The following is a 43,168-nucleotide window of genomic DNA, read 5'->3' on the forward strand; positions in this document are numbered from 1 at the left end:
GGCACGCGCACGTAGGGCGGTCACCGATGCGCCGCTGGGATTCTGGGCCCGGTCCGTCACGATCAGGGCCCGGGCGCCCGCAGTCAGCGCCTGCCGTACGTCCTCGGCGAGGGGGCCCTCGTCGTCGACGCCCACCGGGGCGACGCGCAGGCCCAGGGCCGGGACCAGGTCGAGGAGGCTGCCCCAGCCGGGGTCCTCGACGGCGACGGTGTCGCCCGGCTTGAGGTGGGCGGCCAGGACCCGCTCGATGACGTCGAGGGAGCCGGAGGCGACGGCGAGCGGACCGGCCGGGACACCGTCCGCGGCGAGGGCCCCGCGGGCGAGCCGCGCCAGCTCCGGGTCCACCGTCGCGTCGCCGTAGAGGACCGGCTCCCGGTCGCCCTGTTCGGCGGCGGCCGCGAAGGCGGGGCCGAGCGGCGGCAGCAGCGCGGGGTCCGGGTTGCCGTTCGCCACGTCCCGCACGCCTTCCGGGACCTCCACGCGGATGTACTCGCGCCCCGTGGTCGCCGGTTTCGACCGCACCCGGCTGCCCCGGCGCCCGGCGGTCTCGATGACCCCGCGCTCCCGCAGGCTCCGGTAGGCGGCCGCGACCGTATTGGGATTCACGCCCAGCTGCCCGGCCAACTCCCGCATCGGCGGCAGCGGTTGACCGGGCTCCAGCTCTCCCGCACCCACCGCGCGCTCGACGCTCGCCGCAATCTCCGCTGCGCGCCGGCCTTCGATCCGATATCCTCCTAGCACAAAGCAGATTATGCACTAGTGCAATGGAGACCGCAATGCAGGGGACCACCGCGACCACGCCGGAGCCGACCGCCTACGCGCCGACCGACCGCACCGTCCCGACGCGCTCCGCCGACCGGGCCTCGTACGACAAGGACCTGGTGCACTCGATACTCGACGAGGGCTACGTCTGCCACCTCGGCTTCGTCCGGGACGGCGCGCCGGTGGTGCTGCCCACGCTCTACGGCCGGGTCGGCGAGCGGCTCTACGTCCACGGCTCCACCGGCTCGCGCCCGCTGCGGATGACCGGCCAGGCCGACCCCGGGCTGCCGGTGTGCCTGACGGTCACGCTCGTCGACGCGCTGATCCTGGCCCGCTCGGCCTTCCACCACTCCATCAACTACCGGTCGGTGGTGGTGCACGGCCTCGCCCACGACGTCACGGACCCCGAGGAGAAGCGCCTCGCCCTCGACGCCCTGGTCGACCACGTGGTCCCGGGCCGCGCCCAGGACTCCCGCCCCGCCAACAAGAAGGAACTGGCCGCGACCGCCGTGATCCGCCTCGACCTCGACGAGGTCTCCGCCAAGCTCCGCACCGGCGGGGTCAACGACGAGCCCGAGGACCTCGCCCTCCCCCACTGGGCCGGCGTCCTCCCGCTGCGCAAGGGCTACGGCTCCCCCGTCGCCGACGGCGACCTGGCCCCCGGCACCGAGGTCCCCGGCTACCTGACGGCCCTGTGATGCTGATCCACCCCTGGGACGCACCCGGGTCCGACGCGGAGTGGCAACAGTGGCTCCCCGTCCACGACTTCGGCCAGCTGGCCGTCAACGGGCCCGCGGGCGAACCGCCGTTCGTCCAGCCCCTGCACTTCTTCTACGACCCCGGGCGCGGCGAGGCTCTGACCCACCTGGCGCGGCCCAACCCGCTGTGGAGCGCGCTGGAGGCGAACCCCGAGGTCGTGCTGAGCGTGGTCGACGACTACGCCTACATCCCCGGCCCCTGGCAGGCGGACCCGGACGGCCCCGCCGCCCACGGCACCCCGACGAGTTTCTACGCGGCCGTCCAACTCCGTTGCCGGGCCCATGTGGTGGACGACCCGGCCGAGAAGGCCGCGCTGCTGAACCTCCAGGTCGGCCACTTCCAGCCGGAGGGCGGCTCCGCCGAGGTGGCGGTGGGCGAGGTGCCGTACGGACGGATGCTGTCGGGCATTCGGGGCCTGCGGCTCGAAGTGACCCAGGTGCGGGCGAAGTTCAAGTACGCCGGCAAGCGGACCGAGCAGGTGCGGGACCGGATCGCGGAGGGCCTGGCGGACCGGGGCGGTCCGGGGGACGCGGCGGCACGGGAGCATCTGCTGCGCCGGCAAGGCGCTTGAGCGAAGGGGCCCTTCGGCCACTGCGGGGCCCCTTCGCCGCGTCACGCGGCCACGCGCGCCTCCGTCACCGCCAGCCCCGCGACCGCGCCCAGCATCAGCAGGGTGCCCACCAGAGTCGTCACCGTGAGGTGCTCACCGAACAGCAGCACGGCCAGCACCGCCGCGCTCACCGGTTCGAGCAGCATGACCACGGAGACGGTGGTGGGCCGCACGACCGCGGCGGCCGCGAAGTAGAGACCGTAGGCGAGGGCGGTCGGCACCGTCGCCAGATACGCCAACAGGCCCAGCAGCAGGGCGGGTTGACCGGTGTGCGGGACCAGTCCCTCGGCCACCGCGAACGGCAGCAGGCACAGGCTGGTGACCGCGAACACCCCGATGGACGTACCGGTGGACTCCCCGTCGCCTGCGCGCGTGATCAGGGTCATCACACAGCACCCCGCCGCCGAGAGCAGCCCGAGAAACACACCCAGCGGGCGTACGGCCGCCCCCGCGCCGCCGAGCGTCAGCACGCCGAGTCCGGCGAGCGCGCCCACGACGGCGACGGCTCCGCTCCGGCCGAGCCGCTCCGCCAGGACCAGCCGTGCGCCGAGCGCGCTGAGGACGGGGCCCGCGCCCAGCGTGACGACGGTGGCCACGGCCAGTCCGGTGGACCGTACGGCGGCGAAGTAGGCGGTCTGGAACACCGCGAGTGCGACGCCCGAGCCGCCGACGCGCAGTGCCCGCCGGGCCAGGGGCTCCGAGACGGTCGTCCGCGCGCGTGGCCGGGCGATGCGGACGGCGAGCAGGACCGCCAGGCCGGTCGCGCAGCGCCAGAAGGACAGGGCAGCCGGGCCCAGGTCACTGGTGCGGTAGACGAGGGAGGCGACCGCTCCCGCGGTGCCCCAGGTGGTACCGGCGATGATCAGGTAGAGAAGGCCTCGCCCGGTGGGCAGGCCTGAGGAAGCATGCGACACGTGTTTCTCTCCGCAGACGCGCGACAGCGCGGAAGTTCGGAAAGGACGCCCGCACATCGGCGGGGTCCGCGGACTTCGTCTGCGGGCAGCACCGTCACGCCCGGCGGGTCGCCGGGCGTGGACTCCGGAGGGCCCGCCTCAGGCGGCCGGAGGCGGGGTGACGAGAAGGGGCGTGTGCATGGTCCCGAAGCCTAGGCGGCATTCTCCCGGGCGGACAACCGGGTTTCGGCGCCGCCGGTGGCGACCGGCTCCAGGGCGCCCTTGGCCGGGGTCGAGGACTGCGCGATGAAGGCGCCGAGGAGCACGACCGCGCCGCCCACGATCTGCGGTGCCGAGAGGTGCTCGCCGAGCAGCACCCAGGCGAGCACGGTCGCGACGACCGCCTCGAGGCAGGCCACCACTCCCGCTATCGCCGGGGAGAGCCTGCGCACCGAGACCACGCCGGTGACGTAGGCGAGGACGGTGGCCACCAGCACGATCCAGCCGAGCAGCAGCCCGGCGGCGACCGGGGTGCCGTTCATGTCGGCGCGGTGGGTGAGGACGGTGAAGTCCATGGTCCACGGACGGGCGACGACGGTCAGGACGGCGGTGCCGACGAGGAGGCCGTACGCGATCACGCCCAGCGGGTCGGGGGCCTGCCGGCCGCTGTCGCTGCCCTGGTCGGACAGGACGAAGTAGCCGACCTGGCAGCAGGCGGCGCCGAGCGCGAGGAGCAGCCCGAGGGCGTCGAAGCTCAGTCCCGACCAGACCTCGACGACACAGGCGAGTCCGCCGACCGCGAGGACCACGCCGAGTGCGGCGGCCCGGGTGACCTGCCGCCGCTGCACGAACCGCACCCAGCCGAGCACCATGGCGGGCGCGAGGTACTCCACGAGCAGGGCGACCCCGACGGGGATCCGGGAGATCGAGGCGAAGTAGAACGCCTGGACGCCGGCCACGCCCAGCAGGCCGAACCCGGCGAGCAGGGCGGGACGGCTGCGCAGCAGCGCGCGATGGCGTACGGCCAGCGGCAGCATGACGAGGGCGGCGCCCGCCACCCGCAGCCACACCACGTGGAGCGGGTCGAGGCCCGCCTCGATCAACGGCTTGGCCGCGACCCCGGATCCACCGAAGGCGAGCGCGGACACCAGCGCGAGACCGAGTCCTGCGCCTTTGCCGTCACCGGCCCTGCTGCTCTCAGAGGTATGCACCGACCCATGATGACAGGGGAGGACATGAGCGTCACCCCCGTTGACTCCTGTCTCATCGGATGGACCGTGCCGGATGCGCCGTGGGACGCGCGGATGGGCCGCGGGACGCTCCCGTGCCGGGCGGGCTATGGGACGCGCGGATGGGCCGCGGGGCGCTCCCGTGCCGGACGGGCCGCGTGGGACGCCCCTAGCGATCCCTGCGCCCAGGCCGGCCCCCCAGGCCTCCCGGCAGCAGGCCGTCGAGCCGTGCGCGCACCTCCCCGGCGTCGATCCCGGCGCGGGCCAGCACCTCCACGGCCCGGGACCCGGGGTCCACCAGGATCGCCGCCAGCAGGTCGACGCCCCGGGCCGGGCCGCCGTCGCGGTGCCCGGCCCGGACCCGGGCGTACTCCATGGCCTCGGCGCCGAGCGGCGAGAAGCCCTCGGCCGCAGCCGTGACGGGGTCGGCGCCGAGGGTTCCAGGCGCGGTCACGACGGGAACGGCGCCGGAGTCCTCGACCGTGCCCTGCCAGCGCAGTCCGTAGCCGATGCTGCGCTGCACGAGGTACCCGAGCAGCCGCGGCAGATGGGGCTCGTCCTCGAAGACGGCACAGGCCTCCGGGTCGGCGTCCAGCAGGGAGTGCAGCAGATGGGCCGTGTCGACCTGCCGGTCCCCGTCCCGGAGGGCGCGCCTGCGGGCGCCGGAGACGACCGCTGCCAGTTCCGCGCTGAGCCTTGCGTCGCCGTCGGGGGCGACCTGCGGCGGGCGGTCCTGGTCGCGGGCCGACTGCCGGGGGATACGGGGGTGCACATCCCCCACCTCATCAGCCCCACCCCGGCGCGTCATCGCCGAGGCGAAGCATTTCCGCGTCCCACGCAGAGCGGACCCGAGGGGCCGAAATCTCCTCCTCAGGGAGGAGATCAGGCGCTGGTGCCCCGGTGGGCGCGCGCCGCCTCGCCCTGCGCCCCCGGCGCAACCGCGATGCGAGGCCACTCGTCCCCCACAGGCGTGGAGAGCGGGAGCTGGCTGGTGGCCCTGCCGGCCGTGGACGGCAAGCAGTACGTGTACCGGGTGTACGCCCCGGAGGACGCACGGCCCGCCGACCTGTTCTGGCAGGCCTGGCACTGCCACGACGAGAGCACGTACCCGCGCGCGTGGGACCTCTTCGACGCCGCGACGATACGGCCGGTCCGCTGAACCGGCGTTCCCGAGCCGGGTCCGGCCTTTCTGACGGTCATTTCCCTACGGCCATTTCCTGACGGTCATTTCCTGACGGTTCATCAGTATTGAATGTTGCGACGCCTGCGGCTACTTTCCGCGACACCACAGCCCGACACGAAGAGGTGGCCGCATGGCGGAAATCAGCGCGGAGGCACTCGTCCAGGCACCCGCGGACAAGGTCTGGGCCCAGCTCACGGACTGGTCCTCGTACGGGGAGTGGAACGCCACCCACACCAGCTTCCCCAAGGGCGGCCCCGCGGTGCTCGAAGTGGGCGCGACCTTCCAGGAAAACATGAAGCTGATGGGCTTCCCCGCCGAGGTCGAGTGGACCGTCGACCAGGTGGAGCCGGCCCGGCTGCTGGCCATCCGGGGCAAGGGTCCGATGGCGGTGAGCGTGGCCACGCGCTACACACTGACCCCCGACGGCGACGCCACCGACGTCCGCATCGACGGGGAGTTCACCGGCGCCGCCGTGTCCCTGATGGCGGGCAAGCTCAAGGACTCGGGGACCGCGGCACTGAACGAGTCCCTGCGGAAGCTTGCCGGACTGGTGGAGTGAGCCCGGAGTGAGCATGAAGTGAGCGGCCCGCACGCGAAGGGCGCCCCGCGGATCTCTCCACTGGGCGCCCTTGGACCGCCGTACGACCGTCAGTCCTCGTCGGCGAGGATGAGGTACAGCTTCTTGCGGGCCTCGTTGATGACGGCCACCGCCTTGTCGCGCTGCTCCTTGTTGCCGGTCTTCCAGACCTGGCCGAAGGCCTCCATCAGGCCGAAGCCGGCCTGGCGGATCTCACCGAGCGCCTCGAAGTCGATGCCGCGGGAGGCTTCCTCCCAGGGCGCGTCGGGGCCCTCGTCGGCAGCGGTACGGCCGGCCTCGGTGAGCGAGAACAGCTTCTTGCCGCCCTCGCTCTCGCTGGCGATCAGCCCCTCGTCCTCCAACAGCTGGAGGGTGGGGTACACCGAGCCGGGGCTGGGCTTCCACGCCCCGCCGCTGCGCTCGGCGATCTCCTGGATCATCTCGTAACCGTGCATGGGCCGGTCCTTCAGCAGGGCCAGGATCGAGGCCCGTACGTCACCGCGCCGCGCCCTTCCCCTGGGTCCGCCCCTCCCCCTCGGGCCCCAGGGCCCTGGGCCGAACCCCGGCCCGCCGAAGGGTCCACCGGGACCACCGGGCCCTCCGGGACCGAACGGCCCGAAGGCACCACGCCGTCCCTCGAAGCCACCTCGGCCCTGACGACCGGCTCCACCATGTCCACGCTCGAATCCGTGGGAACGCATCGCAATCACTCCATTCCATCGTTGATCTGTCGCGATGCTTCAACGATATATCGGAAGAGTTCGCATGGCAAGGCCCGGCGACGGAGTTCTCGTGCGTTGTCGTGCGTTGGCCGACGGGAGCGCGTGCACGGGCACCGGGTCGGCAGCGTTCGCCCAGGTCGGGAAACCCGCCGACCCGAGCGCCTCAACTGCCCAGTGCAGCCCGCAGACTGCTCGCCATCAGGTCGATCGCCGCTCTCCCGCTCGGCGCCGGGCCCACGTGGGTGAAGTAGTGGTCCACACCCTCGAAGACGCGGTGGGTGACCGGGACGCCCGCGGCCTCCAGGGCCTTCGCGTAGGCGTCGCCCTCGTCGCGCAGGCGGTCGTTCTCCGCCGTGATGACCAGCGCGGGCGGAAGGCCGGCCAGGTCGTCGGCGAGACCGGGCGAGACCAGGGGGTGGGCGCGGTCGGCGGGGTCCGGGACGTAGGCCGCCGTGAAGATCCGCATGAGCTGCGGGGACAGCAGCGGCTTGGCGACGAGTGACCGCTTGGTCGCCGGGTCGGTCAACTGGTCCAGCGGGGCCGAGTCGATGATCTGGAGCCGAGGCGTGAAGGTGCCCCGCTCCCTGGCCAGGCGGCACACCGCAGCGGTCAGATTGCCCCCGGCGCTGTGTCCGCCGACGGCGAGGCGCGAGCCGTCCCAGCCGCCCCCGGCGCCGTTTCCGGCGATCCACGCGGTGACGTCGTAGGCCTGGGTCACGGCGGCCGGGTACGGCCGCTGCGGCGCGACGGCGTAGTCCACGTTGACCACGACACAGCCGGCGGTCGCCGCGATGTAGCGGCAGAGGTGGTCGTCCTGCTCGGGGCGGGCCACCACGAACCCGCCCCCGTGGAAGTTGACGTACACGGGGGCGGGCGCGTCGGCGGCGGTGCCCGTGGGGCGGTAGACGGTGCACTTCACCGGGCCGGCGCCGGTCTGCACCCGGAGGGTCTCGGTGTACGCCGGGATGTCGGTGAAGCGGAGGTCCTTGTGGACCCGGGCCATGACCCGGCCCAGCAGGAGCTGGATCCCTCTGGCCTGGATTCGGGGGCTGAGCGGCATGACAGGACACCCATCGCTACAAATTTAAAGTAACAGGATTCCTGATAATGGGGGCCTGACCGCTCATCGCGCAACAGTCGGTGCCGCTCCGCCTTCGACATGGGCCCCGGGGCTCACGGTCAGCCGACCCCCGGCTCCCCGGGCTCCAAGGTCAACCGGGTCTCCGCCCCCACCCGCGTCAGCTTCTCCGGGTTCCGTACGTAGTACATCCCGCTGATCCGCCCGTCCTCCACCTGCACCGCGAGGACGCCGTCCATCTCGCCGTTGACGTGGAGCACGAGCGCCGGGCTGCCGTTGACCACGGTCGGCTCGCAGGTGAAGGAGACGGTGAACTTGGCGATGCCGCCGAAGATGAAGCGGGCGACCTTGTCGGCGGTGACGACCGGCCGCATCGCCGCCTGCTTGATGCCGCCGCCGTCGCTGACCAGGACCACGTCGGGCGCGAGCACGTCGAGCAGTCCTTGCAGGTCCCCGGTCTCCAGCGCGAGCCGGAACGACTCCACCGCGGCCCGGGTCTCACTCGCGGAGGCCGTTCTGCGCGGGCGGCGCGCGTCGACGTGCCGACGGGCGCGGTGCGCGATCTGGCGCACCGCGTCGGGGCTCTTCTCCACGGCGGCCGCGATCTCGTCGTAGTCCACGTCGAAGACCTCGCGCAGCACGAACACCGCGCGCTCCGTCGGGGACAAGGTCTCCAGGACGCACATCAACGCCATCGACAGACTCTCGGACAGCTCCACGTCCTCGGCCACGTCCGGCGCCGTGATCAGCGGCTCGGGCAGCCACTGGCCGACGTAGGCCTCCTTGCGACGCGTCATGCTCCGCAGCCGGTTGAGGGCCTGCCGGGTGGTGATGCGGACCAGGTAGGCGCGCGGGTCCTGCACCCGCTCCAGGTCCACCTTGACCCATCGCATCCAGGTCTCCTGAAGGACGTCCTCCGCGTCGGCCGCCGATCCGAGCATCTCGTAGGCGACGGTGAAGAGCAGGTTGCGGTGGGCCACGAACGTGTCGGTGGCGTGATCAGTCATGTTCCGGTCCTTCCCCCGATCGCAAGCGGATCAGACCATCTGTTCGACGGTGGTCGCGGTCCCCGCAGTGGTCGCGGTCTCCCCGGTGGTCGCGCTCTCCGAAGCGGTCGCGCTCTCCGAAGCGGTCGTGCTCTCCGAAGCGGTCGTGCTCTCGGAAGCGGTCGTGCTCTTTGAGGCCGCCGCGGTCTCCGCGCGCCGGGCGTCGAGCTGCGCCTGTCGCGCGGGGCCGCCCGAGACCTTGTGCAGCCGGTACGAACCGGGCTTGCCCGCCTCACCCGCGAGGTGCTTGATGATGCCCTGGCACACGAACTCCTTCACCCGCGCGCCGGGACGACCGCCGATGTGGACCCCCACCGCGACGTCGGAGCGGCGAGCGAACTGGAAGATCCCGGCACCTCGGCCGAGGCTGATGCACTGACCGGCGAACGCCTCGTTGAGGGGCGCCGGCACCCCCTGCTCGATCCGGCTGAGGACGGTGTCGGCGGCGCGCGCGCCCAGCGGGATCGCGGCCTGGCAGCTCATGCGCAGCGGCAGGTCCGAGGGCGCCGCCGAGTCCCCGGCCGCCACGATGCGCTCGTCGTCCACGCTGGTCAGGGTCTCGTCGGTGAGCAGCCGCCCCAGCGCGTCGGTGGTCAGCCCGCTGCGCGCGGCCAGGTCGGGCACGCCGAAGCCGACGGTCCAGACGGTCAGCGCACTGGGGAGCGTACGGCCGTCGGAGAGCCATACGGAATCGCCGCTCACGGCGGTCACCCGCACGCCCTCCACCACCGTCACGCCGAGCCCGGCGAGTCGGCGGGCGACCGAGCGCCGGCCCTTCCGGTGCAGGTAGGGGCCGAGCACTCCGCCGCAGACCAGGGTCACGGCGTGGCCCTGCTCCGCCAGTTCGGCGGCGGTCTCGATGCCGGTCGGACCGGCGCCGACGATCGTCACCGGGGCCGCGGCGGAGACCGTCTCGACGAGGGGACGCAGCCGCTCGGCGTCCTCCAGGGTGGCGATCGGGTGGGCGAACTCGGCCGCTCCCGGCACGCTCGGGTCGGCGCTGCCGCTGCCCACCGCGTAGACCAGGTAGTCGTAGCCGAGCGTGCCGCCGCTCGCGAGCGCCACCTCGCGCCCGTCGGCGTCGATCCGCGACACCGTGTCGACGACCAGCCGGACCCCCTCGGCGAGGACCTTCCGGTACTCGACGACCGCGGGGTGCGTGCCGCCCACCAGCTGGTGCAGCCGGATCCGCTCGACGAAGTCCGGGCGCGGGTTGATCAGGGTCACCGTCACGTCGTCGCGCAGGGTCAGCCGGTTGGCCGCCATGACGCCCGCGTAGCCGCCACCGATCACGAGGACCTCGGTGTTCATGGTGTCTCCTTGGTGTCGGATGCGTCCGCCTCGAGGTCGTCCCTCAAGGGGTTCGGCATCAAGACACCGGGCGGCGGACCACCGTGACAGGATGTGACCCAGATCACTTCTGGGGTCGAGAAAGTCGGTCCAGTCGCACCGGATTGGCCTTTTTCTCCAGGCCAATCCGCCCCTACTGTCGGCCCATGCGCATCCGAATCGTCGACGCCTTCACCGACCGTCCCTTCGCCGGCAACCCGGCCGGGGTCCTGCTCCTGGACGATGCCTTCCCGGACGACGACCGGCTCCAGAACATCGCCCTGGAGGTCAACCACGCCGAGACGGCCTTCGCCCACCGGCTCCCCGGGGGCGGCGAGGCCGACTGGGCGCTGCGGTGGTTCACGCCCGCCACCGAGGTGGCCATGTGCGGCCACGCCACCCTCGCCACGGCCCACGTCCTGCACACCACCGGCGTCCACGCGGGCCCGGTGCGGTTCGCCACCCGCAGCGGGGTCCTCGTCGCCACACCGGCCGAGGACGGCTCGATCACCCTGGACTTCCCGACGGCCCCGCTCACCCCGGTGGCGACCCCCGCGGGGGTCGCCGAAGCGCTGGGCGCCGAACCGCTCACGGCGTTCGACACCGGCCCGAACATCGGCGACCTGCTGCTCGAACTGGGCGACGAGAAGACGGTCCACGCCCTGCACCCTGATCTCAAGGCGCTCGCCGCCTACTCGGAGAGGGGCATCATCGCCACCGCACGCGCCGAGAACCCGGAGCTGGGTTACGACTTCGTCTCCCGCTGCTTCTTCCCGAACGTCGGCATCGACGAGGACCCGGTCACCGGCAGCGCCCACACCGCCCTGGCCCCCTACTGGTCGCGGCGCCTCGGCCGTACGACACTCACGGGACTCCAGGCCTCACCCCGCTCGGGCCGTGTGTGCACCGACCTGCGCGGCGAGCGCACCCTGTTGACGGGTCGCGCGGTCACGGTCATCGAGGGCGAGCTGCTCACCTGAGTGCCAGGAACAGGCCGCTCCCCCGAGTCACGCCGTAGGCAGCCAGCCCACCTTCCCCGCGAGCAGCGCGTACCCCACGAACGCCCCGATGTCGAGCAGGGAATGCGCCACCACCAGGGGCCCCACCCGCCCCCAGCGCCGGTACAGGTAGACGAACACCACGCCCATCACCATGTTGCCGATGAACCCGCCGACGCCCTGGTACAGGTGGTAGCTGCCGCGCAGCACGGAACTGGCCACCAGTGCCGTCCCCGGGGTCCAGCCCAGCTGACCGAGCCGCCGCAGCAGGTAGCCGACCACGATCACCTCTTCGAGGATCGCGTTCTGCATCGCCGAGAGGATCAGCACCGGGTACTTCCACCAGACGTCGGGAAGCGCCTCGGGCACCACCGTGAGATTGAAGCCGAGCCCCCGCGCGGCCAGGTAGAAGGCGATTCCGGTACTGCCGATCACGGCCGCGATCCCGGCCCCGCGCACGAGGTCGAACCCAGGCCGGGTGCGGTCGAAGCCCAGGGTCCTGAGGCTCTCGCCCTCGCGCAGCAGAAGGTGCGCGACCAGGAGGACGGGGACCAGGGCCGACGCGATCCCGAAGAGCTGCCAGGCGAGATCCAGCCAGGGACGGCCGGGCGCGGCCGAGGCGTTGAGGGTCGCCGCCTGGTCCTTGAGTCCCCCCGGTTTGGTGACCGATCCGACAAAACTGATCAGCGCGGACACACCGCTCGCACCGAGCGAAAGCCCCAGAACGAGCAGCGTCTCGTCACGGAAGAACTTCCGTGAGAGCGCCCGCTGCGGAAAAGAATCGGCCACTGCCCCTTCCTCCGCCTGCACACCTGCCTCCAGTTGAGTAATCCAGCCTCATCCCCACCACCGCCCCGCTAGGGTCCTTCGAAAGAAGTTACGAAGATCGTGCGCCAGGCCGTCGGGGGGACGGACGCCGTACGGGGTTCACCGCCCCTGTCCTGCCCTGCACGGCCGTGCCGGTACGGAGCGAGCGACAGGGGAGGGCACCACCGTCATGGGACGTCACAGCTTGCCCGATCAGTATGGGGCGGGCGGCAGCGACCCCCGTCCACGCTCACGCCGCCGGACCGTGGGCATCGCGACGGCGCTCGCCCTGGCCGCCGCCGGCGGTACGGCCGCCGCCGTCCAGGGCGGTCTGCTCTCCTTCGGCTCCTCCTGCCGGGACGAGGCGGTACGGCTGGAGGTCGCCGCCTCCCCCGACGTGGCCCCGGCCCTGCGAGCCGCCGCGGAGCGGGCCCACGACGAGAACCTCACCTCGGACGGCCGCTGCGTCGACATCTCGGTGACCGCACGAGAGTCGTACAGGGTCCGGGACACCCTCGCGGCCGGCAAGGACCCGGGCGCCCAGGTGTGGGTGCCGGACTCGGACGTGTGGGTGGAGCAGATCGACACGGACGGCGGTGCGACGGAGGTGGCACGGGTCGGGAACGTGGCCTCCAGCCCGGTCGGGGTGGCGATGGTGCCGTCCGCCGCGCGCTCGCTGGGCTGGCCGAAGAAGACGTACGGCTGGCTGGAGCTGGCCGGCGCCACCCTGAAGGACGACTCCCTCAGGCTGGGCGCCGCCGATCCCGCGCGCAGTGCGACCGGACTGCTCGCCCTCACCCGGCTCAGTGACGCGGCCGGGCAGGGCAAGGGCGGGGAGACCCGGGCGGCGGCGATGATGAAGTCGCTCTCGCAGCGCATCTCGGACAGCGACGGCCAGGTGGTGGAGACGCTCCCCCGGGGCGCCTCCGGCACCGAGCAGGGCAACCCGCGGCGCAACCAGGCCCTGGTCCTGTCCGAACAGGCGGCGTTCGCGCACAACTCCTCGACGGACTCCGGGGACGGACTCGACTTCTTCTACCCGAAGGACGGTTCACCCCGGCTGGACTACCCGTACGCGCTCGTCGACCAGACCCGGCTGAGCACGGACGAGAGCCGCGCGGCGATCCGGTTCATGACGTATCTGCGCAGGCCCGAGCAGGAACAGCTGCTGACGGAACGGGGGTTCAGGACGTCCGACGACCAGGTGTCGTCCTCCCTGGTCGCGAAGGCCGGCGGGAAGGTGCCGCAGCCGTATACGGCGGCCGCAGTCGAGCCCGCCTCAGCGGCGGCCCTCCAGCAGGCGCTCGGCACCTGGACGATCACCGTGCAGAGCGCGCGGATCACGACGGTGGTCGACGCGTCCGCGTCCATGTCCGAGACGGTTCCGGGCACCGGCCGTTCCCGGATGGACGTCACCAAGGAGTCCCTCCTCCAAGCCCTTTCGACCTTCACCCAGGAGGACGAGATCGGTCTGTGGGAGTTCTCCACCAAGCTCGACGGCGACAAGGACTACAAGGTCCTGGTGCCGACGCGGCGGCTGGGCGGCAGCGGGGGCGGAAGCGGCGCCGGCACCCAACGCGAGCGCCTGTCGGCGGCGTTCGGGGGGCTGAAGCCGGTGCCGGGCGGGGCGACGGGGCTGTACGACACCACGCTCGCCGCATACCGGTCGGCGACCTCCTCCTACGCCCGGGGCAAGTTCAACGCGCTGGTGATCCTGACCGACGGTGTCAACGAGGACCCGGGAAGCATCTCGCGGGCGAAGTTGATCTCCGAACTCGAGAGGCTCTCCGACCGCGAGCGCCCCGTCCCCCTCATCGTCATCGCGGTCGGCCCCGACGCCGACCGGGCCGAGGCCCAGCAGCTGGCCGGGGCCACCCGCGGCTCGGGCCAACAGGTCAACGACCCGTCCCAGATCCACACGGTCATCCTGAAGGCGATCGTGGCGGCGGGAGCCCAGAGCAGCGGCAACGGCAGCGGCAGCGGCAGCGGCAGCGGCAGCGGCAGCGGCAGCGGCAGCGGCAGCGGCAGCGGCTGATCGTCGGCCTCGACCGCCGTCCGAAACGCCACCGATCCGTCCGACACGCCGCCGCCCATCCGACACGCCACCGCCCTGCACGCCGCCGCCCATCCGACACGCCACCGCCCTGCACGCCGCCGCCCATCCGACACGCCACCGCCCTGCACGCCGCCGCCCATCCGACACGCCACCGCCCATTCGACACGCCACCGCCCTGTACGCCGCCGCCCAGCCGCCCATCCGACACCCCGTCGCCCTCTTGGCTGCCGATCCATCCGATACGCCCCCGATACACCCCGCCGGTGAGACTCCTGAAGGCTGAAGACGACCGGACGGAATCAGAGGTGACGGGGTGCGGCTCGAAAGTTGGCACGGCTGGGTCGGTACGTTCACCGGAGTAGTGCTCCTCACGGTCGCCGCGCTGCCGGTGACGGCGCTGGTGGCGTGGGCTCTGGCCCGTCGGCGCAGGCTCGCCGGCGCCAGGAGGGCCGACGCGTGGCGCAGGTCGGTCGCCGAGGTCGGCATCGTCCACGGGACCGTGCCGCCGGTCTGGCTGATCCTGCTGCCGGGCGACGAAGGGCGGGCGGTCGTGAACCTGGTGCCGCTGCGGGACCTGCTCTCGATGGACGCAGGCCAGATCGTCGGCAACCTGCTGGTGTTCGCGGCGCTGGGTTCCCTCGGCCCGCTGCGGTTCACGGCACTGGCATCGCTGCGGCGGGTTCTCGCGCTCGGGGCTGGTTGCTCGATCCTGGTCGAGACGGCTCAGTACGTCCTGCACCTGGACCGGGTGTCGTCCGTCGACGACGTCCTGCTCAACACCGCCGGCGCCGGACTGGCCGCACTGGCGTCCCGCCGCTGGTGGCACGCCGGCAGCGGCGGGACGCCCGCGAGAGAGAAGGAACGCACCCCGGCTGTCAACTGACGGCCCCTCGGATGCAACCTTCGAGTCTCCTGGCGTGTCCATGTAGCGTGCTGACGACATCCAGATCTTGGCGGACAGCGGCTGCCGCCGCTTTCGCGACGGCCGTCCTCGCGGTCGTGACCCCGGCCGCGCACGCCGCCGGAACGACGCTCGTCCTGGACACCCAGGAGAACTACTACCTGCCCACCGCGGGCGAGGGCCCCAACCTGAACCTCGCCGTCACCGCCTCGGGCGGGGACGCCCACGACGTCTCGGTCGCGGTCGACGCCTCCTCCCTCGCCGGGAAGGCGACGATGGTGGTCACGGGGGACTGCGAGAGCACCGGGGCCCTCAAGGTGACGTGCTCGGTGGGCGCGCTGTCGGGCAAGGAGTCGATCGACCCGTTCCTCCTCAAGCCCACGGCGGCCGCCAAGGCGGGTGACACCGGCGCGATCACCTACACGGCCACCGCCTCCGACGCGCCCACCGTGACCGGGAGGACGGACGTCCTGGTCGGCGGCCCGAAGCTCGTCGCCCGGCCCTACCCGGCGCTGAAGGACATCGCGCCCGACGCCGTCTTCGAGCGCACCCCGGCCTTCGCCAACACCGGCACCGCCCCCGCCGACAAGGGCGTCATGCTGCTGGTCCAGGACTCCGAGGGCGTCAAGCTCGCCCGCGACCACTCCAACTGCCACTACTCGGACCGGCCCGACGCCGGCGCCTGGTGCCGGTTCGACACCTCGATCGCGCCCGGCTCGGCCTACGAGACGAACGCTCCGCTGCGCTACACCGCCGCCACGGAGACGATGTACGGCTACAACACCTACGTCGTGTGGCCGGTCGGCGGCACCGCGCCCGACTCCTTCGACCCGACCGACTTCCCCGCGGTCGGCACCGGTGCCCCGCTCGGCCTGAAGTCCGTCACCCCCGGCTCCGGCTTCACCGGCTCCGGGTACGGCACCTTCGCCACCTCCCAGCACGCCGACTACCAGGCCATCGGTGACACCGTCGAGGGCAAGGTCGGCGACACCGTGAGCATCACCGTCGGTGTGCGCAACGCCGGACCGGGCCTGATGGACTTCCGCTGGATGGACGCCGACGACTCCGGCACCTTCGTGGTGACCCCGCCCGCCGGCACCACCATCACCGGCGCCCCCGGCCCCGACGAGCAGGGCGACCCCGGGCCGCTGTGGAACTGCACCCCGCGCAAGGCCGGAGCGAAGAGCTACACCTGCGCCATCGCCAGCACGGAGTTCGGCCCGGGTGACGCGGTGACCCAGGAGTTCACGGTGCGGATCGACCGGGTCGTCCCCGGCGCGCAGGGCAGCGTCAAGGCGGTGGAGAACCCCGACTACCCCAACCGTGACGACGACACGGCGAACGACACCGCGGTGATCGCGGTGCAGGCCGACGGCTCGCCGAGCCCGTCGCCCAGCACCTCCGCATCGCCGTCCGGCACCCCGTCCCCGTCGGCCACGGCGAGCCCCTCCGGCTCCGGCGCGGGCACCGGGAGCGGCGGCACGACGACGGGCGGCGGACTCGCCGCCACGGGCACGGACGGCGTCCTGCTGCGCACGGGCGTCGCCGCGCTGCTGGTGGCGGGCGGCGCGCTGGTGTTCCTCACGGCACGGAGGACGCGGCAGCACAGCCACCGCTGACCGGCGGCACATTGGCCAGGGCGGTGTTCTCGCGCGAGAACACCGCCCTGGCTGCGTCCGACCCCGTCACCCCAAGGGCACCGGCTCCGGCAACCCCACCGGCCACGTGTGCACCGGCTCGCCCTGGTGCATCAGCTCCCGGTAACGCCGGGTCGTCGCGGCGAGCGCCGCGTCCCGTGACATTCCCGCCTCCAGCGCCCGGTGGAAGGTCGCCGCCTGCCAGGACGCCCCGTTGGTCCGCCGCCGGCACCGCTCCTCGATCACCCCGAGATACAGGTCCCGGTCGGCGGGCTCGATGCCCCACCCGGCCAGCCCCTGCTCGGCCAGCGGCAGCAGTTCGTCGCGTACGAGGCTCACCGCGTCGACCTCGACCGTGCCGCCGTGCCGCCCGCGCCGGGGCCAGATCATCCGCGCGTCGATCCCGTACCGGCAGGCCGCGTCGAAGTTGGCCGCGGCCGCCTCGAACGGCAGCCGGGTCCACACCGGCCGCGACTCCTCGGCGAGGGCGCGGACGAGGCCGTAGTAGAAGACCGCGTTGGCGATGACGTCCGTGACGGTGGGCCCGGCCGGCAGCACCCGGTTCTCCACGCGCAGGTGCGGGACTCCGTCGGCGATGCCGTAGACCGGTCGGTTCCAGCGGTACACCGTGCCGTTGTGCAGGACGAGTTCGGCGAGCGAGGGCACCCCGCCCTCGTCGAGGACCTCCAGCGGGTCCTCCTCGTCGCAGATCGGCAGCAGCGCCGGGAAGTAGCGCAGGTTCTCCTCGAAGAGGTCGTACGCCGAGGAGATCCACCGCTCCCCGAACCAGGTCCGCGGCCGGACCCCCTGGGCCTGGAGTTCGGGCGGGCGCGTGTCCGTGGACTGCTGGAAGAGCGGCGGGCGGGACTCGCGCCACAGCTCGCGCCCGAACAGGAAGGGCGAGTTGGCGCCCACGGCTATCTGCACCCCGGCCACCGCCTGCGCGGCGTTCCACACGTCGGCGAACCGGCCGGGGGTGACCTGGAGGTGCAGTTGCACCGAGGTGCAGGCGGCCTCCGGGACGATGGACTTCGAGGTGCAGGTGAGGCGTTCCACGCCGTCGATGTCGAGGACGAAGTCCTCACCGCGCGCGGCCACGATCTGGTCGTTGAGCAGGGTGTAGCGGTCGACGTCGGAAAGGTTCGAGGAGACCAGGTCGTCCCGGTCGAGGGTCGGCAGAATGCCGATCATCACGATTCCCGCATCGAGCTCGCCGGCTTTGCGGTCGGCGTACGCCAGCGAGGTACGGATTTCCTCCGCGAGCCGGTCGAATACGCGCCCACCCAACCCATGTGGGGCTATGTTGACTTCCAGATTGAACATGGCGAGTTCTGTTTGGAAATCTCGGCTCGCGATGCGTTCGAGGACCTCCCCGTTCAGCATTCTCGGCATGCCGTCGGCACCGACCAGATTCAATTCGATCTCCAGGCCCATCAGGTTCCTGGGTCGATCGAACCGCTGCTCCGCCAGGAGCCGCTCCAGCCCCGTCAGACACCTGCGGAGCTTGTCGCGGTAGTTCTGGCGATCGGACAGGTCGAACCGGCCTGCCACGACCTTCTCCCCCATCGGGAGTCCCTCCTCGATACGTCATCAGTCAGGTGGGATGATGCCCAGCCGGAACGATCGGTAACGTCCCCGCGGCGGCCCCGATGCCGCTACTCTGTTGGATGTGACCGGTGGCACATTCACTCGGCATGAAGCGTTCAGCAGTTTCGGGTTCCCTGAAGAACTCGTGAGAAACGCCGACGAGAATTGGCCGACCAGTTCGGGAGCATTTCCCGAGGTCACCGCCGTGAAGCAGGCACGGTTTCGGGATGATTCCCGCGTATCGCCGACCGATTGAGCCCTTGTCCCGCGCGAGGGAAACGGCTAGACGAAACACCGTGTGAACATTTGTCGTATAAACTCCGCGAACAAGGCAGAGGGTTGGCACCCGCGGTCCTGGATCCTGCCGTCAGGTGACGTACGGCAATCCTCATTCGCCCCCGCGTCACCGGACCCCGGCCCCCGCCTCTCTGACCCCGTGAGCTGACAGCGCCGTCCGCCCCCGCCCTCGCGCCATCGTGCCTGTCGAATGAGAGGCGACCCACCATGCCGCTGCATGTACCCCCGGCTCCCGCGCCCGCACTCCGTTCCGTCCTCACCGCCCTCGCCTCGCCCACCGCCGTACGAGAGGCCCGGACTCCGTCCCTGCTGCGCGCCCAGGGACCCGTCACACCCGAGTTGCCCCTACCCGTGCACGTACTGGACGGCACCGCCACCCGACTGACCGGGTGGCGTTTCCTGATCCGCTGCGGCGAGCGCTCGGTGGCGGCGGCGGAGACCAGGCTGACCGCGGACGGCTGGACGTTCTCGCACTTCTTCGAGGGCCCGTACCTGGCGTCCACCGAACACGCGCTGCGGCAGGCGGAGGTGATGCAGCAGCCGTATCAGCCGCGACTGCTGTCGATCCCGGCCCTGTACATGCTCGCGCTGTGGCTGCACGGCGACTGCGCGGCGGACGCCGCCACGGGCGCCCCCGCCGCCACCGACCTGCTCGTCCCGCTCGCCCCGGCCCCGCCGGGCATCGCCGCCCACCGTCCGCACCGGGCCGCCGAACTCCTGCCACTGCTGACCCATCGGCTGACGCCGGCACCCTTGCTGAGCTCACCGGCCTGAAGAAGCACCCGAGCCGTCTCGTACCCCGCCCCCGAATTCCGGGTCGCGGGGTACGTCGGCGTTTCCGGCGCCATCGGGCCGACGGAAATCGCCACGCTCGTACGAGCGCAGAATTGCTCGAAGGAGCCAAATGCGATGTGCGGCCAAGGGGACTAGCCCTATCCGGCCCCCTCGAACCACCCGAAGGGACAGTGCAGTTCAGATGAACCGCCCTGCCGGGTGATGCGTCTCCAATCTGTGAAGAAGTGGTGATGCGAAATACCTGCGGATTGACGCCCGTAGGGCAACACTGGGTTCCGACTGAGTAATCGCGACGGGGGACGTCATGACCACAACACAGCGAAAGATCCCACCCATGTGCCAGCACCAGCCACCGTGTCCCACCGCCGACTCCGCCGACCGGGAATCCGCCCGCCTCGTGGCGCACCACCCGGAACAGGGCTGGAGCCTGCTGTGCAACGGCGTCCTGCTCTTCGAGGACACCGGTGAGCTCCTGCCCGACGGCCGGGTCATCGCCCCGCACCGCCCGCTCGCGGGGGCCACGGCGGCCTGAGCACTGCCGGGCGGCCACGGCCTGGCCGCCGTACCGCCCGGAGACCTTGAGGGGCCGGCTCGCAGCGACCGTCTGCGCACCGGCCCCGACGCATGTCGGAGGCCGATCACTTACTGTGACGCCTTGTATATGGACCCACTTTTCCGGAAGACTCCTGGAAGTTTCGGAGCGCTGAAGCTTTCGGAGCTCGGAAGCTTTCGGCACGCGGAGTGCCTTCAGCACGCGGACCCTTTCGGAACTCGAACGCGTCCGGGCTACGACGCGGAGGTGGGCAGATGAGAACAGGCGAGGCCGGTGCCGAGCCCGGGGGCAGAGTCACCATCACGGAGATCGCCCGGCAGGCCGGAGTCTCGGTGCCGACGGTCTCCCGCGTGGTCAACGGCCGCTCTGACGTCTCCCCCCGGACCCGCGCCCGGGTCGAGGAACTCCTCCAGCGGTACGGCTACCGCAGGCGCCCGGCGGCCCCCGGCACCCGTGCCGCCCTGCTCGACCTGGTCTTCCACGACCTCGACAGCCCCTGGGCCGTGGAGATCATCCGGGGTGTCGAGGAGGTCGCCCAGGCGGAGGGCGTCGGCACCGTGGTCTCCGCGATCCACGGCCGCTCCGGCGCGGCCCGCGACTGGATGCGCAACCTCCGCGCCCGCGCCTCCGACGGGGTCATCCTGGTCACCTCGGCGCTGGACACCGTCCTCCACGACGAACTGCGCGCCCTGGGCGTCCCTCTGGTGGTCGTCGACCCGACGGGCTCACCCGCGCTGGAGGCCCCGACCATCGGCGCCGCGAACTGGTCGGGGGGCCTGGCGGCCACGGAGCACCTGCTGTCGCTGGGCCACCGCAGGATCGGCCTGATCGCGGGCCCGCCCCGACTGCTGTGCTCGCGGGCCCGGTTCGACGGCTACCGGGCCGCGCTGGAGGGCGCCGGGCTCCCCCTCGACGAGTCGCTCGTGGTGCCGGGCGACTTCCACCCGGAGTCCGGCTTCGCCGGCTGCGAGAAGCTCCTCGACCTCCCCGAGCCGCCGACCGCGATCTTCGCGGCCAGCGACCAGATGGCCCTGGGCGCGATCGAGGCCCTGCGACGACGCGGCCTCAGGGTCCCGGAGGACATGAGCCTGGTCGGCTTCGACGACCTCCCGGAAGTCCGCTGGTCCGCACCCCCGCTCACGACCATCCGCCAACCCCTCTCGGAGATGGGCAAGCTGGCCGTCCGCACCATCCTCAAACTGACCCGCAACGAACCCCCGGACAGCCCCCGCGTAGAGCTGGGCACCGAACTGGTGGTCCGATCCAGCACGGCCCCTCCTACGGCCCCCTGACGAGGGGCGCCGTACGCGGGAACGCCCCGGGCGAGGGGCTGCACGCGGACACGGCCACTCCGACAACCGCCTGCCGGGTGGCGCCACACGCAAAGCACCCCGTACCACGCCCCCCTGCCAGGCGACCCGGCGCTCAACCACAACGCCCAGAGAGCCCCACGCGCGGCCCCGGCACGTCCGCCCCGCCCCGCCCCGCCCCGAGGACGCCACGCCCACTACTGCACCTCGGAGATCTATGGCAGGTGGCGCTGCCGACGACCACGACACCGCCCGAACCCCGCCCAGTCGCTCCTGCTCCGCCCAGACGAACACGCCGCAGCCACCCCATCGCCAGGCAGCGGGATCCGCGAACTACGCGGCGCATGCCCCCGCCGGTGGAGTGGAGCCGCGCCGGTGGAGTGGAGTCGCGCCGGTCAGGACCGCCCCGCGCCCGCAGGACGACCCCGACAGGCGATGCCGCCGGTCCGCGGGGCGGGCCGTGAAGCCGGCCGCCCCTGCCGAGCCACCGGCGCATGCCCTCCCAGGGGGCGCGGCCAACCCATGGCCCGGCTTGGGCCGTTGGCGCGGTGAGCCGCGGGAGTCCGCCGCCCTGGAACCCCCAGGTCCGCCCACGGACCAGCCCTCCCGCCCCGAGGACTCCCGCTCCCCCTGGACATCACCATCCCGAGCACGGCCGGAGGACGGGTCCGGTCAGCCCCCGTAGGCTCCCCGACCGGACCCGCCCCAGCCCCGTACGCGTCTCCCCTACTTCAGCGCCCCTCTGATCGCGAAGTACGCCGGCTTCGGCTGGAACTGCTCGTCCCACGGCAGTGCTGCGCCCTCGCCCTCGAAGAAGGCCGGTATCCAGCTGTACTTGTCGGTCCAGTCCCACACCGTGATGCCGACGCACCGCCGCACGGCGAGGCACGCGTCGGTGACGTCGGCGTACCACTGGGCCTGTTGGGCCAGCTTCTCCTCCGTGGCCGGCAGGATCATCCGGATGTCGACCTCGGTGAGCGCGGTGTCGAGGCCCAGCTTGGAGAAGCGGCGGAGGTTGTCCTCCAGGGTGGTCGGATAGCCGTACTGGAGCGCCAGGTGCGCCTGGAGCCCGATCCCGTCGAGCGGAACGCCCTGCGCCTTCAGCTCCTTGGCCAGGTTGTAGTAGGCGTCGCTCTTCGCCCCGACCGCCTCGATGTTGTAGTCGTTGAGGTACAGCTTGACCTTCGGGTCGGCCTGCCGGGCCCACCGCAGCGCGTCCGCGATGTAACCGGGCCCGAGCGTGTTGTAGAAGACGGTCTCCCGGTACGTACCGTCCTCGTTGAAGGCCTCGTTGACGACGTCCCAGGCGAACACCTTGCCCCGGTAGTGCCGTACCTCGGTCTGGATGTGCTTCTTCAGTACGGCCCTCAGCTCACCCGCCTTCCACGCGCGCGAGGTGACCCAGTCGGGCAACTGGCTGTGCCAGACGAGGGTGTGCCCGCGCACCTTCTGGTGATGGGCCCGGGCCAGGTTCACGATCTCGTCGCCCGCGGAGAAGTCGAACACGCCCTGCTCGGGCTCGGTGGCGTACCACTTCATGCCGTTGCCCGGCGTGATCTGGTTGAACTCACTGCCGAGGATCTGCTTGTACGGCTCGTCGACGAGCTCGGGATTGTCGGTGGCGCTGCCGAGGTACCGGCCGTGCCGCTGGGCGAGGTCGGCGAGCGTGGCCGGCTTGCCGTGGGCCTGGGCGGCGGGCACGCCGAGCCCGGTGACGACCAGGGCCGCGGCCAGCACTCCGGCGAGTCTGAGACGGTTCTTGCGCATGGTGCGACTCCTCACGTGCGGGGGTGGGTGAGCCGTACTTTCTTGTGCGGACGCCGCCGTCAGCCCTTCGTGGCTCCGGCGGTCAGGCCGCCGACGAGCTGGCGCTCGGCGACCGAGTAGAAGGCGAGGGCGGGCACCATCGCCAGCACGAGATAGGCGAAGACGCGCGCGTACTCGGCCGAGTACTGCCCCTGGAACTGCTGCACACCGACCGGCAGGGTCCACCACGTGTTGTCGGTGAACACCAGCAGCGGCAGCATGAAGTTGTTCCAGCTGGTGACGACGGCGAGCACCGACACCGTGCCGAGCGCCGGCCGCGCCATCGGCAGCAGGACGCGCCAGAAGAACCCGAAGGAGCTGCACCCGTCGAGCGTGGCCGCCTCCTCAAGTTCCCCCGGGATCTCCCGGAAGAAGGCCCGCAGGATGATGATCGTCATCGGCAGCCCGAAGGCGGCCTGCGGCAGGATCACGCCGAGCGGGTTGTCCAGCAGGTCGAGCGAGCGCAGCAGCAGGAACAGCGGGAGCACCGCCACCGCGAAGGGGAACATCAGCCCCATCGTGAAGAGCGTGAACAGCGCCTCCCGCCCCCGGAAGGCGAACCGCGCGAACGAGAACGCGGCCAGCGCGGACAGGGCGACCACCAGCACCGTCGTACCGACCGCGATCAGCGTGCTGCTGCCGAGCAGCCGCCAGAAGTCGCTCCCACCGAGGATGTCGGTGTAGTTGCTCGTGAGCCACTTCCTCGGCAACCCGAACGGGTTGCTGGAGAGTTCGTCGGTCGACTTGAAGCCGGACAGGACCGCGTACACGAGGGGTACGACCATCACCGCGCCGACGACGACGAGGATCACGTGCATCGGCAGAGTACGAACACCGCTTGTACGGCTGGTCACTTGCCGTCCCCCCTCATCGTCGTGGTGGCCCCTTCGAGGTCGCGGCGGAGCACGAACCGCTGGTAGGCGAGGGCGAAGACGAGGCAGATCCCGAACATGACCACGCTGATCGCGCTGGCGTAGCCGACCTGGTAGCGCTTGAAGCCGTACTGGAACATGGTCACGGCCATCGTCTCGGAGTGGTGGTCGGGCCCGCCCTGGGTGATCACCCAGACCAGGTCGAAGAGCTGGATCGCCCCGATGACGGACAGGAAGACGCTGATGCGCAGGGTGGGCGCGAGCAGCGGCAGGGTGACGTTGCGGAACCGCTGCCAGGCACTGGCTCCGTCGATGAGCGCGGCCTCGGTCAACTCCCGCGGGATGGACTGGAGTCCGGCGAGGTAGAGCATCATGTGGAAGCCGAAGTACTTCCAGGTCATGACGAGGAAGAGCGTCGCCATGACGTAGGACGGATCGGCGAACCACAGCCCGCCCACCCCGTCGAGCCCCACCGCGCCCAGCACATGGTCGGCGAGTCCGTCGTCCGGCGCGAAGACCATGCTGAACAGCACACCGGTGATCGCCTCGGAGAGCACGTAGGGCGCGAAGAACAGCATCCGGTAGACGGCCCGGCCGCGCAGGCGCTGGTTGAGCAGGACGGCCATGGCGAGCGCGAACGGCAGTTGGAAGGCGAGGGAGAGCAGCACCAGGAGGAGACAGCGCCACAGGTCGCCCAGGAAGACCGGGTTGTCGAAGAGGTCCGTGAAGTTGTCGGTGCCGACGTAGTCCGACGGCATGCCGAAGCCGCCCCACCGGAAGAACGCGGCGTACAGCGCGAACAGCATCGGCAGCAGGACCATGCCGATGAACAGCACCAGCGCGGGGAGCTGGAAGCCGACCGCGGTGAGCCAGTGCAGCACCCGCCGACGGCCCCGCCCCCGGGCCCTGACTGATTCCGGGGGCGGGAGTTCGGTGCCCGGACCGCTCCGCTTGTCTGCGAGGAACGTGGAGGTCATCGCGGGCTACTGCTCTTCCTTCGCGGTCTGCGTGATCGACTGGGCGACCTGTTCCGGGGACTTGGAGCCGGCGATGAGCGCGGCCACGCTGTCGTTGACCTCCTGGCCGACGGCGGGCGCGTACGCCTGGTCGAGGTAGAGCTGGAAGCCGGTGGCCGCCTTCAACTGGGCCTGTACCAGCTTGAGGTTGGGGTCGGTCATCGCCTTCTCCGCGTTCGGCAGCACGGGAAGGATGCTGGTCTTCTTGACCAGTTCCAGTTCGGTGGCCTCGGAGGCGAAGAACTTCAGGAAGTCGACGGCCGCCTGCGGGGCGCCCCGGCGCAGCGCGTGGCCGCCGCCACCGCCGAACACCTCGGTGATGGCCCCCTTGCCGCCCTCGACCGCGGGGAACGGGAAGAACCCGAGATCGGAGCCGAGTCCCTTGCCGGAGTCGGCCTGCACGGAGGGTGCCCACTGGCCCATGAGCTCCATGGCCGCCTTGCTGTTGCCCACGGCGGCCGCCTGGCCGGTCGGGGTGGAGTAGGCCGCGTTGAGGAAGCCCTTCTGGAAGGGCTGGAGGTCCACGAGTTCCTTGAGGTGGCGGCCGGCCTCGACGAAGCCGGCGCCGGTGAAGTCCTTGTCCTCGCTGGCCTTCTGGAGGGCGGCGATGCCGGCGGTGCGCATCGCGAGGTAGGCCCAGTAGTACATCCCCGGCCACTTCTCCTTGCCGGCGAGGGCGATGGGCGTGATGTTCTTCGCCTTCAGCTTGTTCACGGCATCGAGGAAGCCGCTCCAGGTGGTGGGGGGTTCACTGATCCCGGCCTGCTTGAAGAGCTTCTTGTTGTACCAGAACCCGATCATGCCCATGTCGAACGGAACGCCGTAGAGCTTGCCGTCGAGGATGTACGGCTCCTTGGTGACCTTCAGCAGACCGTCGGCCCAGGGCTTGGTCCGGTCGCTCAGATCCTCGACGAGACCGGCGTCGACCTGCTGCTTGAGGACACCGCCGCCCCAGGTGTGAAAGATGTCGGGGAGCTTGCCGGAGGCGGTCAGCGCCGTCATCTTCGACTTGTAGGCGTCGTTCTCCAGCTGGACGATCTTGATCTTCACCTTGGGGTTCTGCGCCTCGAACTTCTTGGCGAGACCGGCCCAGACCGTCTTCGCCGGCTCGGTGGTGGAGATGTTCCACCACTCCACCGTGGTCGTGCCGTCGGACGACCCTCCGTCCGAGTCGCCGCCGCAGCCGGTCAGTGCCGTCATGCTCAGACCGGCCGCGGCGGACGCCGCTATGAATCCACGGCGGGACAGTGCCGGGTCGCCCATTTTGCGCTCCTTGGGTACGGGACGGAGACGTCCTGGTCCGCCCTGCGTCTCGAAAGTTTCGAAAGAGATCCAGAAAGCTTCGCTGCTGCCGCACCCTAGAGACAGCTACGGAGAGGTGGCAACCCCCTGTGCAGAGGGAATGTTCGAAGAACAACCACTCAACTCGTCGCGAGAGGGGGTGAGGTGATCGCCTCGAACGAAGTCCGCGGCACCGTGGATGCCGTAGGCGACGATGTTCCGGCCGACAAAGGGAGAGACCCCCCACAGGGAGCCAAGCGCGAGGAAAGGACCGCGGCGAGCCCCGGCCCGACCAGCCCCGAGCCACCGTGACGGGCGGTCACCGACTCCCTCACACCCGAAACATTCGACTTATCCAGCGATCCTTACGGAGCACTCCGCCGAGCTGCCCGCGAGCATCATCCAGGCGCCCAGGACGAAGCCCCCCCCGACAGCCGAACCCGACAATCCGCGGTGAAGTCCTCCTTGACGCCCCCGCTCCCGCCGCCCCTCACCATGACGCTGCGTATCCACCCCGCACCCTTCCTCCCGCAGAGCCCGAACCAGGACGAATCACCTTTTCGCCCACTCCGCCCCACCGCAGACCGAGTCTTAACGGAAGCTTGACGCCCAGACGGCCCCGATCCGAAGGCCCAAACGTCACTCTCCGCTTACGCTTGTTCCGCCGTCTGCCGGGCGGCCCCACCCCGCAGCCGCACCGCAGGAGCACCCCCCGATGGCCACCACCGAACAGCCGCCCGCCAGTCGCCTGCGCGCCTGGATGCTGGAAGGCCTGTCCGACATGGGCAAGCCGGGCGGCCACACGGGCCCCCACGCCGAGCCGGAACCCGCGCACCGGGGCCAGCGCTGGTGGCGTGTGATGTGCCTGACCGGTGTCGACTACTTCTCCACCCTCGGCTACCAGCCCGGCATCGCCGCCCTCGCCGCCGGCCTGCTCTCCCCCATCGCGACGATCGTCCTCGTGATCGTCACGCTCGCGGGCGCCCTGCCCGTCTACCGCCGGGTCGCCGAGGAGAGCCCCCGGGGCGAGGGCTCCATCGCCATGCTGGAGCGGCTGCTGTCCTTCTGGCAGGGCAAGCTCTTCGTCCTCACCCTGCTCGGCTTCGCCGCCACCGACTTCCTGATCACCATCACCCTGTCCGCCGCGGACGCCTCCACCCACCTCGTCGAGAACCCGCACCTGAACAGCGCCCTGCACGACCAGCAGATGCTGATCACGCTCGTCCTGGTCGCCCTGCTCGGCGCGGTGTTCCTCAAGGGCTTCCTGGAGGCGGTCGGCGTCGCGGTCGTCCTGGTGGGCATCTACCTCGCCCTGAACGTCGTGGTCGTGATCGTCGGCTTCTGGCACATCATCACCGCGGGCCATGTCGTCACCGACTGGTCCAGTGCCCTGACGGCCGAGCACGGCAACATCTTCGTGATGATCGGCGTGGCCCTGGTCGTCTTCCCCAAGCTCGCCCTCGGCCTCTCCGGCTTCGAGACCGGCGTCGCCGTCATGCCGCACGTCCAGGGCGACCCGGAGGACACCGAGGAGCGCCCCGCCGGCCGCATCCGCGACACCAAGAAGCTGCTCACCACCGCCGCCCTGATCATGAGCGGCTTCCTGATCGCGACCAGCTTCATCACCACCCTCCTCATCCCGGAGAAGGACTTCGAGTCGGGCGGTCCGGCCAACGGCCGTGCGCTGGCCTACCTCGCCCACAACTACCTCGGTGGAGTCTTCGGCACGGTCTACGACGTCTCGACCATCGCGATCCTGTGGTTCGCCGGCGCCTCCGCCATGGCAGGGCTGCTCAACCTGATGCCCCGCTACCTGCCCCGCTACGGCATGGCACCGCACTGGGCCCGCGCCGTCCGCCCCATGGTGATCGTCTTCATCCTGATCGCCTTCCTGGTGACGTGGATCTTCGACGCCGACGTCGACGCCCAGGGCGGGGCGTACGCCACCGGCGTGCTGGTGCTGATCAGCTCGGCGGCGATCGCCGTGACCATCGCCGCCCACAAGGCGGGTCAGCGGGGCTGGACGATCGGCTTCGCGGTCATCGCCGCGGTGTTCCTCTACACGACCGTCGTCAACGTCATCGAACGCCCGGACGGCGTGAAGATCGGCGCCTGCTTCATCGCGGCCATCATCCTGGTGTCCCTGCTGTCCCGGCTGGCCCGTGCCTTCGAGCTCCGCGTCACCAGCGTCACGCTCGACCCGATGGCGGAACGTTTCATCCGAGACATGGCCAGCCGCAAGATCCGCCTCATCGCCAACGAACCCGACTCACGCGACAAAGCTGAGTACCGCGACAAGATCGAGCAGATCCGCGAGGACAACGACATCCCCGGCGAGGACTTCGTCTTCGTGGAGGTCACCGTCCTGGACCCCTCGGAGTTCGAGGCCGGCCTCACCGTCCGGGGCGAGGTCCTGCACAAGCGGTACCGCGTCCTGACCCTGGAGTCCTCCTCCATCCCCAACGCCCTCGCCGCCCTGCTCCTGCACATCCGCGACACGACCGGCTGCACGCCCCACATCTACTTCGAGTGGACCGAGGGCAACCCGTTCCACAACTTCCTGCGGTTCTTCCTCTTCGGCCAGGGCGAGGTGGCCCCGGTCACCCGCGAGGTCCTGCGCGAGGCGGAACCGGACCGCGCCCGCCGCCCCCGCGTCCACACGGGCTGACCCGCGAGCGCGTCCGGCAGCGCCCTCCCGGCCGCGCCGCCGCACCAGCCCTACCGTGACCCCATGACCCTGAGCATCCGCAACCAGCTCCCCGGCACCGTCACCGCCGTCACCCCCGGTGACGCCATGGCGACGGTCAAGGTCCGCCTCGACGGCGGCCAGGACCTCACGGCCGCGATCACCCTCGACGCCGTCGAGGACCTCGGCCTCTCCCAGGGCTCCGAGGTGCGCGCCCTGGTCAAGTCCACGGAGGTCTCCCTCGCCACCGCCCCGATCCACGGTGTGTCCATCCGCAACCAGCTCCCCGGCACGGTCACCGGCGTGGCCACCGGAGCCGCCATGGCCACCGTGCGGATCGCCGTGGAAGGAGGCGAACTCACGTCCGCGATCACCGCGGAATCCGCGACCGAGCTCGCCCTCACCACCGGCACCCCGGTCGTCGCCCTGATCAAGTCGACCGAGGTGGCCCTGGCCACCGCCTAGAAAGCCTCGCGCACGCAAAGAGGGCCCCGCCGGAACGGGGCCTCCTCACCTCGACTCAGTCCTCGTACGCGTCCAACGGCGGGCACGAGCACACCAGGTTGCGGTCGCCGAACGCCTGGTCGATCCGCCGTACCGGCGGCCAGTACTTGTCCGCGACCGAGACTCCGCCCGGGAAGACGGCCTCCTCACGCGTGTACGCGTGCTCCCAGGCGCCGCCCAGCGCACCGGCGGTGTGCGGGGCGTTCCGCAGCGGGTTGTCGTCCGCGTCCCACTCCCCCGAGCCGACCTTCTCGATCTCCCCGCGAATGGCGATCATCGCCTCGCAGAACCGGTCGAGCTCGGTCAGGTCCTCGGACTCGGTCGGCTCGATCATCAGTGTCCCGGCCACCGGGAACGACATGGTCGGCGCGTGGAAGCCGTAGTCGATGAGCCGCTTGGCCACATCGTCGACGCTCACTCCGGTCGCCTTGGTCAGCGGCCGCAGATCGATGATGCACTCGTGCGCGACCAGCCCGCCGGGCCCGGTGTAGAGCACGGGGTAGTGCGGCTCGAGCCGCTTGGCGATGTAGTTGGCGGAGAGCACGGCCACCTGCGTGGCGCGCTTGAGCCCCTCGCCGCCCATGAGCCGCACGTACGCCCACGAGATCGGCAGGATGCCCGCGGAACCCCAGGGCGCGGCCGAGATGGGCCCGACGCCCGTCTCCGGGCCGGCCGCGGGCTGCATCGGGTGGTTGGGCAGGTACGGCGCGAGGTGCGCCCGCACGCCCACCGGACCGACGCCCGGACCTCCGCCGCCGTGCGGGATGCAGAAGGTCTTGTGCAGGTTCAGGTGCGAGACGTCACCGCCGAAGTGCCCCGGCTTGGCGAGCCCCACCAGCGCGTTGAGGTTGGCCCCGTCGACGTACACCTGCCCGCCGGCCTCGTGCACCTGCGCGCAGATGTCGGCGACGTGTTCCTCGAACACGCCGTGCGTCGAGGGGTAGGTGATCATCAGCACCGCGAGCTCGTCCCGGTGCTGCTCGATCTTGGCCCGCAGGTCCTCGACGTCGATCTCGCCGTCCCCGGCGGTCTTCACGACGACGACCTTCATGCCCGCCATCACGGCACTGGCGGCGTTGGTCCCGTGCGCGGACGACGGGATCAGGCACACGGTCCGCTGCTCGTCCCCGTTGGCCCGGTGGTATCCGCGCACCGCGAGCAGCCCGGCCAGCTCACCCTGCGACCCGGCGTTCGGCTGGAGCGACACGTTGTCGTACCCGGTGACCTCGGCGAGCCGCTCCTCCAGCTCCCGGATCAGAGTCAGATAGCCCTCGGCCTGCTCGGCGGGCGCGAAGGGGTGCAGCTGCCCGAACTCGGGCCAGGTGACCGGCTCCATCTCGGTGGTCGCGTTGAGCTTCATGGTGCAGGAGCCGAGCGGGATCATGCCCCGGTCCAGCGCGTAGTCCCGGTCCGCGAGCCGGCGCAGGTAGCGCAGCATCGCGGTCTCGGAGCGGTACTGGTGGAACACGGGGTGGGTGAGGAAGTCGTCGCCCCGCAGCAGCGCCTCCGGCAGTGCCTCCTCGGTGGCCGCGTCCAGCGCCTCGATGTCGCCCTCGACCCCGAACGCGTCCCACACGGCGGCCACCTGGGCCCTCAGGGTGGTCTCGTCACAGGCGAGGGACACGTGGTCGGCGTCGACGAGGTGCAGGTTGACGCCGCCCTGCCGCGCGGCGGCGACGACCTCGGCCGCCTTGCCGGCCACGCGCACGGTGAGCGTGTCGAAGTAGGAGCCGTGCACGACCTCCACGCCACCGGCGGTGAGCCCCGCGGCGAGGATGTTCGCGTACCGGTGGGTCCGCCGTGCGATCGCCTTCAGTCCGTCGGGCCCGTGGTAGACCGCGTACATCCCGGCCATGACCGCGAGCAGCACCTGCGCGGTGCAGATGTTGCTGGTCGCCTTCTCCCGCCGGATGTGCTGCTCGCGCGTCTGGAGCGCGAGCCGGTACGCCTTGTTCCCGTCGGCGTCCACGGACACGCCGACGAGCCGCCCGGGCAGGCTGCGCGCGAACTTCTCGTGCACGGCCATGTAGCCGGCGTGCGGCCCGCCGAAGCCCATCGGCACACCGAACCGCTGCGTGGTGCCGATCGCGATGTCCGCCCCGAGCTCACCCGGCGACCTCAGCAAAGTCAGCGCGAGCAGGTCGGCGGCGACGGTCACGAGCGCGCCGAGCTCGTGAGCCTGGTCGATGACGGGCTTGATGTCCCGTACGGCCCCGGAGGCGCCGGGGTACTGGAGGAGTACGCCGTTGATCTCACGGGAGGCGATCTCGGCCGGGATGCCCTGGCTCAGGTCCGCCACGACGACCTCGACACCGGTCGGCTCGGCGCGGGTCTCGATGACGGCGATGGTCTGCGGAAGGGCGTCCGCGTCGATGAGGAAGAGGCCCTTCTTGTTCTTCCCCATGCGCCGGGACAGGGCCATGGCCTCGGCGGCCGCCGTGCCCTCGTCGAGCAGCGAGGCACCGGAGGTCGGCAGCCCGGTGAGTTCGGCGACCATGGTCTGGAAGTTCAGCAGGGCTTCCAGCCGCCCCTGCGAGATCTCCGGCTGGTACGGCGTGTACGCGGTGTACCAGGCCGGGTTCTCCATCACGTTCCGCAGGATGACGGGCGGCGTGAAGGTGCCGTAGTAGCCGAGTCCGATCATGGGGGCGAGGACCTGGTTCCGGTCGGCCAGCGACCGCAGCTCGGCCAGCACCTCGGCCTCGGTGCGCGCTCCGGGCAGCTCCAGGGCATCGGCGTTCTTGATCACATCGGGCACCGCGGCGGCGGTGAGCTCGTCGAGCGAGCCGTACCCGACCTGGGCGAGCATCTTGGCCCGGGCCTCGTGGTCGGGACCGATATGACGCTGCTCGAACGGGATCCCCTGCTCGAGCTCTGCGAGCGGAATGCGGTGGGCGGTCATTGCGGAGGCCTCCTGGTCTGACGCGACCTTCGAGGGGTACCCCGGCGCGGGTACCCCGACGGCCTCCCCCTCTGTCATCTCAACCTGAGAGCTTCACCGGTCGCCCGAGGGGCCACCGGCTTTCACCGTCGGTGAGAGCGGAGGCCGCCGTCGACACCCGCCCTGCTTTCCAGAGTGACCTCGTCCGTGCGGTACGTGAGCCTGAGAGATTCCGGGGAGGATTTGCTCCTTCGGCGCCTCCGATGTCGTCTGGAGGACTCTCCCGCACGGGGTCGACAGCCGCCTGCAAGCCTACCAGCGAGGTCCGCGATCGAGCGTTCGAGTGGCCGCCCACCCCAATGTGCTCTTTCGTAGTCTTACGACCGCTTCGGATGAGTTGCGACCAAGTGGAGGGCCCGTGCAGACCGACATCGATCCGCGCCACCTGATCGGCCGCAAGGCGTTCGACCGCAACGGCACGAAGATCGGCACCGTCGACGAGGTCTACCTCGACGATGCCACCGGGGTCCCGGAGTGGGCGGCGATACGCACCGGCCTCTTCTCCCGCGACGCCTTCGTCCCCCTGGAGCCCAGCGAACTGGTCGAGGGCAACCTGAAGGTCCCCTACGACCGCTCCCTGATCAAGGACGCCCCCGACTTCGGCGTGGGCCGCCACCTCTCCCCGGCCCAGGAACTCCAGCTCTACCACCACTACGGCCTGGACCTGGCCCCACCACCACCCCTGCCGGACCGCCCCTTCGGCAAGATCGCGGGCACGGAGGACGCGGAGCCCTGAGCCACCTGCGTTCAGCGCCCCGAACTGGGGGCGCGGGGAACTGCGCGACGAGCCACGACGCACCCGCACCCGCCGACGAACCCGTCACGGGTAGTGCGGGTGGGCACTCATCCCCTCGACCAACGGCAACGGCTCGGCCAACTCCAGCGAAGGATCGTCGACAGGAAACGTCCGCACCCGCCCCGGCGGGGAATCCGGCGTCTCGAACCGCACGGTCACCCGCCCCACCCCACTCCCCTGCACCCACCCGTGCCCGTACTCGGCATGCCGCACATCGTGGCCGGCGACCCAGCGCCGCTCGACCACCGACTCCCGCCCCTCGACCGGCACCTCATCGGCAACCTCCTCCACCGCGTGTTCCACCCCGTCCCCCGCGGCCTGGGCGAACAGATCCTCTTGAGTGAAGTCGGCGAGCCCCGAGACCCCGACCCCCAGCAACCGCACACCCCCGGTGGAGTCCACCCCCTCCAGCAACCGCAGAGCGGCCTCCCGCACCACCGCGGGGTCGTCCGTGGGCCCCCGCAGCGTCTCGGACCGCGTCAGGGTCGAGAAGTCGTACCGCCGCACCTTCAGCACGATGGTCCGCCCCGACAGCCCGGCCCCCCGCAACCGCCGCACACACCGGTCCGCCAGCCGCTGCACCTCGAGCCCGACCCGGACCCGGTCGTGGATGTCCACGTCGTAGGTGTCCTCCACCGACACCGACTTCGTCTCCCGCTCCGCCACCACGGCCCGCTCGTCCCGCGCCAGCGCCATCGCGTACAGCCCGTGCCCGTGCGCCTTCCCCAGCAGCCGTACGAGCTCGTCCTCCCCCGCCTCCACGATCTCCTCGACCGTGTGGATCCCGGCCCGGCGCAGATGGTCCCCCGTCGCCGGCCCCACCCCCGGCAGGGTCCGCACCGACATGGGCCCCAGCAGGGCCCGCTCGGTCCCCGGCTCGATCACCACCAGCCCGTCCGGCTTGGCCTGCTCGGAGGCGATCTTCGCGAGCATCTTGGAGGCGGCGAGCCCCACGGACCCGGTGAGCCCCGTGACGGCCCGTATGTCGGCCCGCAGCTTCGCTCCGGCCAGCCGGGCCGACCCCTCGTCCCAGGCCGTTCCACCGGCCTCCAGATCGACGAACGCCTCGTCCAGGCTCAGCGGCTCCACGAGCGGCGACAGCTCCCGCAGCAGCCCCATCACCTGCTCGCTGATCGCCTTGTAGAACCCGAAGCGCGGCACGAGATACGCGGCGTTCGGCGCGAGCCGTCTCGCCTGGGCCATGGGCATCGCCGAGTGCACCCCGAACACCCGGGCCTCGTAGGACGCGGTGGCCACCACACCCCGCGGCCCCAGCCCGCCCACGACGACGGCCTTCCCGCGCAGACTCGGCTTGGACGCCTGCTCCGCCGAGGCGTAGAAGGCATCCATGTCGAGATGCAGGATCGTGGGCGCTTTTCTCACATGTCCGATGCTGCCCTACGCCACTGACAATGCCCCGCCGGGACAGCGGGGCAGGACCTCAGACAGCCCGGTTGCGCCGTCGCGCCAGCTCGTCCGCGGGGTTGGTCCCGACGAGCGTCTCGCCGGTGTCCACACGCTCCCCGTGCAGCTGTGACAGCGCGCTCTCGACGTCCCGCCACACCACACCCACGGCGATCCCGAAGATCCCCTGTCCGCCCTGGAGCAGCGCGTGGACCTCGTCGGGCGAGGTGCACTCGTAGACCGTGGCCCCGTCGCTCATGAGCGTCATGCGCTCCAGGTCCTGGAAACCCCGCTCCCGCAGGTGCTGGACCGTGGTGCGGATGTTCTGAAGCGACACGCCGGTGTCCAGGAACCGCTTGACGATCTTCAGGACGACGACGTCCCGGAAGCTGTAGAGCCGCTGCGTCCCCGACCCGTAGGCGGGCCGCACGCTCGGCTCGACGAGTCCGGTGCGCGCCCAGTAGTCGAGTTGCCGGTAGGTGATGCCGGCCGCCGCACACGCCGTAGGGCCGCGATAGCCGATCTGCTCGGACGCCATGGACGTCGCCCCTCCGCTGCTCGGCACGGCCGCCGGTCGCTGCGGAACGTGATGATCGGCCGCGCTGCTGTGAAGCGGGTACGGACCGCTCGCCCCGAGACTCCGTCCGGGGGCACCCCCAGCCGTACCGTCGCCGCTGCTTCTCACGCCGACCTCCGTCCTTGACCTGCCTTCTCGACGGTAGGCAGTCACCAGGGGTGCGTCAACGATCGCCACACTCGGCACGCCGAGTGATAATCACCCTGAGAGTGGTTTCCCGTAGCCATCCGCGGGGAAAGGCTAGCCGAATGCGCTCCGAACGGGCCGCAGGACGCTCTCACGCGCCGGTGGCAAATGCCGGCATTTCGGTGACGACCGGACAGGGCCGACCCGTCACGGAGCACTGATCCGCCGGACCGGCCGCACCCCGTCTCACTGACTGCTGGTGCCGAAGTCCTCGGGGGAGATCTGGTCGAGGAACTCGCGGAATTTCTCCACCTCGTCCTCCTGCTCGTCGGGGATCGCGATGCCGGCGTCGTCGAGCACCCCGTCGCTGCCGTAGATCGGCGTCCCGGTGCGCAGGGCCAGCGCTATGGCGTCGGACGGCCGCGCGCTCACCTCGACCCCGCTGGCGAACACCAGCTCCGCGTAGAAGACGCCCTCACGCAGGTCCGTGATGCGCACTTCGGTGAGCTCCTGGCCGACCGCCTCCAGCACGTCCTTGAACAGGTCGTGGGTCAGCGGTCGTGCGGGGGCCATGCCCTGCTGGGCGAAGGCGATCGCGGTCGCCTCCCCCGGCCCGATCCAGATGGGGAGGTAGCGGTCGCCTCCCACTTCACGCAGAAGCACGATCGGTTGGTTGGAGGGCATTTCGACCCGGACACCTACGACATCGAGCTCGTTCACACAGCAACCCTAGGCCGTGCCCGGGACGTTTGGGTAGTCGGGCAGGAAACGGGTGACAGTTCCTGCACGTGCCGCCCTCAGGGCAGCCGCACACCGAGGGCGGTCTGCACCAGCGCGGCGTGCAGCCGCACCGTGAGCCCCGCCAGTTCCTTCGCACGGGCTTCCGCGTGCGCGCGGGTCTGCGGATTGCGGTGGCGCTTCAGCGGAGCCACCACCTGGTCCACGAGCCCCGCCTCACGGTCCGCGGCGGCCTTCATCGCCCGCAGGTGCCGCGGCTCGATCCCGAACCGCCCGAGTTCGACGACGAGCGCGGCCACGGTCACCGCCTCGGCGTCGTACGCCCCGTCCGGCAGCGGGGTGATGAGCCCGTACGACTCCCACTCCGCGAGCTCCGGTTCACCGATCTCGGCGGCGGCCAGCAGCTCGGCCCGGCCGATCCGGGCCGCGGTGGGTCCCTCGGAGACCTCCAGGACCGTTTCTCCGTCCCGCTGACGGCCCACCGTGGGCAGCGCGACGGCCTCGCCCCGCTCCATGGCGTCCAGGTGCTCCCGGATGACCTTGAGCGGCAGATAGTGGTCCCGCTGCATCCTCAGGACGTGGCCGAGCCGCTCGACGTCCCGGTCGCTGAACTTGCGGTACCCGGAGGGCGTCCGCTGCGGCTCGATGAGACCCTCGGACTCCAGGAAACGGATCTTGGAGATGGTCACTTCGGGAAACTCGTCGCGCAGCACGTTCAGCACCGTGCCGATGCTCATCAGTCCACTGTCCGTCGCGGCGGTGCCGTGTCCGGCACCGCCGCTCGGTGTTTGAAGCATGGACCTTCCCTGGGAGGGTCAGTAGCCCTGCTGGCTCGCGTAGAACACCAGCCGGTACTTGCCGATCTGCACCTCGTCGCCGTTGTTCAGAGCGACCGAGTCGATCCGCTCACGGTTGACGTACGTGCCGTTGAGGCTGCCCACGTCCGACACCGTGAACGAGCCGTCCTGGCCCCGGCGGAACTCCACGTGGCGGCGCGAGACGGTGACGTCGTCGAGGAAGATGTCGCTCTGCGGGTGACGGCCGGCCGTGGTCAGCTCGCCGTCCAGCAGGAAGCGGCTGCCCGAGTTCGGACCGCGGCGCACGACCAGCAGCGCGGAGCCCAGCGGCAGCGCGTCCACGGCCGCCTGGGCCTCCGGGGAGAGCGCCGGCATCTGCGTCTGGCCGGTGACCTCCGAGTCGTAGGCCTCGAGGCCGGAGATGGAGATGGTGGAGGTCGTCTCGGAGGGACGCTCCGGAACCGCCCCGGCCCGCAGCGGGGCGCCGCAGTTGGAGCAGAAGCGGCTGTTCTCCGCGTTGCGGTTACCGCACCTCGTACACACCTGGGCCGACATAGGGGAAAACCCTCCACCCGTACTTGAGGTTGACGGCTGCCCGAAACCTATGCCGCCGGACTGGGCAGGGTCAACAGACGGCACGCCCTGACCTCCGGAGATGTCTCCGCCCGGGCCGCCGACCTGGTCCCGGAACAGCGGGCGCTGGCCCTCGGCTTCGGGCTGTGCGCGGTGCCGAGCGGTGGCGTTGTTGTCGCTACCCTCTCGCGCGCTCTTGCCGAACAACTTCTGAAACAACTTCACGGGCGATTCCCCTTGACCGAAACAGACCCGCCCGTGGGGCAGGACGAACCCTGATTGAACACACCGGCCGACCCGGACACCCTGACAACGTCCGTTTCCACCAGACAGTTTCCACCACGCACCACCCAATCGGTGCGCCGACCCCCCGCAACCTCATGCCCTTGCCCGACGCGCCGCATGCACCCCCGGTTCACCGGGAGGACGACCGAGCGTAGTCAGGCCGCTTCGCCGCTCGCAAGGCGTCCACGACGATCTTGTCCGACCGCTCCACGACCACGGTGGCCTGCTCCTTCTCAAGAGTCTGCACCACGCCTCCAGGGATGTTGAGCGCCGGTTCCAGGTCCTGCGGATTGCCGATGACCTTGAAACGAAACGGAGCGGTGATCTTGTTCCCGTCGACACTCACGCTTTTGTCGGAGTCCGACAGATAGGTGCCGGCGACGACCCGCACGCCGTTCACCTGGATCGCCTCCGCGCCCGCCGCCCGCAGCTCCTGGATCGCGTCGAGCAGCATGTCCGACTCGACCGTCCCCTTGGTGTCCTCGATCGTCATCTCGATGCCCGGCCCCTGCGCGGCCACCGTGCCCGCGAGGATGCCGAGTTGCCGCTCCTTCTCGACCGTCTGCTTGCGGGCCTCCTCCGCCTGGTCGGAGCTGTTCTCCAGCTCGTCCCGCTGCTTCTCGAGGCCCTGCTTCTCGTCTTCAAGACGCTGGGTGCGGTCGTCCAGTTCATCGAGGATGCGGACGAGATCCTCCTGCCTCGCCCCGCGCAGCGCACTGTCGCTGTCACTGTTCGACGCCACCTGGACGGCGAGACCGAACCCGAGGCCGAACAGCAGCACCGCGACGATGAGTTGGGCCCGGGTCACACGCGGCGGCCACAGGCCCTGGACCAGCCTCTGACGACCGGTCAGGCCGGGCTCCGCCGCCGGACCGGCGGTCTCCTCGACAGGCGTCGCCGGCTGCTCCGCCGGGAGTTCCTCGGGCAGTTCCCTGCGCAGCCCGTTGCCGGGCGTCTCCTCCTGCTCGCTCATCGGCGTCACGCCCTGAAGACGTGCCGGCGGATCGCCGCGGCGTTCGAGAAGATACGGATCCCGAGCACGACGACGACACCGGTCGACAGCTGGGCACCCACACCCAGCTTGTCGCCCAGGAACACGATCAGCGCGGCCACGACCACGTTCGACAGGAACGACACGACGAAGACCTTGTCGTCGAAGATGCCGTCGAGCATGGCGCGCAGACCACCGAAGACGGCGTCCAGCGCCGCCACCACGGCGATCGGCAGATAAGGCTCGACAACAGCCGGAACCTCGGGCCGGACCAACAGGCCGGCCACGACTCCCACGACGAGGCCCAGTACGGCGATCACGATGTGCCCTTCTCAGTTCTCGGCTTTGCTGTACGTACGATCACACTCGGTGCGGCCGGCAGCCGGAGGTCGTCCTCCACGGAGATCGCGGTCCGGATGCCGTAGTCCCCTTGCAGGGCGTGCAGATACAGCCCGTCGGCGCTGTTCTGGAACTTGGTGCTCAGCCGCTGCCCGTCCCCCACCGCGAGCACCGTATACGGCGGAACCAGCGGCTTGTTGTCGACCAGTATCGCGTCACCCGCGGCCCTGATCGCCGACAGCGCGGTCAGCCGCTGTCCGTTGATGGAGATGGCCTCGGCACCCGATTCCCACAGCCCGTTGACCACACGCTGCATGTCCCGGTCGCGCACCCGCCCGGTGTCGGAGAAGCCGGACGTCTCACGCGGGTTGCCGTCGCCGCCCGTGGTGGCTTCCTTGGCGTCGTTCACGACCAGCTTGACGCCGGGACCGTGCACCGCCGCGGCGCCCGACAGGATGCCCACGAGGTCCGCCTTGCCGCTCTCCCCGCTCTCCTTGAGCGCCTCCCGCTGCCGCGAACTCACGTCGTCGCGCAGCTTGTCGACATTCTCCTCGAGCGTGTCAGCCGTGTCGCCCTCGCGGTCGATGCGGTCGATGAGCTCCTGGCGCTCCTTGGCCACCACCGGAGCCGCCACCCGCGCCTGAGCCGCTCCCACGGTCACGACCAGGGCGGCGAGCACCAGGCCGAGGGCCAGACCGAGTCTCGCCCGCAACGTCTTGGGCAGCCCACCCTCGCCGGCGGCCTTCTTGCGGGCCGCCGCCTCGGCGTACCCGTCGTCGAGGCTGTGGTCCATGACGTTGGTGAGCAGCGACATGGAGGCGTCCGGACGCGGGGGTCGCGTGGGGGTGCTCCGAATGGGGGGCTGCTGCGGCATGCCGCACATCGTCGCACGTCGCGGCCCCTACCTCCGAATGGCCCCATCGGCGTGCCGGACACGCCCCCTTGGGGACACATGTCCGGCACGCGCGCGTGCGTGGGCTCAGCGGCCGGCGCTGTCCACGACCGCCGACCACTCGTCCAGCAGGGCCTGCGCGGACGCGTCGTCCGGCCCCTCGGCCCACAGGTGGGTGACCGCCTCGGCCGGGTCGGGCAGCACCATCACCCAGCGTCCGTCGGTCTCGACGACCCGGACACCGTCGGTCGTGTCGACAAAGCGATCGCCCGCCGCCTCCACGACCCGCCGCATCACCAGTCCCTTGACGGCCCACGGCGTTGCCAGGTCCCGCTTGAGAACATGCGCCCGCGGGATCCGCGCGTCGATCTGGCTGAGCGTGAGCTGCGTCCGCGCCACCAGCCCGATCAGGCGTACGAAGGCCGCCGTACCGTCGAAGACACTGCTGAACTCCGGCACGATGAAGGCACCCTTGCCGTCACCGCCGAAGATCGTCGAGTCGTCGCGTCCGACCCTGGTGAGGTCGTCGGGCGAGGTGGTGGTCCATTCGACCTGCGTACCGTGATACGCCGCCACCTGCTCCGCGATCCGCGTGGTCGTCACGGGAAGCGCCACACGGCCGCTGCGCCGCTCGGCGGCGACCAGGTCGAGCATGACGAGCAGGGCGCGGTCGTCCTCGATGATCCGCCCCTTCTCGTCCACCAGGGACAGCCGCTCGCCGACCGGGTCGAACCGCACACCGAACGCGGCCCGCGCGGACGCCACGATCTCTCCCAGCCGCACCAGGCCGGACCGCCGTGCGTCGGCCGTCTCGGTCGGCCGGGACTCGTCGAGTCCCGGGTTGATGGTGAGCGAGTCCACCCCGAGCTTCCCGAGCAGACTCGGCAGCACCAGACCCGCGCTGCCGTTCGAGGCGTCGACGACCACCTTCAGCCCGGACTCGGCGATTCCGGTGATGTCCACGTTCCGCAACAGCGAACCGGTGTACGAGTCGAAGACGCTCGCCGGGAAGTGCAGATCCCCGATCTCACCGGGGAACGCCCGCCGGTACTCCTGCCGTGCGAACACCCGGTCCAGCTTCCGCTGGCTGCCTTGCGAAAGGTCCGCGCCCCGCCCGTCGAAGAACATGATGTCCACGGAGTCCGGCACCCCGGGCGTGGTCCGGATCATGATCCCGCCGGCACTGCCCCGCGCGGTCTGCTGTCGCGCCACGGGCAGCGGTACGTTCTCCAGGTCGCGTACGTCGATGGCGCTGGCCTGAAGGGCGGAGATCACCGCCCGCTTCAGCGCTCGGGCGCCTCGGGAGTGATCGCGGGCCGTGGTGACCGTCGAGCCCTTCTTGAGGGTCGTCGCGTAGGCACCGGCCAGTCTGACGGCGAGTTCCGGTGTGATCTCGACGTTCAGGATGCCGGAGACCCCGCGGGCGCCGAAGAGATGCGCCTGGCCCCTGGACTCCCAGATGACCGAGGTGTTGACGAAGGCGCCGGCTTCGATGGTCTTGAACGGGTAGACCCGGACATTCCCCTGAATAATCGATTCCTCGCCGACGAGGCATTCGTCGCCGATGACGGCGCCGTCCTCGATCCGCGCGGCACGCATGATGTCGGTGTTCTTCCCGACGACACAGCCGCGGAGATTGCTCTGCTGCCCCACGTACACGTTGTCGTGCACGACGGCCTTGTGCAGAAAGGCCCCGCTCTTCACGACGACATTGGAGCCGACGACGGTGTGTTCCCGGATCTCGGCGCCGGCCTCGACCTTGGCGTAGTCCCCGATGTACAGGGGACCGCGGAGAACGGCATCGGGATGCACTTCGGCACCCTCGGCCACCCATACGCCCGGGGAGAGCTCGAACCCGTCGATCTCGACGTCGACCTTGCCCTCGAGGACGTCGGCCTGGGCCTTCACATAGCTCTCGTGGGTACCGACGTCCTCCCAGTAGCCCTCCGCGACATAGCCGTAGACCGGCTTGCCTTCCTTCATCAACTGGGGAAAGACGTCACCGGACCAGTCGACAGGCACGTCGGCCTCGACATAGTCGAAGACCTCGGGCTCCATGACATAGATGCCCGTGTTCACGGTGTCCGAGAAGACCTGGCCCCAGGTCGGCTTCTCCAGGAAGCGCTCGACCTTGCCCTCTTCGTCGACGATGGTGATACCGAATTCAAGGGGATTGGGCACCCGCGTCAGACAGACGGTGACCAGCGCGCCCTTTTCCTTGTGGAAGTTGATGAGCTCGGTGAGGTCGAAGTCGGTCAGGGCATCACCGGAGATGACAAGGAAAGCATCGTCCTTCAACGCCTCTTCGGCGTTCTTGACGCTTCCGGCGGTACCGAGTGGCTTCTCCTCATTGGCATAGGAGAGCTCCATGCCGAGCTCCTCGCCGTCACCGAAGTAGTTCTTGACCAGGGAGGCCAGGAACTGGACGGTGACCACGGTCTCGTTGAGCCCATGCCTTTTGAGCAGCCTCAGAACGTGCTCCATGATCGGCCGGTTGGCCACCGGCAGGAGCGGCTTGGGCATGCTTGAGGTCATGGGACGAAGGCGTGTGCCTTCGCCTCCGGCCATCACGACGGCCTTCATGTCGGAAGCGTCCTCCTCCAAGAGATGACGGTCTAGCCGACTTCACCCGTCCAGATTGTCCCGCACTTTTCCGCCGGCGGCCATCGAGCCGCTTCGGCCGTGCCGCAGGGACGAGTTCAATCGGCCATGGCGTCCGCGCGAATCAGGCGGCGGACTTGCACCACATAGAGGACTCCTGCCCACCAGTACAGGGTTGTACCCCATCCAGCGAACGCCCATCCGAAAATAGCAGCGAGTGACGAGATCCAACCCGTTCCGTCACTGAGCAGGAGCAAGGGGAAGGCGTACATCAAGTTGAAGGTGGCGGCCTTGCCGAGGAAGTTCACCTGGGGCGGCGGATAACCGTGACGCCTGAGGATGCCCACCATCACCAGGAGAACCAGCTCGCGCAAGAGAAGTGCAGCCGTCAACCAGATCGGCAGAATCTCGCGCCAGGTGAGTCCGACCAGGGTCGACAGAATGTAGAGCCGGTCGGCGGCGGGATCGAGCAGCCGGCCGAGGCTGCTGATCTGGTTCCACTTGCGTGCCAGCTTGCCGTCGAGGTAGTCACTGATCCCGCTCAGCGCCAGTACCAGCAACGCCCAGGTGTCACTCTTCGGCCCCCCGAACTCGGGCCTGAGGATCAGCCACAGGAAGAGCGGCACCCCGACGAGCCGCGCCATGCTGAGGATGTTGGGGATGGTGAGGACCCGGTCCGTCTGGACCCGGGTCTCCTGGACCTCCACCCGGGGGCCTCCTGTGGGAAACGTGCCAACGATGCTCCCTGACCCTACCTCAACGCAAAAAAGCTCTGGCTCTTGGGCAGTGCCCAAGAGCCAGAGCTATAAAAGGA

General features: G+C 70.5%; 39 protein-coding genes and 1 riboswitch (1 of these 40 running past the window's edge). Of the genes, 14 read left to right on the plus strand and 25 right to left on the minus strand.

Annotated elements, in window-relative coordinates:
* Positions 1-741, minus strand: partial view of an aminotransferase class I/II-fold pyridoxal phosphate-dependent enzyme gene (locus AQJ54_RS25590; protein WP_062241219.1) — the 5' portion only. The gene continues 609 nt to the left of window position 1, outside the view; only the first 741 of its 1,350 coding nucleotides appear in the window; its start codon is at positions 739-741; its stop codon lies off the left edge, out of view.
* Between the two features lie 35 nt (positions 742-776).
* On the opposite strand from AQJ54_RS25590, the gene AQJ54_RS25595 reads away from it, so the two are divergent.
* Both AQJ54_RS25595 and AQJ54_RS25600 read left to right on the plus strand, forming a co-directional pair.
* A complete protein-coding gene (locus AQJ54_RS25595; RefSeq protein ID WP_062241221.1) occupies positions 777-1,460 on the plus strand; it encodes a pyridoxamine 5'-phosphate oxidase family protein in 684 nt (227 codons plus the stop codon).
* Positions 1,460-2,092, plus strand: a complete 633-nt coding sequence (locus tag AQJ54_RS25600) for an FMN-binding negative transcriptional regulator (protein ID WP_062241223.1) — start codon at positions 1,460-1,462, stop codon at positions 2,090-2,092. Before AQJ54_RS25595 ends, AQJ54_RS25600 begins: the two co-directional genes overlap by 1 nt.
* 41 nt (positions 2,093-2,133) lie before the next feature.
* On the opposite strand, the gene AQJ54_RS25605 is transcribed toward AQJ54_RS25600, so the two are convergent.
* The 3 genes from AQJ54_RS25605 to AQJ54_RS25615 form a co-directional block, all read right to left on the minus strand.
* On the minus strand, positions 2,134-3,045 hold the full coding sequence (locus tag AQJ54_RS25605) for a DMT family transporter (protein WP_062241225.1): 912 nt from the start codon (positions 3,043-3,045) through the stop codon (positions 2,134-2,136).
* 191 nt (positions 3,046-3,236) lie between these two features.
* Positions 3,237-4,235: an EamA family transporter gene (locus AQJ54_RS25610; RefSeq protein WP_062241227.1), complete on the minus strand. Its 999-nt coding sequence runs from the start codon at positions 4,233-4,235 to the stop codon at positions 3,237-3,239.
* Positions 4,236-4,422: 187 nt separating this feature from the next.
* On the minus strand, positions 4,423-5,025 hold the full coding sequence (locus tag AQJ54_RS25615) for a Clp protease N-terminal domain-containing protein (protein ID WP_079070013.1): 603 nt from the start codon (positions 5,023-5,025) through the stop codon (positions 4,423-4,425).
* A 198-nt stretch (positions 5,026-5,223) separates the two neighbouring features.
* On the opposite strand from AQJ54_RS25615, the gene AQJ54_RS45750 reads away from it, so the two are divergent.
* The gene (locus AQJ54_RS45750) at positions 5,224-5,412 is read left to right on the plus strand and encodes a hypothetical protein (protein ID WP_159055556.1); all 189 of its coding nucleotides are present in this window, start codon (positions 5,224-5,226) and stop codon (positions 5,410-5,412) included.
* 154 nt (positions 5,413-5,566) lie between these two features.
* A complete protein-coding gene (locus AQJ54_RS25620) occupies positions 5,567-5,995 on the plus strand; it encodes a type II toxin-antitoxin system Rv0910 family toxin (protein WP_062026143.1) in 429 nt (142 codons plus the stop codon).
* Positions 5,996-6,084: 89 nt separating this feature from the next.
* Here the strand turns inward: AQJ54_RS25620 and AQJ54_RS43825 are convergent, their stop codons facing one another.
* The 4 genes from AQJ54_RS43825 to AQJ54_RS25640 all read right to left on the minus strand — a co-directional run bounded on the left by AQJ54_RS43825 (position 6,085) and on the right by AQJ54_RS25640 (position 10,170).
* Positions 6,085-6,714, minus strand: a complete 630-nt coding sequence (locus tag AQJ54_RS43825) for a PadR family transcriptional regulator (protein WP_028810074.1) — start codon at positions 6,712-6,714, stop codon at positions 6,085-6,087.
* A gap of 184 nt (positions 6,715-6,898) precedes the next feature.
* Positions 6,899-7,795: an alpha/beta hydrolase gene (locus tag AQJ54_RS25630; RefSeq protein WP_062241231.1), complete on the minus strand. Its 897-nt coding sequence runs from the start codon at positions 7,793-7,795 to the stop codon at positions 6,899-6,901.
* A gap of 119 nt (positions 7,796-7,914) precedes the next feature.
* Positions 7,915-8,820, minus strand: a complete 906-nt coding sequence (locus AQJ54_RS25635; protein WP_062026140.1) for an RNA polymerase sigma-70 factor — start codon at positions 8,818-8,820, stop codon at positions 7,915-7,917.
* Positions 8,821-8,850: 30 nt separating this feature from the next.
* Positions 8,851-10,170: an NAD(P)/FAD-dependent oxidoreductase gene (locus AQJ54_RS25640; protein WP_062241233.1), complete on the minus strand. Its 1,320-nt coding sequence runs from the start codon at positions 10,168-10,170 to the stop codon at positions 8,851-8,853.
* A 185-nt stretch (positions 10,171-10,355) separates the two neighbouring features.
* Here AQJ54_RS25640 and AQJ54_RS25645 point away from each other — a divergent pair, with 185 nt between their 5' ends.
* Positions 10,356-11,168, plus strand: coding sequence for a PhzF family phenazine biosynthesis protein (locus AQJ54_RS25645; protein WP_062241235.1), 813 nt, complete (start codon positions 10,356-10,358; stop codon positions 11,166-11,168).
* 27 nt (positions 11,169-11,195) lie between these two features.
* On the opposite strand, the gene AQJ54_RS25650 is transcribed toward AQJ54_RS25645, so the two are convergent.
* On the minus strand, positions 11,196-11,996 hold the full coding sequence (locus AQJ54_RS25650) for a CPBP family intramembrane glutamic endopeptidase (protein WP_062026138.1): 801 nt from the start codon (positions 11,994-11,996) through the stop codon (positions 11,196-11,198).
* Positions 11,997-12,183: 187 nt separating this feature from the next.
* Here AQJ54_RS25650 and AQJ54_RS25655 point away from each other — a divergent pair, with 187 nt between their 5' ends.
* The 3 genes from AQJ54_RS25655 to AQJ54_RS25665 all read left to right on the plus strand — a co-directional run bounded on the left by AQJ54_RS25655 (position 12,184) and on the right by AQJ54_RS25665 (position 16,569).
* The gene (locus AQJ54_RS25655) at positions 12,184-14,028 is read left to right on the plus strand and encodes a substrate-binding and VWA domain-containing protein (protein WP_248845438.1); all 1,845 of its coding nucleotides are present in this window, start codon (positions 12,184-12,186) and stop codon (positions 14,026-14,028) included.
* Between the two features lie 334 nt (positions 14,029-14,362).
* Positions 14,363-14,932 carry a VanZ family protein gene (locus AQJ54_RS25660; protein WP_062241239.1) on the plus strand — a complete coding sequence of 190 codons (570 nt, stop codon included), beginning with the start codon at positions 14,363-14,365 and terminating at the stop codon, positions 14,930-14,932.
* 47 nt (positions 14,933-14,979) lie between these two features.
* Positions 14,980-16,569, plus strand: a complete 1,590-nt coding sequence (locus AQJ54_RS25665) for a hypothetical protein (protein ID WP_248845439.1) — start codon at positions 14,980-14,982, stop codon at positions 16,567-16,569.
* Positions 16,570-16,635: 66 nt separating this feature from the next.
* Here the strand turns inward: AQJ54_RS25665 and AQJ54_RS25670 are convergent, their stop codons facing one another.
* Positions 16,636-18,153, minus strand: a complete 1,518-nt coding sequence (locus AQJ54_RS25670; RefSeq protein ID WP_062241243.1) for a glutamate-cysteine ligase family protein — start codon at positions 18,151-18,153, stop codon at positions 16,636-16,638.
* Positions 18,154-18,678: 525 nt separating this feature from the next.
* On the opposite strand from AQJ54_RS25670, the gene AQJ54_RS25675 reads away from it, so the two are divergent.
* From AQJ54_RS25675 to AQJ54_RS25685, 3 genes are all read left to right on the plus strand, one after another.
* Entirely contained in the window at positions 18,679-19,245 is a 567-nt protein-coding gene (locus tag AQJ54_RS25675) for a hypothetical protein (protein ID WP_062026133.1), read from the plus strand.
* A 355-nt stretch (positions 19,246-19,600) separates the two neighbouring features.
* The gene (locus AQJ54_RS25680) at positions 19,601-19,798 is read left to right on the plus strand and encodes a DUF5999 family protein (protein ID WP_020140274.1); all 198 of its coding nucleotides are present in this window, start codon (positions 19,601-19,603) and stop codon (positions 19,796-19,798) included.
* A 275-nt stretch (positions 19,799-20,073) separates the two neighbouring features.
* On the plus strand, positions 20,074-21,111 hold the full coding sequence (locus AQJ54_RS25685) for a LacI family DNA-binding transcriptional regulator (protein WP_062241245.1): 1,038 nt from the start codon (positions 20,074-20,076) through the stop codon (positions 21,109-21,111).
* A 744-nt stretch (positions 21,112-21,855) separates the two neighbouring features.
* On the opposite strand, the gene AQJ54_RS25690 is transcribed toward AQJ54_RS25685, so the two are convergent.
* The 4 genes from AQJ54_RS25690 to AQJ54_RS25705 are packed head-to-tail and all read right to left on the minus strand — an operon-like array spanning position 21,856 to position 26,086.
* Positions 21,856-22,896, minus strand: a complete 1,041-nt coding sequence (locus AQJ54_RS25690; protein ID WP_062241247.1) for a glycoside hydrolase family 10 protein — start codon at positions 22,894-22,896, stop codon at positions 21,856-21,858.
* Positions 22,897-22,955: 59 nt separating this feature from the next.
* Positions 22,956-23,753, minus strand: coding sequence for a carbohydrate ABC transporter permease (locus AQJ54_RS25695; RefSeq protein ID WP_062026130.1), 798 nt, complete (start codon positions 23,751-23,753; stop codon positions 22,956-22,958).
* Between the two features lie 32 nt (positions 23,754-23,785).
* Positions 23,786-24,784, minus strand: coding sequence for a carbohydrate ABC transporter permease (locus tag AQJ54_RS25700; protein ID WP_062026129.1), 999 nt, complete (start codon positions 24,782-24,784; stop codon positions 23,786-23,788).
* Between the two features lie 6 nt (positions 24,785-24,790).
* Positions 24,791-26,086, minus strand: coding sequence for an extracellular solute-binding protein (locus AQJ54_RS25705; RefSeq protein WP_062241249.1), 1,296 nt, complete (start codon positions 26,084-26,086; stop codon positions 24,791-24,793).
* Between the two features lie 733 nt (positions 26,087-26,819).
* Between AQJ54_RS25705 and AQJ54_RS25710 the strand changes: the two genes are divergently transcribed.
* Together AQJ54_RS25710 and AQJ54_RS25715 are read left to right on the plus strand one after the other, a co-directional pair.
* Positions 26,820-28,772, plus strand: a complete 1,953-nt coding sequence (locus tag AQJ54_RS25710; RefSeq protein ID WP_062026127.1) for an APC family permease — start codon at positions 26,820-26,822, stop codon at positions 28,770-28,772.
* Positions 28,773-28,835: 63 nt separating this feature from the next.
* On the plus strand, positions 28,836-29,255 hold the full coding sequence (locus AQJ54_RS25715; protein WP_062241251.1) for a TOBE domain-containing protein: 420 nt from the start codon (positions 28,836-28,838) through the stop codon (positions 29,253-29,255).
* A 55-nt stretch (positions 29,256-29,310) separates the two neighbouring features.
* On the opposite strand, the gene gcvP is transcribed toward AQJ54_RS25715, so the two are convergent.
* Positions 29,311-32,196 carry an aminomethyl-transferring glycine dehydrogenase gene (gene gcvP / locus AQJ54_RS25720; RefSeq protein WP_062241253.1) on the minus strand — a complete coding sequence of 962 codons (2,886 nt, stop codon included), beginning with the start codon at positions 32,194-32,196 and terminating at the stop codon, positions 29,311-29,313.
* A 179-nt stretch (positions 32,197-32,375) separates the two neighbouring features.
* A riboswitch (glycine riboswitch) is annotated at positions 32,376-32,471 on the minus strand.
* Positions 32,472-32,593: 122 nt separating this feature from the next.
* Here gcvP and AQJ54_RS25725 point away from each other — a divergent pair.
* Positions 32,594-32,971, plus strand: coding sequence for a PRC-barrel domain-containing protein (locus tag AQJ54_RS25725; RefSeq protein WP_062026124.1), 378 nt, complete (start codon positions 32,594-32,596; stop codon positions 32,969-32,971).
* A gap of 84 nt (positions 32,972-33,055) precedes the next feature.
* Here the strand turns inward: AQJ54_RS25725 and AQJ54_RS25730 are convergent, their stop codons facing one another.
* The 10 genes from AQJ54_RS25730 to clsA form a co-directional block, all read right to left on the minus strand.
* Positions 33,056-34,414 (minus strand): DNA polymerase IV, encoded by a 1,359-nt coding sequence (locus AQJ54_RS25730; RefSeq protein ID WP_079070014.1) that lies wholly within the window; start codon positions 34,412-34,414, stop codon positions 33,056-33,058.
* Positions 34,415-34,472: 58 nt separating this feature from the next.
* Positions 34,473-35,120, minus strand: coding sequence for a MerR family transcriptional regulator (locus AQJ54_RS25735; RefSeq protein WP_078616856.1), 648 nt, complete (start codon positions 35,118-35,120; stop codon positions 34,473-34,475).
* Between the two features lie 264 nt (positions 35,121-35,384).
* Positions 35,385-35,858 (minus strand): bifunctional nuclease family protein, encoded by a 474-nt coding sequence (locus AQJ54_RS25740; protein WP_004002801.1) that lies wholly within the window; start codon positions 35,856-35,858, stop codon positions 35,385-35,387.
* 77 nt (positions 35,859-35,935) lie between these two features.
* Entirely contained in the window at positions 35,936-36,673 is a 738-nt protein-coding gene (gene ftsR / locus AQJ54_RS25745) for a transcriptional regulator FtsR (protein ID WP_062241258.1), read from the minus strand.
* An 18-nt stretch (positions 36,674-36,691) separates the two neighbouring features.
* Entirely contained in the window at positions 36,692-37,600 is a 909-nt protein-coding gene (locus tag AQJ54_RS43830) for a zinc-ribbon and FHA domain-containing protein (protein WP_078616855.1), read from the minus strand.
* Positions 37,601-37,661: 61 nt separating this feature from the next.
* Positions 37,662-38,504 carry a DUF881 domain-containing protein gene (locus tag AQJ54_RS25755; RefSeq protein WP_062241259.1) on the minus strand — a complete coding sequence of 281 codons (843 nt, stop codon included), beginning with the start codon at positions 38,502-38,504 and terminating at the stop codon, positions 37,662-37,664.
* A 5-nt stretch (positions 38,505-38,509) separates the two neighbouring features.
* Entirely contained in the window at positions 38,510-38,842 is a 333-nt protein-coding gene (locus AQJ54_RS25760) for a small basic family protein (RefSeq protein WP_003988855.1), read from the minus strand.
* Positions 38,839-39,735 (minus strand): DUF881 domain-containing protein, encoded by an 897-nt coding sequence (locus tag AQJ54_RS25765; RefSeq protein ID WP_243659863.1) that lies wholly within the window; start codon positions 39,733-39,735, stop codon positions 38,839-38,841. Before AQJ54_RS25765 ends, AQJ54_RS25760 begins: the two co-directional genes overlap by 4 nt.
* A gap of 105 nt (positions 39,736-39,840) precedes the next feature.
* Entirely contained in the window at positions 39,841-42,336 is a 2,496-nt protein-coding gene (locus AQJ54_RS25770) for a mannose-1-phosphate guanyltransferase (protein ID WP_062026119.1), read from the minus strand.
* A gap of 116 nt (positions 42,337-42,452) precedes the next feature.
* The gene (clsA, locus tag AQJ54_RS25775; RefSeq protein ID WP_062241261.1) at positions 42,453-43,061 is read right to left on the minus strand and encodes a cardiolipin synthase ClsA; all 609 of its coding nucleotides are present in this window, start codon (positions 43,059-43,061) and stop codon (positions 42,453-42,455) included.
* Between the last annotated feature and the right edge of the window lie 107 nt (positions 43,062-43,168).

The organism is Streptomyces griseorubiginosus, assembly GCF_001514195.1.
Classification (GTDB): domain Bacteria; phylum Actinomycetota; class Actinomycetes; order Streptomycetales; family Streptomycetaceae; genus Streptomyces; species Streptomyces griseorubiginosus.

What these genes read in the sequence shown, in the direction of transcription:
- AQJ54_RS25595 (WP_062241221.1), top strand. Translation starts at nt 777, where the DNA reads ATGCAGGGGACCACCGCGACCACGCCGGAGCCGACCGCCTACGCGCCG.
- AQJ54_RS25600 (WP_062241223.1), top strand. Translation starts at nt 1,460, where the DNA reads ATGCTGATCCACCCCTGGGACGCACCCGGGTCCGACGCGGAGTGGCAA.
- AQJ54_RS25620 (WP_062026143.1), top strand. Translation starts at nt 5,567, where the DNA reads ATGGCGGAAATCAGCGCGGAGGCACTCGTCCAGGCACCCGCGGACAAG.
- AQJ54_RS43825 (WP_028810074.1), bottom strand. Translation starts at nt 6,714, where the DNA reads ATGCGTTCCCACGGATTCGAGCGTGGACATGGTGGAGCCGGTCGTCAG.
- AQJ54_RS25630 (WP_062241231.1), bottom strand. Translation starts at nt 7,795, where the DNA reads ATGCCGCTCAGCCCCCGAATCCAGGCCAGAGGGATCCAGCTCCTGCTG.
- AQJ54_RS25635 (WP_062026140.1), bottom strand. Translation starts at nt 8,820, where the DNA reads ATGACTGATCACGCCACCGACACGTTCGTGGCCCACCGCAACCTGCTC.
- AQJ54_RS25640 (WP_062241233.1), bottom strand. Translation starts at nt 10,170, where the DNA reads ATGAACACCGAGGTCCTCGTGATCGGTGGCGGCTACGCGGGCGTCATG.
- AQJ54_RS25645 (WP_062241235.1), top strand. Translation starts at nt 10,356, where the DNA reads ATGCGCATCCGAATCGTCGACGCCTTCACCGACCGTCCCTTCGCCGGC.
- AQJ54_RS25655 (WP_248845438.1), top strand. Translation starts at nt 12,184, where the DNA reads ATGGGACGTCACAGCTTGCCCGATCAGTATGGGGCGGGCGGCAGCGAC.
- AQJ54_RS25670 (WP_062241243.1), bottom strand. Translation starts at nt 18,153, where the DNA reads ATGGGGGAGAAGGTCGTGGCAGGCCGGTTCGACCTGTCCGATCGCCAG.
- AQJ54_RS25675 (WP_062026133.1), top strand. Translation starts at nt 18,679, where the DNA reads ATGCCGCTGCATGTACCCCCGGCTCCCGCGCCCGCACTCCGTTCCGTC.
- AQJ54_RS25680 (WP_020140274.1), top strand. Translation starts at nt 19,601, where the DNA reads ATGTGCCAGCACCAGCCACCGTGTCCCACCGCCGACTCCGCCGACCGG.
- AQJ54_RS25685 (WP_062241245.1), top strand. Translation starts at nt 20,074, where the DNA reads ATGAGAACAGGCGAGGCCGGTGCCGAGCCCGGGGGCAGAGTCACCATC.
- AQJ54_RS25690 (WP_062241247.1), bottom strand. Translation starts at nt 22,896, where the DNA reads ATGCGCAAGAACCGTCTCAGACTCGCCGGAGTGCTGGCCGCGGCCCTG.
- AQJ54_RS25695 (WP_062026130.1), bottom strand. Translation starts at nt 23,753, where the DNA reads ATGCACGTGATCCTCGTCGTCGTCGGCGCGGTGATGGTCGTACCCCTC.
- AQJ54_RS25700 (WP_062026129.1), bottom strand. Translation starts at nt 24,784, where the DNA reads ATGACCTCCACGTTCCTCGCAGACAAGCGGAGCGGTCCGGGCACCGAA.
- AQJ54_RS25705 (WP_062241249.1), bottom strand. Translation starts at nt 26,086, where the DNA reads ATGGGCGACCCGGCACTGTCCCGCCGTGGATTCATAGCGGCGTCCGCC.
- AQJ54_RS25710 (WP_062026127.1), top strand. Translation starts at nt 26,820, where the DNA reads ATGGCCACCACCGAACAGCCGCCCGCCAGTCGCCTGCGCGCCTGGATG.
- AQJ54_RS25715 (WP_062241251.1), top strand. Translation starts at nt 28,836, where the DNA reads ATGACCCTGAGCATCCGCAACCAGCTCCCCGGCACCGTCACCGCCGTC.
- gcvP (WP_062241253.1), bottom strand. Translation starts at nt 32,196, where the DNA reads ATGACCGCCCACCGCATTCCGCTCGCAGAGCTCGAGCAGGGGATCCCG.
- ftsR (WP_062241258.1), bottom strand. Translation starts at nt 36,673, where the DNA reads ATGCTTCAAACACCGAGCGGCGGTGCCGGACACGGCACCGCCGCGACG.
- AQJ54_RS25755 (WP_062241259.1), bottom strand. Translation starts at nt 38,504, where the DNA reads ATGAGCGAGCAGGAGGAGACGCCCGGCAACGGGCTGCGCAGGGAACTG.
- AQJ54_RS25765 (WP_243659863.1), bottom strand. Translation starts at nt 39,735, where the DNA reads ATGCCGCAGCAGCCCCCCATTCGGAGCACCCCCACGCGACCCCCGCGT.
- AQJ54_RS25770 (WP_062026119.1), bottom strand. Translation starts at nt 42,336, where the DNA reads ATGAAGGCCGTCGTGATGGCCGGAGGCGAAGGCACACGCCTTCGTCCC.